The sequence below is a fragment of the Micromonospora terminaliae genome (assembly GCF_009671205.1).
Taxonomy (GTDB): Bacteria; Actinomycetota; Actinomycetes; order Mycobacteriales; family Micromonosporaceae; genus Micromonospora; species Micromonospora terminaliae.
Map to the genome: position 1 here is coordinate 4,085,856 of NZ_CP045309.1, position 55,809 is coordinate 4,141,664.

Consider the following 55,809-nt stretch of genomic DNA (forward strand, 5'->3'; position numbering starts at 1 on the left):
GCGGCCGCGCGTGCGGAACAGGGCGAGCACCGCGTAGGCCAGGAGCAGGGTGCCCGCTCCGGTGCCGACGACCAGCCCGGCCGACACCCCCGAGACGAGATCGACGACCAGGCCGGCGAGGGCGGCCAGCGTGACGGCCACGCCGAGCGGCACCAGCAGCCGATCGCGCAGCACCGGCGCCAGCGGCACGAAGTGGATGCCGACCACGGCGCAGACCAGCACGGGGATGTAGCCGGTGAGCCCGGCGGCGGCCAGGATCAGGACGCCGACCAGGCCGACGACGACCTCGGCGGCGACGACGAGCCCGTAGCGCCGGTCGGCGGAACGGTCGCGCTCGCCCGCGGCCGGCCGCCCGGCCCGGGCCACGAACACGGCGCCGACGGCCGCCGTGAGCAGCGCGACGACGCTGCCCACCACCAGCAGCGACCGCAACGGCGGGTCGGCCTTCGGGACGCTGAACCAGACGGCCGCGAACACGCCGAGGTAGAGCGCCGTGAGCCCGGCCTGACGCCGCGGCAGAACCGTCATTGTCGAACGCCCCCGTCAACCATCCACCCTGGATTCGCCACCTTAGTCGATCAAGGTGCGCCCGGTGAGGTGGAGGAAGACGTCCTCCAGGCTGCTGCGCCGGACCAGCACGCTGGCCGGGACGAGGCCGCGTGCCGTGACCTCGGCGACCGCGGCGTCGCCGTCGGGCACGTAGAGCAGGATGCGGTCGGGCAGCACCTCGGCCCGCTCCCCCAGGCCGCCGAGCTTGCCGGCGAACGGCTCCTGCGACTCGGCGGCGAAGCGCAGCTCGACCACCTCGCGGGTGGAGTGCTGCTCGATCAGCGCCCGGGGCGAGCCCTCGGCGACGATCCGGCCGCCGTCCATCACCACGAGCCGGTCGCAGAGCTGCTCGGCCTCGTCCATGTAGTGGGTGGTGAGCACGAGCGTGACGCCCTGCTGCTTGAGCCGGAACAGCCGCTCCCAGACGAGGTGCCGGGCCTGCGGGTCGAGCCCCGTGGTGGGCTCGTCGAGCAGCACGATCTCGGGGTTGTTGACCAGCGCGCGGGCGATGGTCAGCCGCCGCTTCATGCCGCCGGAGAGCGGCTCGACCTTGCTCTCGGCCCGCTCGGTGAGCTGGACGAAGTCGAGCAGCTCGGCGGCCCGCTCGCGAGCCACCCGGCGCGGGATGCCGAAGTAGCGCGCGTAGGTGGTCAGGTTCTCCCGGACGGTCAGCTCGGGGTCGAGGCTGTCGAGCTGCGGGCAGACGCCCAGCCGGGCCCGGATCGCCGGGCCGTCGTGGACCGGGTCGAGGCCGAGGATGCGCAGCTCCCCGCCCGAGGGCGGCGAGATGCAGCCGATCATGCGCATGGTGGAGGACTTGCCGGCGCCGTTGGGGCCGAGGAAGCCGAAGGCCTCGCCGGGGCGCACCTCGACGTCGATGCCGTCGACGGCGGTGAAGTCGCCGAACCGCTTCACCAGCCCCCGCGCCTGGATGAGTGGTTGCCTGCTGGTCACCGGCCGACCCTAGCCGCCGGGTCCGACAGGCTCGACCGGTTAACGGTGGGCGCGGGCCGACCGGCGCGGGGGTGGGACGCCATTTGCGACTTTCCCGCGACAATTGTGAAGGCCGCTCGGAATCGGCGTGCGGTGAGTGATTCGACCTTCATTCCGGTCACTCAAAGCAATCATGCCCGGCAATGTTCCCATGATGTAGACGATTCGCGTATCGTCCCCGATCGTGCCGCCCGTTCGCCCCTCCGACGCCACTCCCCCGCCGTCCCGTCCGCCCACGGCGGAATCTCCGGTGTCCGAAAAGGACACCGCTGCGGTGCCGCTCCCGCGCGACGAGGGCGCGGTCACCGACCCGGTGTGGGCCGACGACGGGCCCGCGGAGACCCGCCACGACACCCGGGAACTGGCGGCCCGGTTCGAGGACGAGAAACCGGGCCGCGTGCTCTCCGGACCGGTCGCGCTGCTGTTCACCGGCATCACTCTGGCCGTCGCCCTGCTCGCTCTCTGGCAGGTGTTCTTTCCGCTTCCGCAGGGCAGCAAGTACTACCTCATCATTTTCCTCGCCGGCGTACTGCCGATGGTGTTCCTGGCGTACCCCTCGGGTTTGCGGCTGCGTCGCCGGGCGGCCGGCGACGAGCCGGCGGAGCGGCGCGGTCCCCGCCCGGCCGACTGGCTGCTCGCCGCCGTGGCGCTGCTGGCCTGCCTCTATCCCGTGCTGCCGGTGACGCTCGGTGCGGGCGGTGGCGGCTACGACGCGTTCCTCGACCGGCAGGGCCTGCTGGTGCCGATGGACGTGGTGTTCGGCACCGTGCTGCTGCTCCTGCTGCTGGAGGCGTGCCGGCGCACCACCGGCTGGATCCTCCCGGCCGTCTGCCTGCTGTTCCTCGCCTACGGCTACTACGGCGGGCTGCTGCCGCAGGCCTGGCCGGTGGCCCACGCCGGCCTCGACTTCGCGCAGCTGGTCGACGCGTTCTACAACTCCGACAGCGGGTTCTACGGCACGCCGCTGGACGTGGCGGCCTCCTACATCGTGCTGTTCACCATCTACGGCGCGGTGCTGGACCTCTCCGGCGCCGGCCGGTTCTTCGTCGAGCTCTCCGCCGCCGCGTTCCGCCGCTCCCGCACCGCCGCCGGGCGTACGGCGGTCGCCTCCGGCTTCCTGCTCGGCACGGTCAGCGGCTCCGGCGCCGCCACGACCGTCAGCATCGGGGCGGTGACCTGGCCCATCCTGCGCCGTGCCGGCTACCCGGCCGAGCGGGCCGGCGGCATGCTGGCCGCCGCCGGCGTCGGCGCGATCCTGTCCCCGCCCACGCTGGGCGCCGCGGCCTTCATCATCGCCGAGTACCTGGGCGTGTCCTACCTGCAGGTGCTCGGCTGGGCCACCGTGCCGACGATCCTCTACTACCTGGGCATCCTGCTCTCCGTCGAGATCGACGCCCGGCGCTCCGGGGTCCGCCCGGTGGTCATCGACACCGGCTCGGCCGGGCGGCTGCTGCTCCGCTTCGGCTACCACTTCCTCTCGCTGATCGTGATCATCGTGGTGCTCGCCATGGGGGCCTCGGCGACCCGGGCCGTGGTGATCGCCACCGTGCTGGCCGCCGCGCTGTCCTTCCTGGACCGCCGGCACCGGCTCACCCCGGGCCGCCTCGTCGCGGCGCTCAGCGGTGGCGTACGCGGGGTGCTCGCGGTGAGCGCGGTCTGCGCGGCAGCCGGCATCATCACGGCCACCACCACGAAGACCGGCCTCGGCCCGCAGGCCGCCGCGCTGCTGGTCGGCGGGGCGCAGGCGGTCAGCTCGGAGCCCGCCGTGGTGCTGGCCCTCACCGCGCTGCTCGCCGCGGTCGCGCTCACCCTGCTCGGGCTGGCCGTGCCGGTCACCGCGTCCTTCGTGATCGGCTGGGTGATCATCGGCCCGGCGTTGCTGCACCTCGGCGTCGCCGCTCCCGCCGCGGCCATGTTCGTCTTCTACTTCGCGGTGCTGTCCGAGGTCTCCCCGCCGACCGCGCTCGCCGCCGTGGCCGCCGCCGCGGTCACCGGCGGCCGGCTGGTGCCGACCATGTGGCAGACCCTGCGGTACGCGCTGCCCGCGTACCTCATCCCGATCGCCTTCGTGATCACGCCGACCGGCCTCGGCCTGCTCGGCATCGGCGGGGCCGGCCGCATCGCGGTGGCCGGCGTCGTCTCGGCGCTCGGTGTCACCGTGCTGGCGGTGGCGGCGGGCGGCTGGCTGCCCGGCGTCGGTCCGGCCGGCACGCCGGAGCGGATCCTCGGCGCGGTCGCCGGGCTGGTGCTGCTCTGGCTGGAACCCCTGCCCGTCGCGGTCGGCGCGGTGCTCGCCGCGCTGGCCGTCGCGGGCGTGCTCGTCCGACGTGGCTCCGCCGGTCGCGCCGGCGGCCCGTCGGTCCCTGAACTGGTGGACCACCGGGAGGAGAGAGAGTGAGACGGATCGACGTGCGGATCGCCGCGGGCTTCGGGGCGCTGGCCCTGGTCGCGGCCGGCGCCGCCGGATGCGGGGGCCGTCAGGACGGCGCGGCCAAGGACGACGCCGCCCGCGAGATCACCTGCAAGGTCACCAAGGACACCCGGGTCGGCATCGCCACCGGCAACGCCACCGGGGTCTACTACCCGGTCGGCAACGCGCTGGCCGGCCAGCTGGCCGCGGCGAGCGGGGGCAAGCTCACCGGCACCGCGGCCGAGACCGGCGCCTCGGTGCAGAACGTCGAGCAGCTCGTGGCCGGCCAGTACGACGTGGCGTTCTCCCTCTTCGACACGGCCGTCAACGCCGTGCAGGGCAAGGGCAGCTTCAGCTCCCCGCAACCGGTCAAGGCGCTGGCCCGGATCTACGACAACTACACCCAGGTCGTCGTCCGGGCCGACTCGGGGATCACCTCGGTGGCCGGCATGAAGGGCAAGAAGATCTCCACCGGGTCACCCAAGTCCGGCACCGAGGTCATCGCCAACCGGCTGCTCACCGCCGCCGGGCTGGACCCGGCCAAGGACGTCCAGGCGCAACGGCTCGACCTGACCAAGACCGTCGACGGGATGAAGGACGGCAGCATCGACGGCTTCTTCTGGTCCGGCGGCGTGCCCACCGGCGGGTTGACCGACCTGTTCACCACGGCCGGCGACAAGGTGCGGTTCCTCGACATCAGCCCGCTGCTGCCGAAGATGGCCGAGCTGAACCCGGCGTACCAGGCCGGCACCATCGGCAAGGACGTCTACCGGACCCCCGCCGACGTGCCCACCATCGTGGTGCCGAACGTGCTGCTGGTCCGCGACAACCTCGACGCCGACGTGGCCTGCGTGATCACGAAGACGGTCTTCGAGAAGAAGGACACCCTGGCCCAGGCCAACCCGGCCGCCAAGGGCATCGACCTCACCAACGCCCGCAAGACCGACCCGGTGGGGCTGCACCGCGGGGCGGACCGGGCGCTCACGGAGCTCGGCGCGCGCTGATCCGACGAGCCGGGCCCGGACACGCCGTCCGGGCCCGGCACCCCCGACAACGACCCGGGAGACCCCCGTGCCGCTGCCCCACCCCGCCCGCGTACGCCGCCATCACCGGCCCGCGGACCGCACCGGGCGCCTCCGGTCGGTCCGGGTCCAACTGCTCGCGCCGATCCTCGTGGCCACGGCCGGCCTCGTGGTGCTCGGCGCCGCACAGACCGGCGGCGCGCTGGACGCCTCCGCCGACGCCGACCGGGCCCGCGTGCTCGCCGGCACCGCCACCGCCACCGTGCGGCTGGTGCACGAGCTGGAACGCGAACTGGGCGAGACGGCGGCGCTGCGCCAGCGCGGTGGCACCGCCGGCCGGCCGCTGGTCGACGCGCAGCGGCGCCGGGTCGACGCCGCGGTCAACCGGTACCGCTCGGCCAGCACGGACGCCCGGCGGGCCGCCCCGGACCTGACCCCGGTGCTCGACGACGCGGACGGGCGGCTCGGCCAGCTCGCCCCGACCCGGGACCTGGCGCTGGGCGGGGACCGGGGCGATCCCGCGTACGCGACGCTCGTCGAGTCGCTGCTCGCCGTGGCCGACGCGCTGCCCGCCCAGCTCCGCGACGCCGACCTGGCGAACGAGGCCCGCGAGGTGGCCGCGGTCGCCGCCCAGGAGCACCTCTCGGCGCTGGAACGCGACCTGCTGCGCGGGGTGTTCGTGCGGGGCGCGCTGGTCCGGGGCGAACTGGCCCGGCTCGGCCGGCTCCGGGGCGCCCGCGAGCAGCGCCAGGCCGAGTTCCTCCGGATCGCCGCCGGGCCGGCCAACGCCGCGTGGTACCGCCTCGTGGACGGCGCCGACGTGGAGACCGCCCGGCGGATGCGCGACGGCGTGCTCGACAGCGACGGCGCGCCGGAGTCGCTGAAGACCGACGGCGACGCCTGGTACGTGGCGCAGAGCGGCACCATCCGCCGCTACAACCTGCTCGGCCGGGAACTGTCCGACGGGCTGGACCGCGACGCCGCCGCGCTGGCCCGTACCGCCCGGCAGCGGGCCCTGCTCACGGCCGGGGCGACCAGCACCGTGGCGCTCGGCTCGCTGGTCACCGCCGTGCTGCTGGCCGTCCGGACCAGCCGGCGGTTGCGCCGGCTGCGGGTCGCCGCGCTCACCATGGCGAACCGGGAACTGCCGGAGCGGATCACCGCGATCGCCGCGGGCGAGGGCGCGCCCGCCCCCGGCACGGCCACCCGGCTCACCGACGGGATCCGCCGGGGCCGCGACGAGGTGGCCCAGGTGGCCGAGGCGTTCGACACCGTCAACACGGCCGCGCTGCGGCTCGCCGGCGAGCAGGCCGAGCTGCGGCTGGACGTGACCCGGATGGCCGAGGCCCTCGCCCGGCGGATCCGCACGCTCATCACCCGCCAGCTGCGCCTGCTCGACGAGTTCGAACGGGAGGAGACCGACCCGGACGCGCTGGGACGGCTGTTCGCCCTCGACCACCTCGCCGCCCGGCTGCGCCGCAACGGGGAGAACCTGCTGGTGCTGGCCGGCGGCGAGCCCGGCCGGGGGCACGAGGGCGCGCTGCTCCTGGACGACGTGGTCCGGGCGGCGGCCTCCGAGATCGAGGACTATCCGCGGGTCGAGATCGACGTGCCGACCGCCGCCGTGCACGGCGCGGCGGCCGGCAACCTGGTGCACCTGCTGGCCGAGCTGCTGGAGAACGCCACCGTCTACTCCCCACCGGACGCCCGGGTGCTGGTCGACGGGCGGCGCACGGTGGACGGGCTCACCCTGCGGGTGCACGACCAGGGCATCGGCATCAGCGAGACCCGGCTGACCACCATCAACGAGCGGCTCGCCGCGCCGGCCACGCTGTCCAGCGCCGCGGCCGGCAGCATGGGCCTGCACGTGGTGGCCCACCTGGCCGCCCGGCACGGCATCCGGGTGCAGCTGCACCACACCGCCAGCGGCACGGTCGCCCAGGTGGAGGTGCCCGAGTCGGCGCTCACCCGGGTCGAGTCGGTGACCCGGCGGCCGGCCGCCGTAGCCCGTCCGACCGTCCGCGCGGCCTGGTTCCGGCCCCGCGCCGCCGGCCCGGCGCCGTCGCGGCCGGCCGACCTGGTCACCGCGGCGCCCGAGCCGGCCACACTGGAGTTCCGGCCGCCGGCCGCCAGCCAGGAGCCCGCCCCGGCCACGCCGGGATTTCCGCCGCCCGCCGGCCAGGAGCCCGCCCCGGCCGCCGGCGCACCGGTCGCCGTCCGGGGCGTCGCCGCGGTACGCCCGCCCGGCGCCGCCCTGCTGGCGCCGAGCGCCGCCCGGATCCGGCCGGCCGGCTCACCGCCGACCACCGGCGCGGGCCTGCCGCGCCGGACCCGGGGCGGTCAGCTTCCCGCGCCGCCGCCCACCACCACCCCGCCGCCCCGGCCCGCGGACGACCTGCTCGACCCCGAGGTGGTACGCGCCCGCCTGTCCGCCCTCGCCGAGGGGGTGGCCAGCGCGATGCGCCGTGCCCCGAACACCACACCCACCGGGAGAAACCCATGACCACACCCGTGACCGCCGGGCTCGACTGGCTGCTGGCGAACTTCGCCGAGCAGGTGCCGGACGTGTCCCACGCCCTCGCGGTGTCCGAGGACGGCCTGCGGCTGGCCGCCTCCCCCGACCTCGCGCCCGACCAGGTGGACCAGCTCGCCGCGGTGATCAGCGGGCTGGCCAGCCTGACCGTGGGCGCGGCCCGGCTGATGTCCGCGGGCCGGGTACGCCAGCAGATCGTCGACATGGACGGCGGGGTGATGCTGGTGATGGCCGTCGGCGAACGTGCGCTGCTCGGCGTGCTCGCCGCGCCGGGCTGCGACCTGGGCCAGATCGGCTACGAGACGGCGACGCTCGTCCAGCGGGTGGCGGAGGCGCTGGAACCGGCGGCCCGGCGGTGACCGGCCGCCCGCTGCGGCTGGTCGCCGCGCTCCTGCTCGCCGCGCTGGCGGCGGGCTGTGGCGGTGCCGACACGGAGGCCCGGGCCTGGCACGACGGCCGGATCTTCCTGGCCACCGGCAACACCACCGGCGTCTACTACCAGCTCGGCGGCGGCTACGCCGACCTGATCAGCCGGCACCTGCCCGGGTACGAGGCGCGGGCCGAGCCGACCGGCGCGTCGGTGGAGAACATCACCCGGCTGGCCGGGGGCGACATGGAGATCGCCTTCAGCCTGGCCGACACGGCCGCGGACGCGGTCAGCGGCCGGGGTGCGTTCGACGGCCAGGCGCAGCCGGTACGCGCGCTGGCAAGGGTCTACAGCAACTACACCCACGTGATCGTCCGCGCCGACGGGAAGATCGGCAGCTTCGCCGACCTGCGCGGCAAGCGGATCTCCACGGGCTCACCGAAGTCCGGCACCGACATCATCGCCGGGCGGCTGCTCACGGCCGGCGGGATCGACCCGGGCCGGGACATCCAGCGGCTCAACCTGTCGCTGCCGGAGACCGTGCAGCGGATGCGGGCCGGCAGCCTGGACGCCATGTTCTTCTCCGGCGGCCTGCCCACCCCGGGCATCAAGGACCTGCTCTCCGGCGCGCCCGGGGTGTTCCGGCTGCTCCCGCTCACCGAGCTGATCGAGCCGCTGGCCGCCCGCTACGGCTCGGTCTACACGACGGCCACCCTGCCCAAGGAGATCTACGGGACCCCGGCGGCCACCCCGACCATCACGGTCGCGAACGTGATCCTGGTGGCGGCGGACATGCCGGACCAGCTCGCGTACGACCTGACCCGGGTGCTCTTCACCTGGCAGGACGAGCTGATCAGGGTGCATCCGGAGGCGGCGAACTTCACCCGGGACAGCGCCGCCGCCACCGACCCGATCCCGCTGCACCCGGGTGCGGCCCGCTGGTATCGCAGCGGCTGACGGTGGCGCCTCCGCCCGGGGTTGCGTCTTCCCGCCATGCTGTTCGCGTGATCATGACGCGCCACTCGTCGGCCCTGGCGACTCTCGGCTGCGTGTTGCTGGTGCTGGCCGGCGGCGCGCTGCTGTGGCTGCCGTTCCACACCCAGTACGCGCTCGACCGCTGGGGAACCGAACTGCGGGAGACCGGAGTGCCGGCGCGGGCGGTCGTCTACGACCAGGTGACGAAGCGCGGCGGCAACCGGACCAGCTCGTCGACCACCATGTATTTCCGGTACGGGCTGGCCGGCCGGACGTACGAGCAGGAGGTCGGCTGCGTCGAGGTGTGCCGGTCCGTCGGCGAGGAGGTGCCGATCTGGGTGAACCCGGCCGACCCGGACGACTTCGTCACCGACTTCGACCAGCTCAGCGGGCACCGGGGCCGCATACAGGGCGGGCTGGGCGTCGCCGGGTTCGCGATCCTGGTCGTGGCGGTCCCGCTGCTGCTGTCCCGCGTCCCGTTCCAGCGCTGGTTCCCTCCGCGCAAGCCGCGGCCCCGTCCCCGTCCCGGTGCGCCCGGCCCGGGCGGTGCCGGGTTCCGGATCCGCACCAAGCACAAGCGGGGCGACCGACGCTGAGCTGCTCGACCAGGCTCAGAGGTTGGCGGGGGCCGTGGCGGCCCGGGCCGCGGCGACGAGCCGGTCGGTCTCGGCGGCCACCGCATCGTCGTCGGTGGGCGTGCCCGGGTCGTAGCGCACCGTCCAGGTCAGCCCGTCCACACCCGGCACCCGCCGGGCGGCGATCCGCCCCGCGCCGCCGGGCACCGGGTGGTGCGCGGTGTACGCGACCGAGCGGGTGACCCGGGCCCGCACCTGGTGCGGCAGGTCGCCCGGGTCGAGCAGCAGGTAGGTCTCGGCCGGGCAGTCGGCGACCACGACGTAGCCGTCCCGCTCGGCGACCCGATCGGCGGGGGTGACGGTCAGCTCGCGACCGGACCAGACCGCCTTGAGGATGTCGTGCCAGCCGATCCGCTCGCCCCGGCCGGGCAGCCAGAGCCCGAGGTTGCTGGCCACCACGACGCCGTCGCCCTCGCCGTTGCCGACGGCGGCCCAGGCGAGCACCCGCTCGTCGGCGCCCAGCGGGGGCCGGTCGGCGGGCGGCAGCTTCGGCTTGCGGCTGAACAGTCCCATCTAGAGCCCTCCGGCGGCCTGCTCGCGCAGCGCCCGCGCGTGCTGTTCCAGCGAGAGCAACTCCCCGAACAGGGCGAAGTATTCGTCCTTGTTGCTCACCGGGTTGATCCGCTGGATCTTCGACTTCAGGTCCTTGATCCGGCCGGTCACCGAGCCCCACTGCAGGCGGGCCATGGTGATCGAGACGTAGCGCGGGTCCGGCTCGCCGTCGATGCGCAGCGGCTCCACCGCCAGCTCGCCGACGAGCGCCTGGCCCGCCAGGTCGTCGCAGGCGTCGCGGACCTGCTCGATCCACACCGCGCCGCCCGCCGCGGTCGCCACCCCGCCGGCCGCGGCGATGGCCGCTCGGAGCGCGGCGTGCACCGGGTGCCGGTAGGCGGCCGCCTCGACCGCGTCGAACATCGGGCCGGCCAGCACCGGCTCCTGGAGGGCGAGCTTCAGCGCCTCCCGCTCGACCATCGACAGCGGACTGTCCACGGTGGGCGCGGCCGGGGCGGGGCGGGCCGGGGCGGCCGCCGCGCCGGCGGCCTGCCCGTTGGCGGCGGCCAGCACGGCGCGCTGCACCGGCTCGATCTCCATGCCGAGGTCGCCGGCGAGCTTGCGGACGTACTCGGGGCGCTTCTCCCGGTCCTTGATCTTCGCGACCAGCGGGGCGGCCCGGCGCATGGCCTCCACCCGGCCGTCGACGGTGTCCAGGTCGAACCGGTTGATCATGTGGCGGAGCGCGAAGTCGACCAGCGGCTCGCGCCGGGCGACCAGGTCGCGGACCGCCAGGTCGCCCTTGGCCAGGCGCAGCTCGCACGGGTCCATGTTGTCGGGGCTGACCGCGATGAAGGTGCGCCCGACGAAGCGCTGGTCGTCCTCGAAGGCGCGCAGGGCCGCCTTCTGGCCGGCGGCGTCGCCGTCGAAGGTGAAGATGATCTCGCCAGCCCGTTCGTCGCTGTCGAAGAGCACCCGGCGCAGCACGGAGATGTGGTCGGCGCCGAACGCGGTGCCGCAGGTCGCCACCGCCGTCGGCACGTCGGCCAGGTGGCAGGCCATCACGTCGGTGTAGCCCTCGACCACCACCACCTTGCCCTGCTTGGCGATCTCGCGCTTGGCCTGGTCGATGCCGTAGAGGACGTGCGACTTCTTGTAGATCGGGGTCTCGGGGGTGTTCAGGTACTTCGGGCCGTCGTCGTCGTCGAAGAGCTTGCGGGCGCCGAAGCCGATCACGTCGCCGGTGATCTCGCGGATCGGCCACATCAGGCGGCGGCGGAACCGGTCGATGAGGCTGCCCGAGCGGGACGGGCGGGACAGCCCCGCGGTGACCAGCTCGTCGTGGGTGAAGCCCTGCTGGCGCAGGTGCTTGGTGAGCAGGTCCCAGGCGTCGGGGGCGAAGCCGCAGCCGTAGCGCTCGGCGGCGGCCCGGTCGAAGCCCCGCTGGGCGAGGAACTCCCGGGCCCGCCGGGCGCCGGCCGTGGTGAGCTGGGCGCGGTAGAACTCGACGGCCGCCGCGTGCGCGGCCACCAGGCGCTGGCGCTGCCCCTGCTGCGGGCGGGGACGCGGGGCCGAGCGGTCGTCCTCGACGTAGCGCAGCTGGATGCCGGCGCGGGCGGCGAGCCGCTCGACGGACTCGACGAAGCTCAGGTGCTCGGCGTCCATGAGGAACTTGATCGCGTCGCCGCCGGCCCCACAGCCGAAGCAGTACCAGACGTTGCGGGCGGGCGAGACGTTGAACGAGGGGCTCTTCTCGTCATGGAACGGGCAGAGACCCTTGAGGTTGCCCCCGCCGGCCGACTTGAGCGTCACCGTGTCGGAGATGACCTCCGCGATCGAGGTGCGCTCGCGGACCAGCGCGATGTCCTCGTCCCGGATCCGCCCCGCCATCTCCGCCACCTCCTCGGCGTACATCCTGCCCTGCCGGACCGACGATCCGGCGGTCGGGGGGACGGGCGTGTGGCGGACACCGCCCGCCCCCGGTCACGCCGTGCGGCCGGCTCCGGTGGCGGCGTCGCCGATCCGCGGGAACGGCTCGATGGAGAAGACCACCTCGACGGGCACCTGGAAGTAGGCGGCGATCCGCAGCGCCAGGTGCAGGCTGGGCCGGAACTCGCCCCGCTCCAGGTAGCCGACCGTCTGGTAGTGCACGCCCAGCGCGTCGGCGAGCTGCCGCCGGGAGATCCCCCGCTCGGCGCGCAGCACGGCGATCCGGTTGTGCACGACCTCGCTCATCGGCGCCCTCTCATCCGACCCGCTGCATGGCTCGCTCGCGGCGGGCCGCCACCCGCGAGCCGGACTCGCGCCGGGCCATCCGCCGCAGCACCACGGGGGCCAGCACCAGCCCGAGCACCGCCCACGCCCCGAGCACCCCGAAGGTCTCCAGGTGGCGCCAGGAGCCGCCGAGCTCGACGGCGGCCATGTCGTCGGGCAGCAGCGCCGAGCGCATGCCCAACCCTAGCCAGTAGATCGGGAAGACCTGCGCAATGCCCTGGAGCCACCCCGGGTAGCCGTTGATCGGATAGAAGATGCCGGACAGGGCGATCAGGCCCATGTTCGGCAGCATGATCAGCCCGAAGTTGCGCGGGTTCTCGATCAGCGCGCCGAGGACCGCGCCGATGGGCAGGGTCGCGACCAGGCCGAGCACCGCCACCCAGAGCAGGGTGAACCAGGCCGAGGCGCTGGTCACCCGGAGCCCGTCGAGGTAGAACAGCGCGGGGACGAGCTGGAGGAGCATGCTCAGCAGCGCCACCGTCGACATCAGGGTGACCTTGCCGATCAGGTAGCCGAGCATCCCGTTCGGGGTGGCCTTGGCCCGCAGCAGCGTGCCCTCCTCACGCTCCATGACGAGCTGCGAGGCGAGGACCAGCATGCCGCCGAACGCCAGGCCCATGCCGAGCGCGCTGGGCAGCGTGCGGGCGCCGAGTGAGAAGGACGTGCCGGGCACGGTCGCGCCGCGCATGAAGAACATCGTGACCAGCAGTGCCACCGTCGGGAAGGCGTAGTTCCACAGGTCCTGGCCGTTGCTGAAGGTGTTGCGCAGCTCGATCCCGCCGCGCCGGAAACCGGCCCGGACGGCCGCCATGGTCGGGTTCATCGGTCACTCCCCTGCTGCCACACCCGGTCGGCCCGGCCGCTCCGGACACCGGATTCCTCCTCGTAGACCAGCGCCATGTACGCGTCCTCCAGGCTGGCCCGGCGGACCTCCAGCTCCTGCACCCGGTCCCCGTGCTCGCGGAGCAGGTCGCGCAGGAAGCCGGTGGCGTCGGCGGTGGCGTGCACGAACCGCTCGCCGTCCCGGGTCCAGCGGATCTCCGCGTCGCCCGCGACCCGGCGGGACAGCTCGTCCGGCGAGCCGTCGGCGATGATCCGGCCGCCGGCCAGGATGACGATCCGGTCGGCCAGCTTCTCGGCCTCGTCCAGGTCGTGCGTGGTGAGCAGGATGGTCGTCTCGTCCAGGTCGGCGAGGCGGTGCACCAGCTCGTGGAACTCCCGGCGGGCGGCCGGGTCGAAGCCGACCGTCGGCTCGTCGAGGAACAGCAGCTCCGGGCGGCCCACGATGCCGACCGCCACGTCGAGCCGGCGGCGCTGGCCGCCGGACAGCCGGGCCACCCGCTGGTTCGCCTGCGCCGTGAGGCCGACCGTGTCCAGCAGGTCGTCGACCGGCCACGGCCGCGCGATCCGGCCGGTGGCGTACGGCGCGTAGAAGTCGCCGAGGTGGGCCAGCAGGTCCCGGACCCGCCACTTGCCGTGGTCGCGCCAGGACTGGAGCACCACGCCCAGCCGGGCGCGCCAGCGCTCGTCGCCCCGGCCGGGGTCGACGCCGAGCACCCGGACCGACCCGGCCGACCGCAGCCGGAAGCCCTCCAGGATCTCGATGGTGGTGGTCTTGCCGGCGCCGTTGGGGCCGAGCAGGGCGAGCACCTCGCCGCGCCGGGCGGCGAGGTCGACTCCGTGCAGCACGTCGACGGTGCCGTACCGCATGCGCAGGTCGCGGACGTCGAGGACCAGATCCTCGTCGGGCGGGTGGGGAGCCGTGGCGACTCCCGGCAGTTCGACCGCAGTCATGCCGCAGAATGTAGCACCTCTACTACAACTTGAGGTATACCCGCTTTCTGTCGGGGACCGGACCGGGTCAGCGTCCGGGCCGGTGGAACCAACGGGTCACCGGCGGCGGGTTCTCCTCCTGGTACGACCGGGCGGCGCGCACCGCGGCGGCCAGGCCGGACCGGCGCGGGCCGGGCCGTGGCCGCACCGCCGGGTCGACGGCCATCTCCCGCACGAGAGCGACGGCCAGGCCCAGCATGACCACCACGAACGGCAGCGCCACCAGGATGGTGGCCTGCTGCAACGCGGCCAGGCCACCGGCCAGCAGCAGCGCCGCGGCGACCGCCCCGATGAGTACGCCCCAGAGCACCACCACCCCCCGGTGCGGCCGCAGCGCGCCCCGGGAACTGAGCGAACCGAGCACCAGGGCGGCCGAGTCGGCGCCGGTGACGAAGAAGAGCGCCACCAGCACCGCCGCCAGCGCCGTGGTGACCGTCGCCAGGGGCAGCGCGTGCAGGAGCCCGAAGAGCGCGTTCTCGGCGCTCGCCCCGACGTCGGCCACCAGGTCCCGGGTGCCGGTGCGCTGCACCCGCAGCGCGGTGCCGCCCATGATCGCGAACCAGACGATGCTGGCCCCGCTGGGCACCAGCAGCACCCCGGTGACGAACTCGCGGACCGTACGGCCGCGCGAGATCCGGGCGATGAAGATGCCCACGAACGGCGCCCAGGAGATCCACCAGGCCCAGTAGAAGATGGTCCACGAGCCCAGCCAGGCCGGGTCGCTGAAGGCCCCCGTGCGCGTGGACATGACCACCAGGTGGCTGAGGTAGTCGCCGACCGAGGCGGGCAGCACCTCCAGCGTGTAGATGGTCGGGCCGGCCACGAAGACGAAGACCATCAGTGCCACCGCCAGCACCACGTTGCTGGTCGACAGCCACTTGATCCCCTTGTGCAGCCCGGTGAACGCGGAGACCACGAACGCGGCCGTGAGCGCGGCGATCACCACCAGCTCGATCCCGGTGCTGTCCGGCACGCCGGTGGCGCTGTCCAGGCCCGCCGCCACCTGGAGCGCGCCCAGCCCGAGGCTGGTCGCCGAGCCGAACACGGTGGCGAAGACCGCCAGCAGGTCGATGGCCTGCCCGGCCGGCCCGTACGCCCGGGCGCCGAGCAGCGGCGCGAACGCCGCCGAGATCCGGCTGCCGCGCCCCTTGCGGAAGGTCGAGTACGCCAGGGCCAGCGCCGCGACGGCGTAGATGCCCCACGGGTGCAGCGTCCAGTGGAACAGGGTGTACTGCATGGCCGCCGCGGCGGCCGCCCCGGTCTGCGGCTGCACCCCGGCGGCGGGTGGCGGCGCGGCGTAGTGCTGGATCGGCTCGGCGACGGCGTAGAAGACCAGGCCGATGCCCATGCCGGTGCTGAACATCATGGACACCCAGGCCAGCGTGCTGAACTCCGGCTCGTCGTCGTCGGCGCCGAGCCGGATCCGGCCGAACCGGGACGCGGCGAGCACCACGGACAGCACCAGGAAGGCGTCGGCGGCCACCACGAAGAACCAGCCGAAGGTGCTGATCACCCAGGCCAGCCCGGACTTGCCGAACGCCGCCAGGGACCCGCCGCCCAGGATTCCCCAGGCCACCACCGCCAGCACGCCGGCCACGCCCAGACCGAGCACCACCCGGTCGGCACGCTCCACCGGCCGGTCCTCGCGCACCTGCTCCGCCATGGACCCATCCTCAGCGGGTGGGTCACCGCGCCGGGGCCGAACGACGCAGGATCACCGCGGTCCGGACGCCGGCGGGCCGGCTCCTCGGCCTCGACCTGCCGCGTGTAAGGCCGCCGCCAACGGGGACAACGGGCCGGTGTCGGGTACGAGCGGGGCGAGGATCGCGTACCAACCGGCGCTGGACGGTGTCCGCGCGCTCGCGGTGGCGGCCGTCCTCGCCTTCCACGGCGGGGTCGCGGCCCTCCCGGGCGGCTTCCTCGGGGTGGACGCGTTCTTCGTGCTGTCCGGGTTCCTGATCACCTCGCTGCTGCTCGCCGAGCACCGCGAAACCGGCCGCATCGACCTGGTCGCGTTCTGGGGCCGGCGGCTGCGCCGCCTGCTTCCCGCCCTGCTGCTGGTGCTGGTCGTCGTGCTGCTGGTCTCCCGCAGGCTGATGCCCGGCACCGAACTCGGCGCGCTGCGCTGGGACGAGCTGGCCGCGCTCGGGTACGTCGCGAACTGGCGGATGGCCAACCGGGACGGCGACTACTTCACGGCCACCGGGAGCCCGTCGCCGCTGCAACACACCTGGTCGCTCGGCATCGAGGAGCAGTTCTACCTGCTCTGGCCGCTGCTGCTGATCGCGCTGCTGGCCTGGGCGGCCAGGCGGGGCACGGCCACGCCCGGCCGCCGGCTCGGCGCCGCGCTTCCGGTCGTCCTGCTGGGCGCGGCCGGCTCCGCGCTCGCCGCCGCGGCCCGGTTCACGCCGGACGCGCTGGACCGCGTCTACTACGGCACCGACACCCGGGCCGTCGCCCTGCTGGTCGGCGCCGCGCTCGCCCTGCTGCTGGCGCGCCGGAGCACGGCGGCGACGACCCGGCCGGCCCGCCACCGGGTCCTCGGGGCACTGGCGGTGGCCGGGGCCGCCGTGACCGCCTGGTGCTGGGCCACCGCCGACGGCGGTGACGCGTGGCTCTACCGGGGCGGCCTCACCGTGGCCGCCCTCGCGGTGGCGGCCGTCATCGGCCACGCGGTGGTGAGCCCGGCCTCCCCGACCGCGCGGCTGCTCGCCCTGGCGCCGCTGGTCTGGCTCGGGCGGATCTCCTACGGCGTCTACCTCTGGCACTGGCCCCTGTTCCAGTGGCTGACCGCCGGGCGGACCGGGCTGACCGGGATCGCCCTGATCGCCGCCCGGTGCGCGGTCACGCTGGCCGTCGCCACCGGGTCGTACCTGCTGGTGGAGCGTCCGATCCGGCAGGCCCGGCGGCTGCCCCGGCCGGCGCCCGCGCTGGCCGGCACGGCGGTGGCCGGCGTGGCCGCGGTCGCGGTGCTCGGCACCGTGCCGCCCGCCCCGCCGCCGAACCCGGCCATCGCCCTCGACGCGCCGTCCCCGACGGCCGGCGCGCCCACCGCGGTGCCTCCCGTCCAGCGCCCCGGGCGGCGGCCCGGCCCGCCCCGGATCACCTTCCTCGGCGACTCCGTCTCCTGGTCGCTCGGCACCTACCTGCCGGAACAGGAGAAGCTCACGGTCAGCGTGCGGGCCGTGCAGGGCTGCGGCATCGCCCGGCTCCCCGAGGTGCGGTACGTCGGCGACCCGCACCCGAACTACCCGGGCTGCGAGCACTGGGACGACCGCTGGCGGAAGGGCGTACGCGCCGACGACCCGGACGTGGCGGTCATCCTGCTCGACCGCTGGGAGCTGATGGACCGCCGGCTCGACGGTCGCTGGCAGCACGTCGGCGAGCCGGCGTACGACCGGTACCTCGCCGGGGAGCTGGACCGGGCGGTCGACATCGCGTCGACCCGGGGCACCCACGTGACCCTGCTGACCGCGCCGTACACCCGACGGGCGGAACGACCGGACGGCGGCCTCTGGCCGGAGGACGACCCGGCCCGCGTCGACGCGTGGAACCGGCTGGTGCGCGCGGCGGCGGACCGGCACCACGCCACCGTGCTCGACCTCAACCGGCGGGCCTGCCCGGAGGGCCGGTTCACCTGGGAGGCCGGCGGGGTGCGGGTACGCAGCGACGGGCTGCACTTCACGCCGGAGGGCGTGCAACGGTGGATCGCCCCGTGGCTGCTCCCCCAGCTCTACCGGCTGGCCGTGCGGGGGGCGTGACCGGTCAGGCGGCGATGACCGCCGACTCCTCGGCCTCGACCTGGGCGTTCCAGGCCGCCTTGGTGGAGCGCCAGCCCTCGTCGTCCATGCCGCGCCGCCAGTAGCCGGAGATGGACAGGTCGCCCCTGGGCACGCCCCGCTCGACCCGCAGCAGCCGGCGCAGCTCCTTGACCGCCGCGGCCTCGCCGTGCACGAAGGCGTGCACCCGGCCGGGCGGGAAGTCCAGCGCGCGGACCGCCTCGACCAGCGGCTCGCCCACCGGGCGCCCGGCGCGGTGCAGCCAGCGCAGCTCGACCGCGCCCGCGCTGGGCAGCGGCAGCTCGTCGGCAGGGCCGCTCACCTCGACGTAGACCTTGGCGGGCGCCCCGGCGGGCAGCCGCTCCAGCGCGGCGGCGATCGCCGGCAGCGCGCTCTCGTCCCCGGCCAGCAGGTGCCAGTCGGCCGTCGGATCCGGGGCGTACGCACCGCCGGGGCCGGTGAACAGCACCCGGTCGCCGGGACGCAGCCCGGCCGCCCACGGCCCCGCCAGTCCTTCGTCGCCGTGGTGCACCACGTCCACGGTCAGCTCGCCGGCCGCCGCGTCCCAGGCCCGCACCGTGTACGCCCGCAGCCGCGGCCACTGCTGCGCCGGGAACTCGCGCCTGATGGTGGCCAGGTCGGTCGGGTGCGGGTAGCGCACCCCGGCCGGCGGGAAGACGAACTTCACGTAGTGGTCGGTGTAGGCGCCCACCGGCAGGCCGGCCAGCTCCGCACCGCCGAGCACGAGGCGGATCAGGTGCGGGGTGGGCCGCTCGGTCCGGACGACCGTGGCGGCGGTCAGGTTCTTGGGGCGCTGCTCCGTCATGCTTATTAGGCTAGCCTAAGTAGTTGAGCGTCCCCACCGGGCTGTCCGGCTGCCGACGCCGACGGCGGAACCGGGTCAGCGGAGGGTCACCAGGCGGCCGTGCCAGGCCAGGGCGGCCGGGTCGGTGAGCGAGGCCACCTGGTCGACCACCACGCGCAGCCGGGCCGCGTCGTCGGGCGCGGCCCGCCACAGCGGCGCGAAGACCGGGTCGAGCGCGTCCGGGGCCCGGTCGAGCAGGGCGGCCACCAGGTCGGCGAGGATCTCCTGCTGCTGGGCGTAGCGGGGGCCGGCGCCGGGGCGGCGCATGACGTAGCGCAGGGCGATGCCCTTCAGCAGCGCGCACTGGGCCCGGATGCGGCGCGGCACGACGAGGTCGGCGGCGTAGCGGCGGTGCGGGCCGGGGCCGTGGCGCTCCTGGGTGGCGGCCACCACGGTCGACACGAAGCGGCCGGTGAGCACGCTCGTGGTGGTCTTCAGCGCGGCCAGGGCCCGGTGGCTGCCGTCGTACGCGGCGAGCGGGGCGAGCACCGGCTCGGCGAGCAGCTCGGCCAGCACCTCGCCCAGGTCCTCGGGCGCCTCCCCGGAGTACGCGGCCGCCACGTCGGCGCAGAGCGCCCGCCGCTCGTCGGCGTCCACCAGGAGCGGGCGCAGGCTCACGTAACCGCCGTGGATGCCGTCCTCGACGTCGTGCACCGAGTACGCCACGTCGTCGGCCCAGTCCATGACCTGCGCCTCGAGGCAGCGCCGGTCGCCGGGCGGGGCGCCCTCGCGCAGCCAGGCGAAGACCGGGCGGTCGTCGGCGTACACCCCGAACTTGCGCCGGCCGGGCCGGCGCTCCCACGGGTACTTGGCGACCGCGTCGAGCGAGGCGCGGGTCAGGTTCAGCCCGGCGGAGCGGCCGTCGGGGCCGAGCACCTTGGCCTCCAGCCGGGTGAGCACCCGCAGCGTCTGCGCGTTGCCCTCGAAGCCCCCGCACCCGGCGGCGAGCGCGTCCAGCGCGTCCTCGCCGTTGTGCCCGAAGGGCGGGTGGCCGAGGTCGTGGGCCAGCCCGGCGGTGTCCACCACGTCCGGGTCGCAGCCGAGCCGGGCGCCCATCTCCCGGGCGATCTGCGCCACCTCCAGCGAGTGGGTCAGCCGGGTGCGCAGGAAGTCGTCGGTGCCGGCGGTGTGCACCTGCGTCTTCGCGGCGAGCCGGCGGAACGCCGCCGAGTGCAGCACCCGGGCGCGGTCCCGCTCGTACGGCGACCGCCCGTACCCGGTGTCCTTGGGCGCCTCGGTGACCAGGCGCGCCGCGTCGAGCCCGGGTCCGGCGCTCAACCGGTCATCCCCGCTGCCGCAGGACGCAGAACTCGTTGCCCTCCGGGTCGGACAGGACGGTCCAGTCCACCTCGCCCTGGCCGATGTCGACGTGCCGCGCGCCCATGTCGACGAGGCGCTCCACCTCGGCCTCCAGGTCGGCCGGGCGCAGGTCGATGTGCAGCCGGTTCTTGCCCTCCTTGGGGCCGCTGACCGGGACGAACACGATGCCGGGCAGCGTGTCGGGCGTGCGGCGGATCTCCACCTCGTCCGGCTTGTCGCTGATCACCTGGTAGCCGAGCGCCTCCGCCCACCAGTGGGCGAGCCGGGACGGGTCCTGGGCGTCGACCGTCAGGTTCTCCCAGACGCTGGTCATGCGGCCACCTTCCTGATCGACACGTACGCGGGAGCCCAGGTTACGCCCGGCGGGCCGGAAAGGCGCGCCCGGACGCAAGCGGGGCCGCCGACCTAAGCGTCGGCGGCCCCGGAGGCGTCACGCGATCAGCGGGAGTCGGAACCGGTGGTGGTGATCGCGGCCCGGCCCGCCTCCAGCCGGGCGACCGGCACCCGGAACGGCGAGCAGGACACGTAGTCGAGCCCGACCTCGTCGAAGAAGTGCACCGAGTCCGGGTCGCCACCGTGCTCGCCGCAGACGCCGAGCTTCAGCCCCGGGCGGGCCGCCCGGCCCTCCTCGGCGGCGATCCGGACCAGCCGGCCGACGCCCTCCCGGTCGATCGACTCGAACGGCGAGATGCCGAAGATGCCCAGCTCCAGGTAGCGCCAGAAGAAGGCGCCCTCGACGTCGTCGCGGGAGAAGCCCCAGCCCATCTGGGTGAGGTCGTTGGTGCCGAAGGAGAAGAACTGCGCCGCCTCGGCGATCTGGCCGGCGGTCAGCGCCGCCCGGGGCACCTCGATCATGGTGCCGATCAGCACCTCGACGCCGCTGTCCCCGACCACCTCCGCGATGATCTTCTCGGCCTCGGCGCGTACCGTCTCCAGCTCCTGGACCGCGCCGACCAGCGGGACCATGATCTCCGGGCAGGCCGACCCGCCGTCGCGGGTGACCTGGACGGCGGCCTCGGCGATCGCCCGGACCTGCATGGCGAAGAGACCGGGGATGACCAGGCCGAGCCGCACGCCGCGCAGGCCCAGCATGGGGTTCTCCTCGTGCATCCGCCGGACGGCGGCGAGCAGCGCCTCCTCCTTGGCCACGTCCTCGCCGCGCTCCTGGGCGACCGCCACGTTGACCGCGAGCTGCTCCAGCGGGGGCAGGAACTCGTGCAGCGGCGGGTCGATGAGCCGCACGGTGACCGGCAGGCCGTCCATCTCGCGGAAGATCTCGATGAAGTCCTCCCGCTGGAGCGGCAGCAGGGCGGCGAGCGCCGCCTCCCGCTCCTGGTCGCCGGCCGCCAGGATCAGCCGCTCGACCAGCTCACGGCGGTCGCCGAGGAACATGTGCTCGGTGCGGCACAGGCCGATGCCCTCGGCGCCGAACCGCCGCGCCCGGGCCGCGTCGGCGCCCGTGTCGGCGTTCGTCCGGACCCGCAGCCGCCGCGTCCCGTCGGCGTGCGTCATGATCCGGTGTACGGCCTTGACCAGCGCGTCGTCGGTCTGCTCCGGGTCCAGCTCGCCCTCGAAGTACTGCACCACCTCCGACGGCATGACCGGCACCTCGCCGAGGTAGACCTTGCCGGTGGTGCCGTCGATGGAGACGACGTCGCCCTCGTTGACGGTCTGCCCGGCGACGGTGAACTTCTTCGCCGGCACGTTCACGTCCAGCTCGTCGGCGCCGGAGACGCAGGTCTTGCCCATGCCGCGGGCGACCACGGCGGCGTGGCTGGTCTTGCCGCCGCGCGAGGTGAGGATGCCCTTGGCGGCGATCATGCCGTTGAGGTCGTCCGGGTTGGTCTCCCGGCGGACCAGGATCACCGACTCCCCCTCGGCGGCCAGCTCGACCGCGCGGGCGGAGGTGAAGACCACCTTGCCGGAGGCGGCGCCCGGCGAGGCGCCGATGCCCTTGGCCACCGGCTGGAACTCGTGGTCGAGCTGGAAGCGCGGGAACATGAGCTGGGCGAGCTGGGCGCCGTTGACCCGGTGCAGCGCCTCGTCCAGGTCGATCAGGCCCTCGTCGACGAGCTGCCCGGCGATGACGAACGCGGCGGCCGCGGTGCGCTTGCCGACCCGGGTCTGGAGCATCCAGAGCTTGCCGCGCTCGATGGTGAACTCGATGTCGCAGAGGTCCTTGTAGTGCTCCTCCAGCCGGGCCATGTAGTCGAGCAGCTCGTCGTAGGACTTCTTGTCGATCTGCTCCAGCTCCTGCAACGGCACGGTGTTGCGGATGCCGGCCACCACGTCCTCGCCCTGGGCGTTGGCCAGGTAGTCGCCGTAGATGCCCTGGGCGCCGCTGCCCGGATCGCGGGTGAAGGCCACGCCGGTGCCCGAGTCGGCGCCGAGGTTGCCGAAGACCATGGCCACCACGTTGACCGCGGTGCCCAGGTCGGCCGGGATGCGCTCCTGGCGGCGGTAGACCACCGCGCGCTCGGCGTTCCACGACTCGAAGACCGCGCGGATGGCCAGGTCGAGCTGCTCGCGCGGCTCCTGCGGGAACTCCCGCCCGGTGTGCTTCGCGAAGATCTTCTTGTACGCGTCGACCAGCCCGCGCAGGTCGTCGGCGTCCAGGTCGAGGTCGTTCTGCGTGCCCTTGGCGCGCTTGGCGTCGTCCAGCGCGTGCTCGAACTCCTCGCCCGGCACCTCGCAGACGGTCTTGCCGAACATCTGGATCAGCCGGCGGTAGGAGTCCCAGGCGAACCGGTCGTTCCCCCCGGCCTGTGCGCTGAGCCCGACCACGCTGCGGTCGTTGAGGCCGACGTTGAGGACGGTCTCCATCATGCCGGGCATGGAGAACTTGGCGCCGGAGCGGACCGAGACCAGCAGCGGGTCCTGCGGGTCGCCGAGCTTGCGGCCCATCTCCCGCTCCAGGGACTCCAGGTGCGCCTCGATCTGGGCGGCCAGCCCGTCCGGCTCCCGGCCGGTCGTGAGGTACGCCTTGCAGGCCTCGGTGGTGATCGTGAAGCCGGGCGGGACCGGCAGGCCGAGATTCGTCATCTCGGCCAGGTTGGCCCCCTTGCCGCCGAGCAGGTCCTTGAGGTCCTTGTTGCCCTCGGCGAAGTCGTAGACGTACTTGTGCTCGACCGTCTCTTGCGCTGCCACCAGAGCCTCCCACGCGCGCCATTGACACTTAACGAAGGTTCAGTTCGGACATACCCCGGGAGCGACCACCGGTAATCCCGGCGTCGTCAGCGATCGGTGGGCGAAGGTTAAGCGAACTTCGAGTGGCCTGGGACCGTTCGGTGACTATTGGCACAACGGTCACCACTATCCGCGTCCGTACCGGTTTTTGGGAACGCTTCCACGCGCACTATCACGCAATTCCGATTCCCCTCGTACGCTTGACCGCACTGGTTCTGCTGAACCTGACCTTTGCCATATCCCGCGCAAATACACCCGGAGCCGTCGCCGTGCCGACCATCCCCGCCACCCCCGCCGAGAGCGGCCCCGAGCCGCTCGACCGCCTCCCCGGCCGCCAGCCGGCCGCCGCCGAGCTGGCCCGCACCGCCGCCCGCTCCGCCGGCGACCTGCTCGCCCCACCCGCGCCCACCCGCCTCGGCGACGTGGTGCCCGCCCCGGAGCGGGTGCAGCCCGACCCGGCGGCGGACTTCACGCTGACCGCCGACGCGGCGATCCGGGTCAGCCCGGCCGGCCGGGACGTCGCCGAGCAGCTGGCCGAGTGGCTGCGCCCGGCCACCGGGTTCCCGCTGCCGGTCACCGACGCGCCCGACGCCGACGGCGTGCTCGTGCTGACCCTGTCCGAGGCGCCCCTGGCCGCGGGTCCGTTCGACGCGGCTCGCCCGGCGGGCACGGCGGGTCCCGTGGACGCGGCCCGTCCGCTCGACGCGGCCCGTCCGGCCGAGCCGACGGCGGGTGAGGGTGGCGTTGGTGTCGACGGGCTGGGTGCCGAGGGTTACCGGCTCGACGTGACCGCGGCCGGGGTGCGGGTCACGGCCGCCGCCCCGGCCGGGCTGTTCCACGGCGCGCAGACGCTGCGGCAGCTCCTCCCCGCCGCCATCGAGCGCGCCGCACCGGTCACCGAGCGCTGGGCGGTGCCCGGCGGCAGCATCGTCGACCGGCCGCGCTTCCCCTACCGGGGCGCCATGCTCGACGTGGCCCGCCACTTCTTCCCGGTCGAGGACGTGCTGCGGGTCGTCGACCACCTGGCCCGCTACAAGCTCAACCACCTGCACCTGCACCTCACCGACGACCAGGGCTGGCGGATCGCCGTCGACTCCTGGCCCCGGCTCGCCGGGGTCGGCGGGATCACCGAGGTGGGCGGCGGCCCCGGCGGCTTCTACACGCAGGCCGACTACCGGCGCATCGTCTCGTACGCCGCCCGCCGCCACGTCACCGTCGTGCCCGAGATCGACCTGCCGGGGCACACCAACGCGGCCCTCGTCGCGTACCCGGACCTGGCGCCCGGCAAGGTCCCGCCGCCGCCGTACACCGGCACCGAGGTCGGCTTCAGCTACGTGGACCCCGCCGACGAGCGGACGTACGCCTTCGTCGCCGACGTGGTCGGCGAGGTGGCCGCCCTGACCCCCGGCCCGTGGCTGCACCTGGGCGGCGACGAGGCGTTCAAGGTGCCGGCCGACACCTACCGCGCCTTCATCGAGCGGGCCCAGACCCTGGTGGCGGCGACCGGGAAGACGGTCGTCGGCTGGCACCAGCTCGCCCCGGCCGGGCACGTCGACGGGCGGGTGCTCCAGTGGTGGGGCACCAACGGTGACGACCCCGAGACCGCCGACGCGGTACGCCGGGGCGCCCGCCTCATCCTCTCCCCCGGCAACCGGGTCTACCTGGACATGAAGTACGCCGTCGACACTCCGATCGGGCACGACTGGGCGGGCCTCATCGACGTCCAACGGGCGTACGACTGGGATCCGGGGACGCACCTCACCGGCGTGCCCGCCGAAGCCGTGCTGGGTGTGGAGGCCCCGCTCTGGACCGAGTCGGTCACCACCCTCGCCGAGGTCGAGTTCATGCTCTTTCCGCGGCTGCCCGCCGTCGCCGAGCTGGGCTGGTCGCCCCGGTCGACGCACGACTGGGCCGGCTTCCGCCAGCGGCTGGCGGCCCACGGCCCGCGCTGGACCGCCGCCGGCATCACCTTCCACCCGTCCCCGGACGTCCCCTGGCCGACGCCGGCCACGAAGGTGCCCACCCAGCCCACCGGCAACACCACCGCCCCCACCTCCTGAAAGCCGTCACGGTCCCCGGCGCTTCAGTGGAACGCCATGGGTGTCTCAGCCGTCCCGAGACACCCATGGCGTCCCACCCACCGCCTTGCCCAAGCGCGGTCCGGCGAAATGCCCGGTATGGCCGGTGGTCGACCCGTCGGGCCCCTGCGCTGGGCCTCGGCCCGCCCGCGTTGATCTGCGCGAGGCGTCGGCCCGCCCGTGTTGATCAAGAAGTTTGCGTCGAGATTCGGCCGGAAGACGACACAAATCTCTTGATCAACACCGGTGGTCGCCGGCGACCGGGTGCCGGGTTCGCCGCGCCCGGTGCACCTGGAGATCTTGGGCAGTTGTCGTTCGCGCGAACAGCAACTGTCCAAGATCTGCAGCGCCAGCGTGTGCGCCCTGGGGTGCGTGTCCGCTTTGCGTCGCCGACGTTGGGCCTCGGTGTCCGGTTTCGGCTGGTCTCGGCGAGTGGTCGGCGCCACCGTCGGGGCGGAATCATGCCGGGGTCGGGGTCGTTGTACATGGCAGACCGCGCAGCACCCCGCCCCCGGCGAGGCAGCCGCGGTTGGAATGACCGGCCCCGGCCGGTCGTTACACCCCCCGGGGCCGCGCACCACCGGCCCACCGCACCGGGCCAGCCGCGGGGAATCACCCCGCCACCCCGGTCGTTACATCCCCCGGACCACGCACCACCGGTCCGAGCCGGCTAGCCAGGGAATCACCCCCGGCCGCCGGTGGTTACATCTCCCCGGGGCATCGGATCAGGCGTGTGGGAATCACTTCCCCGCCGCCGATGGTTACACCCCCGGACCGCCCGAGCAGGTCACCCCCCCTTTGATCGCCGGGCATCTCCCCAGACTTTCTCACCAGCACCCGCACCCCCCTTGTGCGTGTGTGCTGTGCACCCCCGACAGAAAGGCGTCACTCATCATGCGTACCAACACCATGCTGCGTAACACCGTTCTGACCGCTGCCGGCTTCGCCGCCACCGCCGGTGGAATCGCCGGCCCGGCCATCGCCGCCCACGCCACCCCCGCCGAGAAGACCGCCCAGGTCAGCACCGACCGCAAGGGTCACGGCGAGCGCGAGCTCGACGTGCGCTACGAGGCGCAGCCGAACTTCTACTACTGCGGCCCCGCCGCCACCCGCAACGCCATCTCCGTGCTCGGCAAGAACATCGACGTCGACGCCATGGCCAAGGAAATGGGCACCACCGAGAACGGCACCAACAGCATCAACGACATCACCCCCGTCCTGAACAAGGAGACCGGCAAGCACTACCGGTCCGTCGAAATCAAGGACGGCAAGGCCGACGACAAGCAGACCGACACCCTGCGCACCGACATCGTGCGCACCGTCGACGACGGCCGGGCCGTGGTCGCCAACATCGCCGGCACCACCACCGACACCGACGGCAACACCCACTCCTTCGAGGGTGGCCACTACATCAGCGTCGTGGGCTACCGCGACGGCGGGAAGACCGTGACCATCGCGGACTCGGCCGACCCGAACATGGCCTCCTACCGCATCAGCGTGGACAACCTCGCCGACTGGATCGCCACCCGCGGCTACTCCGCTTCCTGACGATCCGAGCAACACGCGAAAGGGCCCGACCCCCTCACGGGGTCGGGCCCTTTTTCGCGCGTCAGCCGCCGGAGTCGTCCAGCTCGGCGCCGTCCGGCGGGGTGTCGTCGTCGCGGCTCGCGAGCCAGCCGTCGGGGAGAGCGACCTTGCCCGGGGAGTTGGTCCGGCCGCGCGGCTGGCCGAGGGTCTCCACCGGGAACGGCTCGGTCGGGTCGAGCTTGCCGAGCAGGTCGTCGAGCTGGGCCAGGCTCTCGATCATCGCGAGCGAGCGGCGCAGTTCGCTGCCGACCGGGAAGCCCTTCAGGTACCAGGCGACGTGCTTGCGGAAGTCGGTGCAGCCGTCGCGCTCGCCCCGGGCCGGGTTGCGGGCGCCGGCCACGAACTGGTCGACCAGCAGCTCGGCATGCCGGCGCATGGTCGCCGCCACCTCGCCGAGGTTCGGCAGCCGCCGCTCGGTGCGCCCGTTGAAGGCAGCCTCCAGGTCGGCGAACAGCCAGGGCCGGCCCAGGCAGCCGCGCCCGACCACCACGCCGTCGACGCCGGTGTGGGCGACCATCCGCAGCGCGTCGTCGGCCTCCCAGATGTCGCCGTTGCCGAGCACCGGCACGTCGAGCGCCTGCTTGAGGGTGGCGATGGCGTCCCAGTCGGCGGTGCCCGAGTAGCGCTGCGCCGCCGTACGCCCGTGCAGGGCGACCGCCGCCACGCCGGCGTCCTGGGCGGCGAGGCCGGCCTCGACGTACGTCAGGTGGTCGTCGTCGATGCCCTTGCGCATCTTCACGGTGACCGGCACCCCGGCGGGCGACGCGGCGGCCACGGCGGCCCGGACCAGCCGGGCGAACAGCCGGCGCCGCCACGGCAGGGCCGACCCGCCGCCGCGCCGGGTGACCTTGGGGACCGGGCAGCCGAAGTTCAGGTCGATGTGGTCGGCGAGGTTCCGCTCGACGACGATCCGCACGGCGGCGGCGGTGATCTCCGGGTCGGTGCCGTAGAGCTGGAGGCTGCGGGGCTGCTCGTCCGCGCCGAAGGCGATCATGCGGAGGGTCTTGGGGTTCCGCTCGACCAGCGCCCGCGTGGTGATCATCTCGCAGACGTAGATGCCGCCGCCCTGCTCACGGCAGAGCCGGCGGAAGCCGACGTTGGTGATCCCGGCCATCGGCGCGAGCACCACGGGCGGCCACACCTCGTGCGGGCCGAGGGTGAGCGGGCGCAGCGCGGGCAGGGTCGGGGCGGTCACCGCACAAGTGTACGGGGCCCCGACCGACCGGTCGGGGCCCCGTGACCAGCGTCAGCAGCCGGGCAGGCGCTCGATCAGGTAGCGCTCGACCTGGTCCAGGGAGACGCGCTCCTGGGCCATGGTGTCCCGGTTCCGCACGGTCACCGCGTTGTCGTCCAGGGTGTCGAAGTCGACGGTGACGCAGAACGGCGTGCCGATCTCGTCCTGCCGGCGGTAGCGGCGGCCGATGGCCTGCGAGTCGTCGAACTCGACCACCCAGCGCTTGCGCAGGTCGGTCGCGAGCTGCTTGGCCTTGGGCGAGAGCGCCTCGTTGCGGGACAGCGGCAGCACCGCCACCTTGACCGGGGCCAGCCGGGGGTCGAAGCGCATGACGGTGCGCTTGTCCACGCCGCCCTTGGTGTTCGGGGCCTCGTCCTCGTCGTACGCCTCGAGCAGGAACGCCAGCACCGCGCGCGTGAGGCCGGCGGCCGGCTCGATCACGTACGGCATCCAGCGCTCGCCCTTGGTCTGGTCGAAGTACGACAGGTCGACGCCGGAGTGCTTGCTGTGCGTGGACAGGTCGAAGTCGGTCCGGTTGGCGATGCCCTCCAGCTCGGCGAACTCGGTGCCGCCGAACTGGAACCGGTACTCGATGTCGACCGTGCGCTTCGAGTAGTGGGAGAGCTTCTCCTTGGGGTGCTCGTAGAAGCGCAGGTTGTCCTCGGAGAGGCCCAGGTCGAGGTACCAGTTCCACCGCTCGGCGAGCCAGTACTCGTGCCACTTCTCGTCGGTGCCCGGCTCGACGAAGAACTCCATCTCCATCTGCTCGAATTCACGGGTCCGGAAGATGAAGTTGCCCGGGGTGATCTCGTTGCGGAACGACTTGCCGGTCTGCGCGATGCCGAACGGCGGCTTCTTGCGGGCGACCGTCTCCACGTTCTTGTAGTTGACGAAGATGCCCTGGGCGGTCTCCGGCCGCAGGTAGTGCAGGCCCTCGTCGCTCTCGACCGGGCCCAGGTAGGTCTTCATGAGGCCGTTGAACATCTTCGGCTCGGTGAAGGTGCCCTTGTTGCCGCAGTTCGGGCAGTTGATCTCCGCCAGCGAGGTCGGCGGCCGGCCGTGCTTGGCCTCGAACGCCTCCTCCAGGTGGTCGGCGCGGAACCGCTTGTGGCAGGACTGGCACTCGGTGAGCGGGTCGACGAACTCGGCGATGTGGCCGCTGGCCTCCCAGACCTGGCGGGCCAGGATGACGGCGGAGTCCAGGCCGACGACGTCGTCGCGCTGCTGGACCATGGTCTTCCACCACTGCCGGCGGACGTTCTCCTTGAGCTCGACGCCGAGCGGACCGTAGTCCCAGGCCGACCGGGTGCCCCCGTAGATCTCGCTGGAGGGGAAGACGAAGCCCCGGCGCTTGGCGAGGCTGACGACGGCGTCGATACGGTCGGCTGGCATGTTTCCTCCTACGCCGGCTGGCGGTCGGCGGGGGCGATGTGAGTGTTTCCGGACGGTTCGGCACAACGGTACGACCACCGCGGCCCCGAGCCCAGCAGAATACCGGGGCCCCGTCAGCTCACCCCGCACACCTCCATGCCGCCGGTCTGCTGGTCGGGCGCCAGCGTGACGGTCTGCGCCTCCCGCCGGCCGCCGGCCAGGGTCACGTCGACCGGCACGGTCAGCGTCGCGGTGTCGACCTTGCCCACCCGGTAGCCGGAGACCTGCGGCTCGGTGGCCACCCGCTGCTCGAACTCGTGCCGGGACTCCCGCCGCCGGGCGTCGTCGCAGAGCTGGTCGTAGGCCTTCGAGAAGTCCTTGGCGACGAGCGCCTGGTAGTAGTCGTCGGTCACCGCCTTGCCCTGCTCCTCGACGGCCTGCACGTTGCTCACCGCGAGCCCGACCACGGCCGCGCCGCCCCCGCCGCAGCAGAGCAGCACGGCGAGCGCGCCGACCCCCAGGCCGAGCCAGAGCCGGGCCCGGCCGCCCTCGGTGGGCGGGGCGGCGAACGGCGGGGCCACCCCGGGACCGGGCGGCGGCGCGGGAACGCCCGGCTCGCCCGGCGGCACCGGCGGCATGCCGGGCGGCGGCGCGGGGACGCCCGGCTCGCCCGGGGAGCCCGGAACCGGCATGCCGGAGGGCACGGGCGGGGGTGGTGGGGCAGCCGGCCCGGGAGCGGTCATACGCGCCAGGGTAGTGCCCCCGGCCTCAGCGGTAAGGACCTGCGGCCCGATCACTGGCCGCCACGACGATCTCGCCGTCCGGCGCGGCACTGGCCAGTGTCTCGTACGCCGAGGGCTCGTCCACCGACCGGGCGAGCAGCGGCACCGCAGTGACCTTGACGTCGAAGCCCCCGAGCGCCCGCCGGTACGCCCCGACGGACTCCCACTCGGTGAGCAGGCACCAGTGGTCGGGGTCGTCCAGCGCGCGGAGCAGTTCGCCGCGTAGGTAGCCCGGTCGGGCGGCGAGCGCGGCGAGCGCGGCGTGCGCCTCCCGGGTGAACTCGTCCGCCACGCCGGCGTCCACCACGAACCGGTTGGTGACCAGCACCTGGTTCCTCCTCGTAGAGTCTGTGGCATGCAGCGTACGCAGACTCCCGTGCTGTCCCGGTTGGCCCGGCTCAACCCGACGACGGTGTTCCTGGCCGCGCTGGTCCTGGTGCTGGTCGGGCTGTTCGCGCCCGGCGCGGCGGGCGGGCTGCTGCTGCTGGCGCTGGCCGGCGGGCTGGTGTGGCTGATGACCGCCACCTGGCCGGTGCAGGCCCCGGCGACGCGGGTGCTGCGGCTGCTGATGCTCACCCTGCTGATCACGATCGCGCTGGCGAAGCTGCTCTGACCGTTGACCTGCGCAGACATGCAATCATGCGTTTTTGACAATCAATTTCGTTATCGCGGACAGTAGTCGCATGACCGTCCGCTCCGCCCCCCGCGTCCTCGCCGCCGCCACCGCCGCCCTGCTCACCCTGGGCGGCCTCGCCGCCTGCTCGCACGGCGGGGGCGGCGGGAGCGACCCGGACCGGGTCGACGTGGTGGCCGCCTTCTACCCGCTCCAGTTCCTCGCCGAGAAGATCGGCGGCGACGCCGTCCGCGTGACCAGCCTGACCAAGCCCGGCGCGGAGCCCCACGACCTGGAGCTCAACCCCCGCCAGGTGGGCCAGGTGGTCGACGCCGAGCTGATCGTCTACCTCACCGGGTTCCAGCCGGCCGTGGACGAGGCGGTCGAGCAGAACGGCGGCGACCGGGCGTTCGACGTGGCGGGTGTGCAACCGCTGCTCGACGCCGCCGCGGGCGGCCACCAGCACGAGGGTGAGGCCGGTCACGAGGAGGAGTCCGGCGGCAAGGACCCGCACCTCTGGCTGGACCCGACGCGGCTGGCCGCCGTCGGTGACCGGCTCGCCGAGCGGCTCGGCAAGGTCGACCCGGGCCGGGCCGCCGACTACACCGCCCGGGCGGCGGCACTTCGCACCGAGCTGACCGGGCTCGACGCCGACTACACCCGCGGGCTGGCCACCTGCCAGCGCCGGGAGATCGTGACCAGCCACACCGCCTTCGGCTACCTGGCCGAGCACTACCGGCTCGAGCAGGTCGGCATCACCGGCCTCAGCCCGGACGCCGAGCCCTCCCCGCAGCGCCTCGCCGAGGTGGCGAAGGAGGCCCGGGAGCACGCGGCCACCACCATCTTCTTCGAGACGCTGGTCAGCCCCAAGATCGCCGAGACCGTGGCCCGGGAGGTCGGGGCGCGGACCGCCGTGCTCGACCCCATCGAGGGCCCGCCCGCCGACGGCGACTACCTCTCGGCGATGCGCGCCAACCTCCAGACCCTGCGGACCGCCTTGGACTGCTCATGACCGAACCCGTCATCCAGGTCACGCACGCCGCCGTCGGCTACGACGGCCGGGCGGTGCTGCGCGACGTCTCCCTGACCGTCACGGCCGGCGAGGTGATCGCCGTGCTCGGCGCCAACGGCTCCGGCAAGTCGACCCTCATCCGCGCCGTGCTCGGCCTGGTGCCGCTCGGCGCCGGGTCGGTCACCCTCTTCGGCACGCCGCAGCGGCGCTTCCGGCAGTGGCACCGCATCGGGTACGTCCCGCAGCGGCTCGGCGCGGGCAGCGGCGTGCCCGCCACGGTCGGCGAGGTGGTGGCCTCCGGGCGGCTGGCCCGGCGGGGCGTGCTGCGCCCGTCCGGGCGGGCCGACCGGGAGGCGGTCGCCGAGGCGCTCAACGCGGTCGGGCTCGCCGACCGGGCCGGCGACCCGGTCGCCACGCTCTCCGGCGGCCAGCAGCAGCGCACCCTGATCGCCCGGGCCCTGGCCGGCCGGCCGGAGGTGCTGGTGCTCGACGAGCCGACGGCCGGGGTCGACGCGGCCAGCCAGGAGGCGTTCGCCGACGCGCTGCGCGCCTTCCGCGACGGCGGCGGCACGGTGCTGCTGGTCGCCCACGAACTGGGGCCGCTGCGCCCGCTGATCAGCCGGGCCGTCGTCGTCCACCAGGGCGGCATCTGCCACGACGGCGCGGTGCCGGAACCGGCCGGGCACCACGCCGAGCCGGGCCACGACCACGTGCACCCGCACTGCGACGAGGAGCCCGCCGGGCTGTGGAGCATGTGATGGACCTCTTCCAGTACGACTTCATGCTGCGTGCCCTGGTCGGCGCGCTCGTCATCGGGCTGGCGGCCCCGGCGCTCGGCATCTACCTGGTGCAGCGCCGGCTGGCGCTGATCGGCGACGGCATCGGCCACGTGGCGCTCACCGGCGTCGGCGCCGGACTGCTGCTCAACCGGTCCCCCGTGCTGGTGGCGGTCGTCGCGGCCACGCTGGGCGCCATCGTCATCGAGCTGGTCCGTTCGCGCGGGCGCACCTCCGGCGACCTGGCCCTCGCGCTGCTGTTCTACGGCGGCATCGCCGGCGGCGTGATGCTGGTCGGGCTCTCCGACGCCAGCAGCGGGTCGCTCAACGCGTACCTCTTCGGGTCGCTGACCACGACGTCGCCGGCCGACCTCGTCACCATCCTGGTGCTCGGCGTGGCGATCCTGGTGACCATGCTGGCGCTGCGCCCGGCGCTCTTCGCGGTCTGCCACGACGAGGAGTACGCCCGGGTGTCCGGCCTGCCGGTGCGGGCGTTGAACCTGCTCCTCGCGGTCGGCACGGCGGTGACGGTGACGATCGCCATGCGGGCGGTCGGGGTGCTGCTGATCAGCGCGCTCATGGTGGTGCCGGTGGCCACCGCGCAGCAGGTGACCCGGGGGTTCCGGGCCACCATGGGCGCGGCCATGGCGCTCGGGCTGTTCGCCGCCGGGGCCGGGGTCTGGGTGGCCGCCACCGCGGACACGGCGCCCGGCGCCTCGGTGGTGCTGCTGGCCATCGGCTCGTTCCTGGTGGTGGCGCTGCTCGCGGCGGGCCGGCGGGCGCTGCGCCGGCGGACCGGGCCGGCCGCCGTGCCGGTGGCCGAGCCGCCGGAACACGAGGTGGTCCTGCGGTGAGGGCGTCCCGGCCGGCGCTGTCGGCATTGGTTACCGTTACGGGGTGACGGTCACGAACGGGTACGACGCCTTCGAGGGCGCGGGTGACCTGCTGCGCGCGCTGTCGGCGCCGATCCGGCTGGCGATCGTGAGCGAACTGGCCGAGGGCGAGCGCTGCGTGCACGAGCTGGTGGAGAAGCTCGGCGCCCCGCAGCCGCTGGTCTCCCAGCACCTGCGGGTGCTGCGCGGCGCCGGCGTGGTGCGCGGCTCGCGGCGTGGCCGGGAGATCGCGTACGCGCTGGTGGACGAGCACGTCGCGCACATCGTGGCCGACGCCGTGAGCCACGCCGGGGAGCGGCCGTGACCGAGGGCGCACTGCGCAACACCCGGCAGCGGACCGCGGTGAGCGCCCTGCTGGCCGAGGTCGACGGCTTCCACAGCGCCCAGGACCTGCATGCCATGCTGCGCCAGCGCGGCGAGCGGGTCGGCCTCACCACCGTCTACCGGACCCTGCAGGGGCTCGCCGACGCGGGCGAGATCGACGTGATGCGCCCGCCGGGCGGCGAGCACCTCTACCGGCGGTGCAGCGAGGGCCATCACCACCACCTGGTCTGCCGGGCCTGCGGCCGGACCGTGGAGGTGGCCGGCCCGGTGGTCGAGAGCTGGGCCGAGCGGGTCGCCGCCGAACACGGGTACGTGCAGGTCAGCCACACCCTGGAGATCTTCGGCACCTGCCCGGGCTGCGCCCGCTGACAAATCCGACCCGTGCCCGCGCGGCCGGGCCGTGGCACGCTGTCCGGCGTGAAGATCTACGCCGACCGTTTTCCGACCGCACTCCGTCAGCTCCTCACCGATCTGCTCGTGGTCGTCTGGGTGTACGCGGCGATCCGCTTCGCGCTCTGGGTACACGACCTGGTCGAGAAGCTCGCCGTACCCGGACAGAAGCTGGAGGGTGCCGGCGGCGGGCTCGCCGACAACCTGGCCGACGCCGGCGGCAAGGTCGGCCGGGTGCCGCTGGTCGGCGACGAGCTGACCACGCCCTTCACCAAGGCCGCCGAGGCCGCCCGCGCGGTCGCCGAGGCCGGCCGCGACCAGCAGGAGCTGGTCGGCCAGCTGGCCCTGGCGCTGGCCGTCGCGGTGCTGGTCTTCCCGCTCGGGCTCGTGCTCTTCGGCTGGCTGCCGCTGCGGGTGCGCTGGATGCGCCGGGCCGGCGCCGCGAAGGCCCTGGCCGCCGCACCGGCCGGGCGCGACCTGCTGGCGCTGCGCGCCCTCGCCGGCCAGCCCCTCGCCAAGCTGAACCGGATCGCGCCGGACGTGGCCGAGGCGTGGCGCCGCGGCGACGACGAGACGGTCGACGCGCTCGCCGCGCTGGAGCTGCGCGGACTGGGGCTGCGCACCGGCCGGTAAGGTGTGCCGGTGCTGTACTTCCTGATCGTCGTCGCGGTCCTGCTCCTGATCTACGCGGGCGTGCTCGTGAGCTTCGTCCGCAAGGGCCGCCGGATCCCGCCGGCCGCGTACCTGGTGCTGGCCGGGCTGAACGGGCTCATCCTGGCCGGGGTGATCGCCTGGGCGGTCGCCCGCTGACGGCGGGCCCCCGCCGCGTCCGGCGGGGGCCGACGACCGTCACGGCGCGGGCGGGATGCGGCGGCGGACGTCCTGGGCCGTCGACGGGCCGGGCTGCCAGCGGGCCACCCAGGGCTGGTCGGCGGGCGGGGTGACGACGCCCTCCTCGATCGAGGCGTAGCGCCCCGCGATGATCCGCTTGGCGGCGGCCACGTCCACCGCGTCGGTGTTGGACCACAGCCCGGTGAACAGCTCGTCGACGCGCAGCCGGGCCTGCCGGCAGAACAGGTCGGCCAGCTCGAGGTTCTCCGGGTGCTCGGCGCGCTCGGCGACCGCCCGGACGCAGACGGCGGACATGGCGAACAGCTCCGCGCCGATGTCCACCACCCGGCCGAGGAACGCCTGCTTGCGCTCCATCTTCCCCTGCCAGCGGGACATCGCGTAGAAGGTGGACCGGGCCAGCTTGCGGGAAGCGCGCTCGACGTGCCGCAGGTGCCCGGCGAGCGGGCCGAACTCGTGGTAGGCCCCGGGCGCCTGGCCCTTGCCGACGGCCAGGGTGGGCAGCCACTTCGCGTAGAAGACGCCGGCCCGCGCGCCGGCCTTCGCCTTGCGGCCCAGCCCGGCGTCCGGGTCGATGATGTCGCCGGCCACCGAGAGGTGCGCGTCGACCGCCTCGCGGGCGATCAGCAGGTGCATGATCTCGGTGGAGCCCTCGAAGATGCGGTTGATCCGCAGGTCGCGCAGGAGCTGCTCGACGGCGGCCGGGCGTTCGCCCCGGGCGGCCAGGGAGTCGGCGGTCTCGTAGCCGCGCCCGCCCCGGATCTGGATCAGCTCGTCGGCGATCTTCCAGGCCATCTCGCTGGCGTAGAGCTTCACGAGCGCGGCCTCGATGCGGATGTCGTTGCGGTCGTCGTCGGCGAGCAGGCAGCAGAGGTCGAGCATGGACTCCATGCCGTACGTGGTGGCGGCGATGAAGGCGAGCTTCTTGGCGACCGCCTCGTGCTCGCCGACCGGCCGGCCCCACTGGACCCGGTCGGCGGCCCACTCCCGGGCCACGTTCAACGCCCACTTGCCGGCGCCCACGCACATGGCCGGCAGCGAGAGCCGCCCGGTGTTCAACGTGGTCAGCGCGATCTTCAGGCCCTTGCCCTCGCCGCCGATCACGTTCTCCTTCGGCACGAAGACGTCGTGGAACCGGGTGAGGCTGTTCTCCAGGCCGCGCAGCCCGATGAAGGCGTTGCGCCGCTCGACGGTGATGCCCTCGCTGTCGCCCTCCACCACGAAGGCCGTGATGCCCCCGCGCCGCCCCTCGGCCGCCGGCACCCGGGCCATCACCACGAGCAGGGTGGCGACCGTGCCGTTGGTGGCCCACAGCTTCACGCCGTTGAGCCGGTAGCCGGTGCCGTCCTCGGTGGGCTCGGCCGTGGTGGCCAGTCGGGCCGGGTCGGAGCCGACGTCCGGCTCGGTGAGCAGGAAGGCGGAGACCTCGCCGGCGGCCAGCCGGGGCAGGAAGCTCTCCTTCTGCTCGGGGGTGCCGAACATCTTCAGCGGCTGCGGCACGCCGATCGACTGGTGCGCCGAGAGCAGCGCGCCGATCGACGGGTTCACCGAGCCGGCCCGCATCAGCGCCCGGCAGTAGTGCAGGTTGCTCAGCCCGAGGCCGCCGTGCTTGCGGTCGATCTTCATGCCGAAGGCGCCGAGCCGGGCCAGCCCGTGGAACACCTCGTCGGGGATGCGTGCGTCCCGCTCGATGGCCGCACCGTCCACCTCGGAGTCCAGGTACGCCCCGAACGCCGTGAGGAACTCCTCGGCCCGCGCCGCCTCCGCCGGGTCGAGGCGGGGCCAGGGGTTGATCAGGTCGAGCTGGAAGCGGCCGAGGAACAGCTCCCTGCCGAAGCTGGGCCGGTCCCAGGCCGACTCGCGGGCCGCCTCGGCGACCTGCCGCGCCTCCTTCTCCGAGACCTGGCCGGCCTCGGCGGGCAGCGGCCCGGCCCCGTCCGCGCCGGGCGGTGGCTGCGGGTCGTCGATGGGCGCCACCCGCCCGGTCGGGCCGCCGTGTCCGGCGGGGTCGGGCCGGCTGTTCTGTGTCGTGGTCACGGCTGCCTCCTGGAGACCTCGGTCCGGCTGCGTCGACGTGCCTCGAAACGACGCTACCCCCGGGTGTTACCCAGGGGTAGCCTCGCGCGCACGTCCGATTTGGCAGGTCCGGGCGGTCAGTCGCCGGCCAGCGCCGGCGGATCGTCGTCCTCGTCGTCGATGTCCTCGTCACCCCAGTTGCGCCGGGCGAACGGCAGGATCACCCAGAAGACCAGGAACCAGACCCCGGTGAGCGCGCTGAGCAGGAACGCGATCGGGCGGCTCAGCACGAAGTCGGTGATCAGCAGCACCGCGCTGACCATCGAGATCAGCATGAAGCCGAGACCGCCGGTGGCCATCCGGTGCGCGAAGCGAACCAGCTCCGGCTTGCGGCCCTGGCGGAAGAGCGCCCGGTGGAACGCGACCGGCGAAATGATCATCGCGGTGGCCGCGGCGGCGGACAGCAACGCGACGATGTAGACGTCCTTCTGGAAGCCACTGGTCCGGGTGAAACCGTTGCTGAACGGCAGGGTCAGCAGGAAGGCGAAGAGGATCTGCACCCCGGTCTGCGCCACCCGCAGCTCCTGGAGCAGGTCGGCGAAGTTGCGCTGCCAGCGCTGCTTCTCGGTTTCCTTGGACACCCGCTACCTCCACGGAAGACGGTACTGCCGGTGGGGGCCTCCCACCGGCAGCTCAGCCTGTGCCCGATCGGGCGGAGCGTGAAACGCGCTCAGGCTCCGCGGCGGATGCGGCCCGCGTACCGGGCCTCCAGCTCGGCGTTGTGCTCGTCGCCGCCCGTGATGTTGGCGGACAGGTAGACCGGGGGCCGCTCCCCCGCCTCGATCAGCCGGGCGACCACCTCCGCGACGATCTGCTGGGCCAGCAGCGCGGCGGTGATCGAGGACACCGCGCCGACCGCGCCGCCACCGGGCAGCGGCAGGGTGGCGTCCCCGTACGGGGCGCCGTTGTCCAGCACCACGTCGGCGAAGTCGGCGAGCTTGCGACCGGACGGGTGGCGGGAGGTCATCCGGCCCGAGTGCTGCGCCGAGGTGATCGCCACGAGCCCGTGCCCGCGCTCCTTCACGATCGAGGCGAACTCGACCATGGCGCCGTTCACGCCGGAGTTCGAGGCGAGCACGAACACGTCCTGCGGCCGGACCGGGGCCAGCTCGTAGAGGCGGTGCGCCACGGCCGGTTCGCGTTCCAGCTTCGGGCCGAGCACGCCGGCCGGCTCGCCGCCGTGCAGCACCAGGTCGCGCAGGGCGATGCGGTTGGTGGGGACGAGCCCACCGGCCCGGCCGGCGATCTCCATGGCGAGGGCCTCCGAGTGACCCGTGCCGAACGCGTGCACCACCCCGTCGGCGCGCAGCGACGCGGCGATCAGGTCGGCCGCCCGGGCCACGTTCTCCCGCTGGTCGGCGGCCACCCGGCCGATCGTCTCGGTCACCACCGCCAGATAGCCCTCGGAACTCACCGTCATGCTTCCTCCGTCCGTCGGTGCCGGGCCAGCCACTCCACCGCGAAGTCGACCGCCGCCCGCTGCCTCATCAAGCGGCCCGTCCCGTCGCCGACCGGCCCGAGCCGCACCGCTCCGGTGGCCTCCAGGTCGGCGCCGAGCTGGGCGAAACCCTCGTCGTCCAGGCGCACGTCGTCCCACCACACCCACTCCCGGCCGCCGTCGGCGGTCAGCACCGCCGCGCCGCAGCGCTGCCGGGGCGGCGCGGGCTGCCGGTACTCGGCCAGGTGCAGGGACGTGTTGCTGCCGTGGTCCACGCCGAGCAGCAGCACGTCGGCGTCGAGGTCGTGGAGGCGGGCCAGCGGTGAGCCCTCGCCCAGCATGCCGGAGGCGTGCACGAGAACGGTCCCGCCGGGGCGTACCCCGAGGTCGTGGAGCTGGGCGGCGAGCGACGCGCGGGTGTGCGGCCGGGCCGGCGCGGTGTTCGCGATCATCGGCCGGTGCGGGCGAGGATCGCCGCGGCCAGCGGGCCGGGCGCCTCGTCCGGGATCCAGTGGGTGACGCCGGGCAGCACCACGAAGCGATAGTCACCGGTCACGTGCGCGGCGCACGCGTCGGCGGCCGTGCGCCCGATCGCCACGTCGCCGTCGCTCCAGACGAACGTGGTGGGCACGCCCACCGGCCCGACGGCCTTCATGTCCGCCCCGGTCATGGCCCGGTACCAGTTCAGGGCCGCGGTCAGCGCGCCGGGCTCGCGCATCGGGTCGGCGTAGCGGGCGACCCGGCCGGCGTCGCCCACGCCGGACAGCATCCGGCGCAAGGTCGCCGCGCGGAACGCCAGCAGCACCTTCTCGGCCTTGCCCGGCTTGCGGAACAGGGCGATGTAGGAGGAACGGGCCTTCTGCCGCGGGTCGGTGGCCAGCGCGTGCCCCATGGCCGCCGGGTGCGGCACCGACACCGCGGTCAGCGTGCGCACCCGCTCCGGGTGCGCCGCCGCCAGGCCCCACGCCACGATGGCGCCCCAGTCGTGGCCGACCAGGTGTGCGGCGGTCACCCCGAGCGCGTCGAGCACGGCAGCCGCGTCGGCCACCAGCTCCGGGATCCGGTACGCCCCGGCCTCCGCCGGCCGGGCGCCGGGCGAGTAGCCGCGCTGGTCGAGCGCGTACGTGCGCAGTCCGGCCGCGTGCAGCGCGGGCGCCACCTCGTCCCACTCGCCGGAGTGCTGCGGGAAACCGTGCAGCAGCAGGACGGGCTCACCGCCTTCGGGGCCGCCGGTGCGTACCTCGAACGTCAGCCCTCGCGCCTCGACCCGCATGGCCGCCACCCTAACGGGCGATCGCCCTGCTGGGCCGGGCGGCGGTGTCGGTGCTAGCGTCTGCGACGAGACAACTTCACATCCGACAGGGGAGCGCACAGCGCTGAGAGTGCGGGCCGGTGCCCGCAGACCCTCGAACCTGATCTGGGTAATGCCAGCGCAGGGAGTTCGGTCGACCTCCAGCCGCGCCGCCGTCCGGTGACCACCGGGCGCGGCGTGCGTCTTCTCCTGGTTCCTCACCTGAACTGGGAGTCAGTCATGAACCACACCGACAGCAACCGCTGGCGCACCGTCGACATCGTCGTCGCCTCGGTGATCGCCGTCGCCTTCGGCGTCATCTTCTGGGCCTGGGGGCTGCTCTGGGGCGCCACGGACGCGGCCTTCGCGTTCTTCCCGCCCGCGCAGACACTCATCTACGGCGTCTGGCTGGTGCCGGCCGTGCTCGGCGGGCTGGTGATCCGCAAGCCGGGCGCCTCGCTCTACTGCGAGCTGCTCGCGGCGATCATCTCGGCGCTGCTGGGCAGCCAGTGGGGCGGCATCGTCATCGTCCAGGGCCTCATGCAGGGTCTGGGCGCCGAGCTGGCCTTCGCGGCGTTCCGCTACCGCGCGTACCGGCTGCCGGTGGCCCTGCTGGCCGGGGCGCTGACCGGCCTGACCGCCGCGATCTTCGACTTCGTCTACTGGAACAAGGCCTACGACCTGGTCGACTACCGCCTGCCGTACGCCCTGCTGACCATCGTGAGCGCCACGGTGATCGCCGGCGCCGGCTCCTGGTTCCTGACCCGCGCCCTGGCGAACACCGGCGCCCTGGACCGCTTCCCGGCGGGCCGCGACCGCGCCCTGGTCTGACCGCGCCGAGACCACGTTGATCAAGAGGTTTGCGTCAGCGGGAGCGGTTTTCCTGACGCAAACCTCTTGATCAACCAAGCTGGGCCGAGAGGGGAGGTGGACGCGTGGGTGCCGTTCAGTTGCGGGGGTTCGGGTGGCGGCATGCCGGGCGGAAGGGCTGGGCCGTTCGGGGCGTCGACCTGCGCGTCGAGGTGGGGGAACGGGTTCTGCTGCTCGGGCCGTCCGGGGCCGGGAAGAGCACCCTGCTGGCGGCGCTCGCCGGCCTGCTGCCGGAGGACTCCGGTGAGCAGGAGGGCACCGTCGAGATCGACGGGCTCGACCCGCGCAAGGCCCGCGAGCGGGTCGGCATCGTCTTCCAGGACCCGGAGACCCAGCTCGTCATGGCCCGCTGCGGCGACGACGTGGCGTTCGGGCTGGAGAACCGCGGCGTACCCGCCGAGGAGATCTGGCCCCGCGTCGACGAGGCGCTGCGCCGGGTCGGCTTCCCCTACGACCGGGACCGGCCCACCGCCGCGCTGAGCGGGGGCGAGCAGCAACGGCTGGCGCTGGCCGGCACGCTCGCCCTGCGCCCGGGCCTGCTGCTGCTCGACGAGCCGACCGCCAACCTCGACCCGGGCGGCGCAGACCTGGTCCGCCGGGCCGTCGCCGACGCCCTCGACGCGGACACCACGCTGATCCTCGTCGAGCACCGGGTCGCCGAGGCGCTGCCGCTGGTCGACCGGGTCGTCGTGCTGGAGCCCGGCGGCGGGGTGCGCGCCGACGGGCCGCCGGAGGCGGTCTTCGCCGCGCACGGCGACGCGCTCGCCGCCGCCGGGGTCTGGGTGCCGGGCCGCACCGTGCCGCCGCGGCACGCCACCACGCCGCCCGGCGAGGTGCTGCTCACCGCCGACCGGCTCGGCCTGCCGCCCCGGCTGGCCCCCACCGACCTCCGGGTACGCGCCGGCGAGGCGCTCGCCGTCCTCGGCCCGAACGGCGCCGGCAAGTCCACCCTGGCCCTGCTCCTCGGCGGCCTGCTCCGCCCCGGCACCGGCACGGTCGTGGCCACCCCCGCCCTCGCCGGCCGCGACGCGCGCACTCCCCCGCACCGCTGGCGGGCACCCGCCCTGGCCGGCCGGATCGGCTCGGTCTTCCAGGACCCGGAACACCAGTTCGTCACGAGCACGGTGCGCGACGAGCTGGCACTCGGCCCGCGCCGCACCGGGCAGCCCGAGGCCGCCGTGACGGCCACCGTGGACGAACTGCTGGAGCGGCTGCGTCTGGACCGGCTGGCGGGGGCCAACCCGTACACCCTCTCGGGTGGCGAGGCGCGGCGGCTGAGCGTCGCGACCGCCCTGGCCACCGCGCCCCGGCTGCTGATCTGCGACGAGCCCACCTTCGGCCAGGACCGGCGGACCTGGCGGGAACTTGTCGACCTCCTCGCCGACCTCCGTGACGCCGGGCACGGCGTCGTCGCGGTCACCCACGACGCGGACTTCGTCGCCGCGCTGGCAGACCGCACCGTCACCCTGGAGCGCCCATGACGCCCCCGCCGCGCTCAGCATCCGGCCCAGACCGCACCGTCACCCTGGAGCGCCCATGACGCCCCCGCCGCGCTCAGCATCCGGCCCAGACCGCACCGTCACTGGAGCGCCGATGACGCCCCCGCCGCGCTCAGCATCCGGCCCAGACCGCACCGTCACCCTGGAGCGCCGGTGATCAGCGTCGAACCGGTCGCGGCGGCCGGGGCGCCGCTGGCCCGCCGCAACCCGGTGGCGAAGCTGGCCGCCGCGCTGGTCTTCACCCTGATCCTGGTGGCGACCCTCGATCCGGTGGCCCCGGCCATCGCCATCGCCGCCGAACTCGCGGTGCTGCCGCTGTTCGGCGTCCGCTACCGGGTGCTGGCCCGCCGGGCCTGGCCGCTGCTGGCCGGCGCCGCCGGCATCCTGGTCACGCTGGTGCTCTTCGCGGCCGACCGCTCCGGCCGGGTGCTGTTCGAGGCCGGCCCGGTCCTGGTCACCGAGGGCGTGCTGGTCACGGCGCTGGGCCTGGTGCTGCGGATGCTCGCCGTGGCGCTGCCCGGGATCCTGGTCTTCGCCACCACCGACCCCACCGACCTGGCCGACGCGCTCATCCAGAACGCGAAGGCGCCGGCCCGCTTCGCCATCGGCGCGCTGGCCGCGTTCCGGCTGGTGCCGCTCCTGGAGGAGGAGTGGCGGATGATCAGCATGGCCCGCCGGGCCCGGGGCGTGGACGCCGGCCGCAACCCGCTGGCGAAGCTGCGGCTGTTCGGATCGACGGCGTTCGCCCTGCTGGTCGGGGCGATCCGGCGGGGCACCCGGCTGGCCGTCGCCATGGACGCGCGGGGCTTCGACGCCGGCACCGCCCGTACGGTCGCCCGGCGCCAGCACTTCACCCGGACGGACGCCCTGCTGGTCGCCGCCGCGGCGGCGATCGCCGGTGCGGCGCTCACGGTCAGCGTGGTGCTGGGCACCTTCCGCCCGCTGATCGGCTGAGCCCCGCTACCGCCGCGGCTGGGCCACCCCGCTCCGGTACGCCACCACCACGGCCTGCACCCGGTCCCGCACCCCGAGCTTCGCGAAGATGCGGTTCACGTGCGTCTTCACGGTCGCCTCGCCGACGAAGAGCCGGCCGGCGATCTCCCGGTTGGACAGGCCGAGGGCCATCATGCGCAGCACCTCGGTCTCGCGCGCGGTCAGCTCGGCGAGGCCGGCGTGGGGGACCACCGACGCGGTCGCGGTGTAGTGGTCGATCAGGCGGCGGGTGATCGACGGGGAGAGCAGGGCGTCGCCCCGGGCCGCGGTCCGCACCGCCTCGGCCAGGTCCCGGGGCGGCGTGGTCTTGAGCATGAACCCGGAGGCGCCGGCGCGCAGCGCCCGGTAGACGTACTCGTCGAGGTCGAAAGTGGTCAGCATGATGATCCGGGTGTCGCTCCGGGCCGCCAGGATCCGCTCGGTGGCGGCGATCCCGTCCACCGGCGCCATGTGGATGTCCATGAGCACCACGTCGGGCGCGAACCGGGCCGCCAGCTCCACGGCTTCCTCGCCGTCGGCCGCGTCGGCGACCACCTCCAGGTCGGGCTGTGCGGTGAGGATCAGGCGGAGCCCGCCGCGCACCAGCGCCTCGTCATCGGCGATGAGGACCCGGGTCATCCGGTGACCCCGGCCGTGGCGAGCGCGCCGGCCGACGCCTCGGCGTCGAAGGGCAGCGTGACGCGTACCTCGAAGCCGCCCTGCGGGCGGGGGCCGGCGTTCACGGTGCCGCCGAACAGCTCCACCCGCTCCCGGATGCCGGTCAGGCCGTGGCCGGTGCCGGCGTGTCGCCGGGCCGGGCCGGCGCCGTCGTCCGCCACGTGCAGCCGGAGGGCGTCGCCGGCCACCTCGATCGAGACGCGGACGGCCGCGCCCGGCGCGTGCCGGGCGGCGTTGGTCAGCGCCTCCTGGAGGATCCGGTACCCGCTGACGTCGGCGGCGGCGGGGATCGCGTCGAGGTCACCCGTGACGGTCGCGTCGACCCGCCCGCCGGCCAGGGTCACCCCGGCGGTCAGCGGGTCGAGCCGCCGCAGCGACGGCAGCCCTTCCGGGGCCGCCTCCGCGCCGCGGAGGATCACCAGCAGCCGGCGCAGCTCGGTGACCACCTCACGCCCGACCTCCTGCACGGCGTCGAGGGACGCGCGGGCCTGACCCGCGTCCGAGTCGAGCACCGCCTGCGCCGCGGCGGCCTGCAGCACCATCACGGAGACGCCGTGCGACACGATGTCGTGCAGTTCGCGGGCCACCCGCAGCCGCTCGTCCGTCCGGGCGGCGGCCTCCCGCTCGGCGGCCAGCGCCACCAGCCGGGCCGCCTGTGCCCGCCGCATGCGCACGGCGTACCCGGGACCCAGCACGGCGAGCCCCACGAACAGGATGAAGACCCAGTCGGAGTCGCCGGCCGCGGCGTTCTCGATCCCGAGCGGGAGGAAGTAGCCGGCCGCGGCGACCGGGACCGCGGCCCGCCCGCCCACCGCGACGCAGGCGAAGGTGGCCGCCACCAGCGCCAGCAGCGGCACGACCGGCCACTCCGGCAGCACCGGCGTGAAGCTCTGCGCCGTGAAGCAGGCCCCGGCGACCACGGCGGCCGTGCGGGGGTACGCCGTGCAGCCGGCCACCGCGAGGCCGTACCCGACGAGCAGCACGGTGAGGACGGCGAGCCAGCCGGCGGAGAGCGCGGCGAGGTCCGGCCCCTCCCCCTCGACGTAGCCGGCCAGCGGTACGTACAGCTCGGCCAGGCCGAACGCGAACAGCGCGGCCCCGGCGAGCGAGGTGGCCACACCGCGCCACCGGGCCCGGACGTCGAGGGCAGACATGCCGGAAGGGTAGCCACGGCGGGCGGCTCTCCGCGTCCACCCACGGGTGTAGCGGCGGCCGCCGACACTCCACCCGTGGCTCAACTTCCGCGCCGACGACCCGGTCCGGGTGTCGCTCCTAGCGTCCCTCCCACGACTTCGAGAGGAGACACTGATGGACGACAGCACTGGCGGGCGGACCGGCCGGCGGCTCACCGCGGGCGCCCTGCTCGGCGGCGGCGTGGCGTACGGCGTCGCGAACGCCTTCTACTGGATGGTGTTCCCGGACGACGTGGCCGACACCGCCGGGAACGTGGCGGTGGCCGCCGGGAACCTGGGCGCGTGGCGGGTGGAGACCGTGCTGTTCGCGCTGGCCCACCTGCTGCTGCTGCCGGCGACGCTCGGGCTGGCGGCCACGCTGCACGGGCGCAAGCCGGTGGCCGCCCTGATCGGCGGCGCCACGGCGCTGCTCGGGCTCTACTTCTCCACCGTCCACCTGTGGCAGTACAACGCCTTCTTCGGGGCCCTGGCCGGCGGCGGTGTGGACGCCGACGCCGCCCGCCCGGTGACGACGGCCATCGACGGGGACCCGTTCGTGATGGCCTCGTTCGCGGTGTGGCTGCTCGGCTGGCTGGTCGGCCTCCTGGTGCTGGCCTTCGGCGCCTGGCGGGCCCGCCTCGTGGCCCTCTGGGTGCCGCTGCTGCTCACCGCCGGGCAGGTGCTGGACCTGGTCGGCTCGGGCGTCGCGGTCAAGCTCGCGGTGAGCGTGCTGATGGTGGCCGGCTTCGTGGGTCTGGCCCTCGGCGTCGCGCGGCGGCACGCGGTCGAGGCGCCGGCCGGTACGGCGACCCCGGCGACCGCCACGGCCTGAGCCGAAGGGACCTTCGGGTGCAGTTGTCGTCGCCGGAGCGACGACAACTGCACTCGAAGACCTCAGCTGCGCCGGAAGGCGTAGAACCGGGTCTGGCCGGCTCGCTGGCTGCGCCCGGTGACCCGGGCCCCGCGGCCGGCCGGCGGGCCGGACTTCGGCGGCTGCGGCGTGTCGGCGCGGCCGGGCAGGGTCACCGGCGCGGCGGGCGCCACGGTGAGCGCGTCGAGATCCGGCGGGGTGAGCTCCACCGGGGACGGCGCGGGCTTCGGGGACTTCTTCGGACTGCGCTTGGCGGGCATACGCTGCCTCCTGACTGTCGGGCACCCGTGGGCACGGCGAGCGGGGAACAGCCCGGGCGGGTCCGGCCAGGAACGCCACGCCACCGACGGTGACGGGAGGTTGCGGACGCCCGGGGCGCACGGTCCACGGCGGTACGCACGGTGGACCGGGCCTGCGAGAGGTGGGCGTCAGTTACGCATGCCAGCACGCTAACCCACGGCCGCGCCGCCCGCAGCCGAATTACCGCCGGCGGCCCGGAAACGCACCGCCACCACGCCCTCACCCGGCGTCGACGTCCCGACCCCACGCCGTACGCGCCGCGATACGGTCGCAGCACGGGCACCGGAGACGAAGGGTGGCGGTACGCATGGCACAGCAGGCGACGGCGCAGATCGGGGTCACCGGTCTGGCGGTGATGGGCCGCAACCTGGCCCGGAACCTGGCGCGCAACGGCTTCACCGTGGCGGTGCACAACCGCTCGCCCGAGCGCACCCGCAGCCTGGTGGCCGAGCACGGCGCCGAGGGCACCTTCGTGCCGGCGGAGTCCATGGCCGACTTCGTGGCCGCGCTGGAACGCCCGCGCGCCGTGATCGTCATGGTGAAGGCCGGCGCCCCCACCGACGCGGTGATCGACGAACTGGTCCCGCTGCTGGAGGAGGGCGACATCGTCGTCGACTGCGGCAACGCGCACTTCGCCGACACCCGCCGCCGCGAGGAGGCGCTGCGCGCGCACGGGCTGCACTTCGTCGGCACCGGCGTGTCCGGGGGCGAGGAGGGCGCGCTGCACGGGCCGAGCATCATGCCGGGCGGCTCGGCCGAGTCCTACCGGAAGCTCGGCCCGATCTTCGAGCGGATCGCCGCCCAGGTTGACGGCGTCCCGTGCTGCCGGCACATCGGGCCGGACGGCGCCGGCCACTTCGTGAAGATGGTCCACAACGGCATCGAGTACGCGGACATGCAGCTCATCGCCGAGGCGTACGACCTGCTGCGGGCCGGCCTGTCGGCGAGCCCGGCAGAGATCGCGGAGATCTTCCGGGAGTGGAACGGCGGCGAGCTGGAGTCCTTCCTCATCGAGATCACCGCTGACGTCCTCGGGCACACCGACGCGGCGACCGGCCGGCCGTTCGTCGACGTGGTGCTCGACCAGGCCGAGCAGAAGGGCACCGGCCGGTGGACCGTGCAGAGCGCGCTGGACCTCGGCATCCCGATCACCGGCATCGCCGAGGCCACCTTCGCGCGGTCGCTCTCCGGGCACGCCGACCAGCGCGCCGCCGCCCGCCGCGCGTTCCCCGACGCGGGTGAGAAGTGGCAGGTGGACGACCGGGACACGTTCGTCGAGGACGTCCGGCGGGCGTTGCTGGCCAGCAAGATCGTCGCGTACGCGCAGGGCTTCGACCACATCAGCGCCGGCAGCCGCGAGTACGACTGGGACATCGACCTGGGCGGCACGGCCACCATCTGGCGGGGTGGCTGCATCATCCGGGCGCGCTTCCTGGACCGGATCCGCGAGGCGTACGACACCGAGCGGGACCTGCCCACGCTGCTGGTCGCCCCCTGGTTCGCCGACCGGGTCGGCGCCGGGGTCCCGGCCTGGCGGCGGGTGGTGGCCGACGCGGCCCGGGCGGGCGTGCCCACCCCGGCCTTCTCGTCGTCGCTGGCCTACTTCGACGCGTTGCGCGCCGAGCGGCTGCCGGCCGCGCTCATCCAGGGGCTGCGGGACAACTTCGGGGCGCACACCTACCACCGGGTCGACCGGGAGGGGTCGTTCCACACTCTCTGGGCGGGCGACCGCTCCGAAGTGGAGGCGTGAGCGGGGCTCAGGCCAGCGTGGCGTGCATCTCCCAGACCAGGATCTCGGCCGGCTCGTCGGCCGTCACCCGCTGACCGCCGGCCATCGTGATCCGCGCCGCGTCGCCCTCGTCGAGCCGGCCGGCCGCCTCCAGCGTCACCGCACCGGCGGGCACGTAGAGGTGCAGGAAGGGCGCATCGGGCAGGTTCACCGTGTCGCCCGGGGCGAGCCGGGCGGCGTGCAGGGTGGCGTACCGGTTGCGGATCCGGATGGCGGAGGCCCCGTCGTACCGGTCCATGCCCGAGGCGACCGGCACGAGACCGCCCCGCAGCAGCTCGTCGCCGATCTCGAGCTGCTCGTAGCCCGGGTCGATCCCCTCCTCGTCGGGGAGCACCCACATCTGCACGAAGTGGACCGGGTCGTGGTGCGGGGCCGTGTTCTCCAGCCGCCAGGAGTCGTTCTTCTCCGAGTGCAGGATGCCGGTCCCGGCGCTCATCCGCTGGGCCAGGCCCGGATAGATGACGCCGGAGTGGCCGGTGGAGTCCTGGTGGACGAGCGAGCCGCGCAGCACCCAGGTGACGATCTCCATGTCCTGGTGCGGGTGGGTCTCGAAGCCGGTGCCCGGGTGCACCACGTCGTCGTTGTTGACCAGCAGCAGCCCGTGGTGGGTGTTGGCCGGGTCGTAGTGCCGGGAGAACGAGAAGGAGTGCTTGGAGTCGAGCCACGACAACCGGGTGAAGAATCGGTCCCCGGCCCGGCGGACGTCCACCGCCGGAGCGGGCGCCGTCGCCGTCACCAGGCCCGCTGCCCGGTCTCGGCCGGCGCCCAGGTGAGCGCCGGTTCGCCGGTGCTCAGCTCGGCGATCTCCCCGGCGCGGACGGCCGGTGTGTGGCCGAGCTCGGCGCAGTGCTGCTCGGCGATCTCGGCGCAGATCTCGGCGACCTGCTCGCAGATCGGGCTGCCCAGGTCCGCCGCGTTCAACGCCATGATCATCTTGAACCGGAGATCGTGCATCCCCCACCCCCGTGGCGGGCGCGTCCGGGCGGCGCGCCCTCGCGCCGATCGTACGCGCGGGCGCCCCGCTCCCGGCCGGAAAGCCGGATGGCGGGGCGCCCGCAGGACGGCCCGCCGGGGCGGGCCGTCGACGTCACCAGAACCGACGGCGCTTGGCCTTCTGCGGCCGCAGCATGTCGGCACCCTTGGTGAGCAGTCGGCTCACCCCGGACGGGCCGCGACGGGCCTCCAGGGTGTGGCTGAGCCGGCGCGCGCCGGCCGCCGCCAGCGGCACGGCGACCGCCATGACCGCCCACTGGGCAATCCGCTTCTGAATCATGTGGGTTCACCTCCGCGATCTGCCTGCTGTCCGGATTGATACCCAGCAGGTGGCGTCGGTAAGCGCGACCTCAGGTGGTGGGGGCCACCGGATTGGGCAGCGCCCCGCCGAAGCGGCGGTCCCGCTGGGCGTAGAGCTCGCAGGCGTACCAGAGGTGCCGGCGGTCGAAGTCCGGCCAGAGCGTGTCGAGGAAGACCAGTTCCGCGTAGGCGGTCTGCCAGAGCAGGAAGTTGGAGGTGCGCTGCTCCCCGGACGGGCGCAGGAAGAGGTCCACCTCGGGGACCTCCGGGTGGTAGAGGTACTTCGCGATGGTCTTCTCGGTGACCTTGCCCGGGTCGATCCGGCCGGCGGCCGCGTCGCGGGCGATCGCGGCGGCGGCGTCGGCGATCTCCGCCTGCCCGCCGTAGTTGACGCAGAACTGGAGGGTCAGCGTCGAGTTGCCGCGGGACATCTCCTCGGCGGTCTGCAGCTCGGAGATGACGCTCTTCCAGAGCCGCCCGGCCCGGCCGGACCAGACCACCCGGACGCCCAGGTCGACGAGCTGGTCCCGGCGGCGCCGGATGACGTCCCGGTTGAAGCCCATGAGGAAGCGGACCTCGTCCGGCGAGCGCCGCCAGTTCTCGGTGGAGAAGGCGTACGCCGACAGGTAGGGGATGCCCAGCTCGATGGCGCCCTCGATGGTGTCGAAGAGGCTGTGCTCGCCCTGCTCGTGACCCTTGGTCCGGGGCAGCCCGCGCTCCTTGGCCCAGCGGCCGTTGCCGTCCATCACCACGGCGACGTGCTTCGGCAGCGCGTCGGCCGGCAGCGCCGGCGGCCGGGCGCCGGAGGGGTGCGGAGTCGGTGGCAGCGGCTCGCGCCGGCCGGCCCTCATCGATCGGATCACTCGGTAATCTCCCTGTTCACACCAGCGGCGGCGGGCCCGGCGCCGGTGCGCGGCGGGACCACACCCGGCCCCGCGCCGCCGGGCGGCGGGACCGCGCCGGGCGCCGGGGCACCCCGGTCGACCAGCGGCAGCGAGCGTAGCGCGCGCTCCAGGTGCCACTGGAGGTGCGCCGCGACCAGGCCGCTGCACTCGCGGCGCACGGCGGTCTCGGTGGCGTCGGCGTACGCCCAGTCGCCCGTGGTCAGCGCGGACATCAGCTCGACGCTGGCCGGGGCGGGGTGGGCGGCACCGGGGGGCCGGCAGTCCGGGCAGACCGCGCCGCCGGCCGGCACGGAGAACGCCCGGTGCCGCCCCGGGGTGCCGCAGACCGCGCACGCGGTCAGGGCCGGCGCCCAACCGGCGAAGGCCATGCCGCGCAGCAGGTAGGCGTCGAGCACCAGGGTGGTGGCGTGCTCGCCGGTGGCCAGCGAGCGCAGCGCGCCGAGGGTGAGCTGGAACAGCCGCAGCGAGGGCTCCCGCTCGATCGGGGTGAGCCGCTCGGCGGTCTCGGCGATGGCGCTGGCCGCCGTGTAACGGGGGTAGTCGCCGAGGAACCGCTTGCCGTAGAGGTCGATCCCCTCGGCCTGGCTGATGGTGTGCAGCGAGCTGCCGTGGTTGCCCTTGGGGTCGCCGGCGAGCTGGAGGTCGACGTGCCCGAACGGCTCCAGCCGGGCACCGAACTTGCTGGTGGTGCGGCGGACGCCCCGGGCCACCGCGCGCAGCCGACCGTGCCGGCGGGTGAGCAGGGTGATGATCCGGTCGGACTCCCCCAGCTTCTGCACGCGCAGCACCACCGCGTCGTCGCGGTAGAGCTGTCGGCGGTATCCGGCCACGGCCCATTCTCCCTCGGGGTGCGATCTCAGGGTCTCCTCGGGGTGGATCGGCGGTCGAACCCGGATGTGCCGCCCGCGGGGTCGGCCGTAGCGTCCTGGCCATGGCTCTGCACCGGACCGCCGTCGCCGCCGCCGCGGCCGCCACCCTGATCGTCCTCGCCGGGTGTGACACTCTGTCGTTCCGCCGCCTGGACTACGACCAGACCGAGAACGCGAAGATCGCCCGGATCACCGTCCCGGCCGGTGGCGCGGGCGACGTGACGATCCGGGCCACCGGCCCAGCCGACCAGGTGCGGATCAAGCGGATCGTCCGCTACCAGGGCGGGGAGCCGAACACCCGCTACGAGATCAAGGGCGACGAGCTGGTGCTGCCCAGCGACTGCGGCGACCGGTGCACGGTCTCCTGGGAGGTGACCGCCCCCGAGGGGGTCACGGTGCGCGGCGACGCCAGCTCCGGCAACGTCACGCTGCACCGGGTCGGCCCGGTGGACTTCACCCTGAAATCCGGCGACGTCAACGTCACCGAGGCCCGGGGCGAGGTCCGCGTCACCACCACCTCGGGGAACATCGAGGTGGTCGACGCCACCGGCCCGGTCCGGCTGCGTGCCTCCTCCGGCGACATCAGCGCCCGCCGGCTCGCCGCCGGGGTGGACGCCGAGGCCACCTCGGGCAACGTCAGCGTCGAGCTCGACAAGCCGGCCGCGGCCCGGCTGCACGCCACCAGCGGCGACGTGGACCTCTCCGTGCCCGAGGGCCGCTACCGGGTGCGGGCGGACGCCAAGTCGGGCGACACCGACCTCGCCGTGCCCAACGACCCCGCCGCGACCCTGCTGCTCGACGTCACCGCCACCAGCGGCAACGTGCGGGTCGCCAACCGCTGAGGCGCGTCGCCCGTCAGCCCGGGACACGGTCGGACCAGCCGCTCAGACGCTCCGCCGGTCAGCTCGGGACACGGTCGGACCGTTCGGGCGCGCGCGGGGCCGGCACCCGGGCGCCCACGGTCGCCAGTTCGCCGCCCGCGCCGGCGGGCGCCGGGCTGGCCGGTGCGGCCGCCGCCCGCTCGGCCGCGGTCCGCCGGGGCCGGCCGGGCACCAGTTCCGGGGTACGCCGGGCGGCCCGGTCCTCGACCCAGCCGACCAGCAGGGTGACCACGCCGACGAGCGCGAACACCAACGCCACGCGGATGGCCAGCCCCAGGAGGTCCTGGTGCGACCAGCCGACCACGTCGACCAGCGGGGTGAGCGCCACCACGAACGGCATGTGCCAGAGGTAGACGGTCAGCGCGCGCCGGTTCAGCACGGTGACCACCCGGCCCAGCACCGGGGTGCGGTCGACCCAGGCCGCCCCGGCGGGCGCCCGGCCGATCGCCACCAGGACGAACGCCGCCGACCAGAGCGCGTTGCCCAGGTGGATGTCGTTCAGGTCGTAACCGCGCGGGCCCGGATGGGTGAAGATCCAGCCCAGCCCGGCCGCGCCGAGAGCGAGCGCGAGCGGCACGAGCACCCGGTTGGCCGTGCGGCGCAGCAGGCCGTCGTGATGGGCGAAGCCGAGCAGCCAGGCGCCGAAGTACAGGCCGAACTCGCGCAGCGCGGCGGGCGGGTTCGCCAGCACGCCGAACTCGATCACCACGAGCAGCGCGTACGGGGCCAGCAGGGTGGGCAGCGGGGCCCGGCGGAACAGCCAGAGGGCGACCGGCGAGGCCAGCACGAACCACAGGTAGTCCCGCAGGTACCAGATCGGGCTCAGCGCGAGGGCGCCCCAGTAGTTGGCCGGTGGATCGCTGACCGGGAAGAGCCAGAGCAGCACCTTCGGGGTGAACGGCAGCCCGGTGAGCAGCATGGCCGGCACGAAGACCGCGGCGAGGACCCAGAGTGACGGCAGCAACCGGCGAAGCCGGCGCCCCACGGCCGGCACCCCGCTCCGGTCCAGCGACGCGGCCATCAGTGAGCCGGCGAGCGCGAACATCACCGACATCGCCGGGAAGATCAGGGTCAGCGTCGCCCATCCGGTGACGTGGTAGACGACGACGCGAACGATGGCCAGGGAGCGGAGCAGGTCGAGGTATCGGTTACGCATCAGCTCGCGGGGGCGTCGGGGGCAGGGGACAACGCTTCCCTACCCTCCGACTCCGCCGGACGAAACGGTGCGCGGGCCGGGGTCAAAAGTGAAACATCCCATAAAACAGACCCGATCCGGACCACCCCCGGCAGGCCCCGCGAACGCGGACCGCCGGCCCCGGAAACCGGGATCGGCGGGTCAGATGTGCGCGGTCAGAAGCCGAGCTTGCGCAGCTGCTTCGGGTCGCGCTGCCAGTCCTTCGCGACCCGGACGTGCAGGTCCAGGTAGACCCGGGTGCCGAGCAGCTCCTCGATCTGCCGGCGGGCCGTGGTGCCGACGTGCTTGAGCCGGCTGCCCCGGTAACCAATCACGATCGCCTTCTGGCTCGGTCGCTCCACGTACAGGTCCGCATAGATCTTCGTGACGTCGCCCTCCGGGATCATCTCCTCGACCACCACGGCGATCGAGTGCGGCAGCTCGTCCCGGACACCCTCCAAGGCGGCCTCGCGGACCAGTTCGGCCACGAGGACCTGCTCGGGGTCGTCGGTGAGCATGTCGTCCGGGTAGAGCTGCGGCGACTCCGGCAGGTAGCCGGTCATCACGTCGACCAGGGTGTCCACCTGGTGGCCCGAGACGGCGCTCACCGGCACGACGTCGGCGAACTCACCCAGCTCGCTCACCGCGAGCAACTGCTCGGCCAGCCGCTTCTTGTCCACCAGGTCGGTCTTGGTGACCACCGCCAGCACGGTGGCCCGCAGGCTGGCCAGCTCGCCGGTGATGAATCGGTCGCCCCGCCCGATCGGCTCGTTCGCCGGGATGCAGAGACCGATCACGTCGACCTCGCTCCAGGTCTCCCGGACCAGGTCGTTCAGCCGCTCGCCGAGCAGCGTGCGGGGGCGGTGCAGGCCCGGGGTGTCGACCAGCACGAGCTGCGACTCGGGCCGGTGCAGCACGGCCCGGATGATGTGCCGGGTGGTCTGCGGCTTGTTCGAGGTGATGGCGATCTTGGTGCCGACGATCGCGTTGGTCAGCGTCGACTTGCCCGCGTTCGGCCGCCCGACGAAGCAGCCGAAACCGGCCCGGTAGGGACGCTGGGCCGGCTCGCTCACTCGACCACCGTGCCGAGGACGGTGCCGTCCGGCGCGGCCACGTGGATCGGCGCGTCGGCGGCGAGGTCGCGGACCGCGGCGTGCCCCGCACCGTCCAGCGTCGAGGCCTCGGTCACCACCACGGCGGCCTCCAGCCGGCTCGCGCCGGCGGCCACCGCCGAGGCGACCGCGAGCTGGAGCGCGGTCAGGGTCAGCGACGGCAGCGCCACGCTGGCCGCCGCGTACGTCCGGCCGTCCTGGTCGCGGACCGCCGCGCCCTCCACGGCACCGACCCGGCCCCGCGCGCCCCGGGCCAGGACGACCAGCTTGCCGTCCTCGGCGCTCAGCTCGGCCGGGTCGGACGGGGTGGGCCGGGCGGCCGGCACGGCGGGTGACTCAGGCATCGGCGGGTTGCCTCTCCTCGGAACGGTTCTGGTTGCCGCGGGGATCGGCCTGCTCGCCGCGCCCCGCGCTGTCCGGCGTGTCGCCCGGCTCGGCCCGGCTGACCAGCACGGTGTCGATCCGGTTGCGCCGGCCGGTGGTGCCCTCGGCGATCAGCCGCAGCCCGGCCACCTCGGCCGCGGCGCCCGGGATCGGCACCCGGCCGAGCGCCTGGGCGAGCAGGCCACCGACCGTCTCCACCTCGTCGGTGGGCAGCTCGGTGTCGAACAGCTCGCCCAGATTCTCCACCGGCAGCCGGGCGGTCACCCGCACGGCCCCGTCCGCCAGGCGCTCGACCGGCGGGCGCTCGACATCGTACTCGTCGGTGATCTCGCCGACGATCTCCTCGAGGATGTCCTCGATGGTGACCAGGCCGCCGGTGCCGCCGTACTCGTCGACGACGATGACCAGGTGGTTGCGGGCGGCCTGCATCTCCGAGAGCAGGTCGTCGACCGGCTTGGACTCGGGCACGAAGGTCGCCGGGCGCATCAGCTCGGCCACCGGCATCTGCCGCGCCTCCGGGGCGCCCTGGATCCGCCGGATCAGGTCCTTGAGGTAGAGCACGCCCAGCACGTCGTCGACGTTCTCGCCGATCACCGGGATGCGGGAGAAGCCGGAGCGCAGGAAGAGCGCCAGCGCCTGCGCGAGCGTCTTGCTCTCCTCTATCCACACCATCTCGGTCCGGGGCACCATCACCTCGCGGGCGATGGTGTCGCCGAGCGCGAACACCGAGTGGATCATCTGCCGCTCGCCGTGCTCGACCACACCACGCTGCTCGGCCAGGTCGACCAGCTCGCGCAGCTCGACCTGGGTGGCGAACGGCCCCTCCCGGAAGCCGCGCCCCGGGGTGACCGCGTTGCCGATCAGGATGAGCAGCGAGGCCAGCGGGTTGAGCGCCCGGCCCAGCCAGCGCACCAGTGGCGCGACCGCGCGGCCCACCGCGTAGGCGTGCTGCCGGCCGAGGGTGCGCGGCGCCACGCCGACCACCACGAAGCTGACGACGGCCATCGCCCCGGCGGTGACCAGGGCGGCCCGCCAGCCGGCGCCGAAGGTGTCCACCGCCACCAGCGCGACCAGCGTGGTGGCGGTCAGCTCG

The 55,809-nt window shown here is 74.1% G+C and carries 56 protein-coding genes and 1 riboswitch (2 of these 57 running past the window's edge); of the genes, 23 read left to right on the plus strand and 33 right to left on the minus strand.

The annotated features are described in order from the left end of the window. A protein-coding gene (locus GCE86_RS18545; protein WP_154228137.1) for a hypothetical protein crosses the window boundary here: on the minus strand, window positions 1-528 show its 5' portion. 45 nt of this gene lie to the left of the window's left edge; only the first 528 of its 573 coding nucleotides appear in the window; the start codon lies at window positions 526-528; its stop codon lies beyond the left edge, outside the window. A 42-nt stretch (window positions 529-570) separates the two neighbouring features. After that, window positions 571-1,503: an ABC transporter ATP-binding protein gene (locus GCE86_RS18550; protein ID WP_154228138.1), complete on the minus strand. Its 933-nt coding sequence runs from the start codon at window positions 1,501-1,503 to the stop codon at window positions 571-573. A 289-nt stretch (window positions 1,504-1,792) separates the two neighbouring features. On the opposite strand from GCE86_RS18550, the gene GCE86_RS18555 reads away from it, so the two are divergent. The 6 genes from GCE86_RS18555 to GCE86_RS18580 all read left to right on the plus strand — a co-directional run bounded on the left by GCE86_RS18555 (window position 1,793) and on the right by GCE86_RS18580 (window position 9,445). Further along, window positions 1,793-3,940, plus strand: a complete 2,148-nt coding sequence (locus GCE86_RS18555; protein WP_244317015.1) for a TRAP transporter permease — start codon at window positions 1,793-1,795, stop codon at window positions 3,938-3,940. Then, the gene (locus GCE86_RS18560; protein WP_154228139.1) at window positions 3,937-4,956 is read left to right on the plus strand and encodes a TAXI family TRAP transporter solute-binding subunit; all 1,020 of its coding nucleotides are present in this window, start codon (window positions 3,937-3,939) and stop codon (window positions 4,954-4,956) included. Before GCE86_RS18555 ends, GCE86_RS18560 begins: the two co-directional genes overlap by 4 nt. Window positions 4,957-5,023: 67 nt before the next feature. Beyond that, window positions 5,024-7,477 carry a sensor histidine kinase gene (locus GCE86_RS18565; RefSeq protein WP_154228140.1) on the plus strand — a complete coding sequence of 818 codons (2,454 nt, stop codon included), beginning with the start codon at window positions 5,024-5,026 and terminating at the stop codon, window positions 7,475-7,477. Then, entirely contained in the window at window positions 7,474-7,866 is a 393-nt protein-coding gene (locus tag GCE86_RS18570; protein ID WP_154228141.1) for a roadblock/LC7 domain-containing protein, read from the plus strand. Before GCE86_RS18565 ends, GCE86_RS18570 begins: the two co-directional genes overlap by 4 nt. Continuing rightward, window positions 7,863-8,831: a TAXI family TRAP transporter solute-binding subunit gene (locus GCE86_RS18575; protein ID WP_154228142.1), complete on the plus strand. Its 969-nt coding sequence runs from the start codon at window positions 7,863-7,865 to the stop codon at window positions 8,829-8,831. The genes GCE86_RS18570 and GCE86_RS18575 overlap by 4 nt, the downstream gene beginning before the upstream one ends. 53 nt (window positions 8,832-8,884) lie before the next feature. Then, window positions 8,885-9,445: a DUF3592 domain-containing protein gene (locus GCE86_RS18580; RefSeq protein ID WP_154230578.1), complete on the plus strand. Its 561-nt coding sequence runs from the start codon at window positions 8,885-8,887 to the stop codon at window positions 9,443-9,445. Between the two features lie 15 nt (window positions 9,446-9,460). Here the strand turns inward: GCE86_RS18580 and GCE86_RS18585 are convergent, their stop codons facing one another. From GCE86_RS18585 to GCE86_RS18610, 6 genes are all read right to left on the minus strand, one after another. Then, the gene (locus GCE86_RS18585) at window positions 9,461-9,997 is read right to left on the minus strand and encodes a hypothetical protein (protein ID WP_154228143.1); all 537 of its coding nucleotides are present in this window, start codon (window positions 9,995-9,997) and stop codon (window positions 9,461-9,463) included. After that, a complete protein-coding gene (gene dnaG / locus GCE86_RS18590; protein WP_154228144.1) occupies window positions 9,998-11,890 on the minus strand; it encodes a DNA primase in 1,893 nt (630 codons plus the stop codon). 69 nt (window positions 11,891-11,959) lie between these two features. Next, the gene (locus tag GCE86_RS18595) at window positions 11,960-12,211 is read right to left on the minus strand and encodes a helix-turn-helix transcriptional regulator (protein ID WP_091269251.1); all 252 of its coding nucleotides are present in this window, start codon (window positions 12,209-12,211) and stop codon (window positions 11,960-11,962) included. Window positions 12,212-12,221: 10 nt separating this feature from the next. Further along, window positions 12,222-13,073 carry an ABC transporter permease gene (locus GCE86_RS18600; protein WP_154228145.1) on the minus strand — a complete coding sequence of 284 codons (852 nt, stop codon included), beginning with the start codon at window positions 13,071-13,073 and terminating at the stop codon, window positions 12,222-12,224. Continuing rightward, complete coding sequence (locus GCE86_RS18605) at window positions 13,070-14,044, minus strand: ABC transporter ATP-binding protein (RefSeq protein WP_154228146.1); 975 nt, start codon at window positions 14,042-14,044, stop codon at window positions 13,070-13,072. Before GCE86_RS18605 ends, GCE86_RS18600 begins: the two co-directional genes overlap by 4 nt. 67 nt (window positions 14,045-14,111) lie before the next feature. Next, window positions 14,112-15,746, minus strand: coding sequence for a BCCT family transporter (locus GCE86_RS18610; RefSeq protein WP_154228147.1), 1,635 nt, complete (start codon window positions 15,744-15,746; stop codon window positions 14,112-14,114). A 136-nt stretch (window positions 15,747-15,882) separates the two neighbouring features. On the opposite strand from GCE86_RS18610, the gene GCE86_RS18615 reads away from it, so the two are divergent. Then, the gene (locus GCE86_RS18615; protein WP_244317016.1) at window positions 15,883-17,844 is read left to right on the plus strand and encodes an acyltransferase family protein; all 1,962 of its coding nucleotides are present in this window, start codon (window positions 15,883-15,885) and stop codon (window positions 17,842-17,844) included. A gap of 4 nt (window positions 17,845-17,848) precedes the next feature. On the opposite strand, the gene GCE86_RS18620 is transcribed toward GCE86_RS18615, so the two are convergent. The 4 genes from GCE86_RS18620 to ppdK all read right to left on the minus strand — a co-directional run bounded on the left by GCE86_RS18620 (window position 17,849) and on the right by ppdK (window position 23,194). Further along, complete coding sequence (locus tag GCE86_RS18620) at window positions 17,849-18,688, minus strand: siderophore-interacting protein (RefSeq protein ID WP_154228149.1); 840 nt, start codon at window positions 18,686-18,688, stop codon at window positions 17,849-17,851. A 75-nt stretch (window positions 18,689-18,763) separates the two neighbouring features. Next, window positions 18,764-20,005 carry a deoxyguanosinetriphosphate triphosphohydrolase gene (locus tag GCE86_RS18625; protein WP_154228150.1) on the minus strand — a complete coding sequence of 414 codons (1,242 nt, stop codon included), beginning with the start codon at window positions 20,003-20,005 and terminating at the stop codon, window positions 18,764-18,766. Between the two features lie 4 nt (window positions 20,006-20,009). Continuing rightward, window positions 20,010-20,360 carry a VOC family protein gene (locus GCE86_RS18630; RefSeq protein ID WP_091269257.1) on the minus strand — a complete coding sequence of 117 codons (351 nt, stop codon included), beginning with the start codon at window positions 20,358-20,360 and terminating at the stop codon, window positions 20,010-20,012. 125 nt (window positions 20,361-20,485) lie between these two features. Beyond that, window positions 20,486-23,194 (minus strand): pyruvate, phosphate dikinase, encoded by a 2,709-nt coding sequence (gene ppdK / locus GCE86_RS18635; protein WP_154228151.1) that lies wholly within the window; start codon window positions 23,192-23,194, stop codon window positions 20,486-20,488. A gap of 308 nt (window positions 23,195-23,502) precedes the next feature. Between ppdK and GCE86_RS18640 the strand changes: the two genes are divergently transcribed. Together GCE86_RS18640 and GCE86_RS18645 are read left to right on the plus strand one after the other, a co-directional pair. Further along, complete coding sequence (locus GCE86_RS18640; protein WP_154228152.1) at window positions 23,503-25,293, plus strand: beta-N-acetylhexosaminidase; 1,791 nt, start codon at window positions 23,503-23,505, stop codon at window positions 25,291-25,293. A gap of 912 nt (window positions 25,294-26,205) precedes the next feature. Continuing rightward, on the plus strand, window positions 26,206-26,859 hold the full coding sequence (locus GCE86_RS18645) for a C39 family peptidase (RefSeq protein WP_154227722.1): 654 nt from the start codon (window positions 26,206-26,208) through the stop codon (window positions 26,857-26,859). Window positions 26,860-26,920: 61 nt separating this feature from the next. On the opposite strand, the gene dusB is transcribed toward GCE86_RS18645, so the two are convergent. From dusB to GCE86_RS18665, 4 genes are all read right to left on the minus strand, one after another. Next, window positions 26,921-28,012 (minus strand): tRNA dihydrouridine synthase DusB, encoded by a 1,092-nt coding sequence (gene dusB / locus GCE86_RS18650; protein ID WP_239542896.1) that lies wholly within the window; start codon window positions 28,010-28,012, stop codon window positions 26,921-26,923. Window positions 28,013-28,144: 132 nt separating this feature from the next. Then, a complete protein-coding gene (locus GCE86_RS18655; RefSeq protein ID WP_154228154.1) occupies window positions 28,145-29,524 on the minus strand; it encodes a glycine--tRNA ligase in 1,380 nt (459 codons plus the stop codon). Between the two features lie 113 nt (window positions 29,525-29,637). Next, complete coding sequence (locus tag GCE86_RS18660; RefSeq protein ID WP_154230579.1) at window positions 29,638-30,141, minus strand: Rv0361 family membrane protein; 504 nt, start codon at window positions 30,139-30,141, stop codon at window positions 29,638-29,640. A gap of 130 nt (window positions 30,142-30,271) precedes the next feature. Next, window positions 30,272-30,613, minus strand: a complete 342-nt coding sequence (locus GCE86_RS18665; protein WP_154228155.1) for an antibiotic biosynthesis monooxygenase family protein — start codon at window positions 30,611-30,613, stop codon at window positions 30,272-30,274. Between the two features lie 27 nt (window positions 30,614-30,640). Here GCE86_RS18665 and GCE86_RS18670 point away from each other — a divergent pair, with 27 nt between their 5' ends. The 8 genes from GCE86_RS18670 to GCE86_RS31670 all read left to right on the plus strand — a co-directional run bounded on the left by GCE86_RS18670 (window position 30,641) and on the right by GCE86_RS31670 (window position 35,103). Then, the gene (locus tag GCE86_RS18670) at window positions 30,641-30,898 is read left to right on the plus strand and encodes a DUF6703 family protein (RefSeq protein ID WP_154228156.1); all 258 of its coding nucleotides are present in this window, start codon (window positions 30,641-30,643) and stop codon (window positions 30,896-30,898) included. A gap of 70 nt (window positions 30,899-30,968) precedes the next feature. Further along, window positions 30,969-31,910, plus strand: a complete 942-nt coding sequence (locus tag GCE86_RS18675) for a metal ABC transporter substrate-binding protein (RefSeq protein ID WP_154228157.1) — start codon at window positions 30,969-30,971, stop codon at window positions 31,908-31,910. Beyond that, complete coding sequence (locus tag GCE86_RS18680) at window positions 31,907-32,668, plus strand: metal ABC transporter ATP-binding protein (protein ID WP_154228158.1); 762 nt, start codon at window positions 31,907-31,909, stop codon at window positions 32,666-32,668. The genes GCE86_RS18675 and GCE86_RS18680 overlap by 4 nt, the downstream gene beginning before the upstream one ends. Beyond that, window positions 32,668-33,540 (plus strand): metal ABC transporter permease, encoded by an 873-nt coding sequence (locus GCE86_RS18685; RefSeq protein ID WP_154228159.1) that lies wholly within the window; start codon window positions 32,668-32,670, stop codon window positions 33,538-33,540. The genes GCE86_RS18680 and GCE86_RS18685 overlap by 1 nt, the downstream gene beginning before the upstream one ends. Window positions 33,541-33,583: 43 nt before the next feature. Then, window positions 33,584-33,883 carry an ArsR/SmtB family transcription factor gene (locus tag GCE86_RS18690; protein ID WP_154228160.1) on the plus strand — a complete coding sequence of 100 codons (300 nt, stop codon included), beginning with the start codon at window positions 33,584-33,586 and terminating at the stop codon, window positions 33,881-33,883. Then, window positions 33,880-34,272 (plus strand): Fur family transcriptional regulator, encoded by a 393-nt coding sequence (locus tag GCE86_RS18695; RefSeq protein WP_154228161.1) that lies wholly within the window; start codon window positions 33,880-33,882, stop codon window positions 34,270-34,272. The genes GCE86_RS18690 and GCE86_RS18695 overlap by 4 nt, the downstream gene beginning before the upstream one ends. Before the next feature lie 48 nt (window positions 34,273-34,320). Further along, on the plus strand, window positions 34,321-34,926 hold the full coding sequence (locus GCE86_RS18700) for a hypothetical protein (protein WP_154228162.1): 606 nt from the start codon (window positions 34,321-34,323) through the stop codon (window positions 34,924-34,926). Between the two features lie 9 nt (window positions 34,927-34,935). Next, window positions 34,936-35,103, plus strand: coding sequence for a hypothetical protein (locus GCE86_RS31670; protein WP_167537054.1), 168 nt, complete (start codon window positions 34,936-34,938; stop codon window positions 35,101-35,103). A 39-nt stretch (window positions 35,104-35,142) separates the two neighbouring features. Here the strand turns inward: GCE86_RS31670 and GCE86_RS18705 are convergent, their stop codons facing one another. The 5 genes from GCE86_RS18705 to GCE86_RS18725 all read right to left on the minus strand — a co-directional run bounded on the left by GCE86_RS18705 (window position 35,143) and on the right by GCE86_RS18725 (window position 39,929). Next, a complete protein-coding gene (locus GCE86_RS18705; protein ID WP_420846473.1) occupies window positions 35,143-37,179 on the minus strand; it encodes an acyl-CoA dehydrogenase family protein in 2,037 nt (678 codons plus the stop codon). 116 nt (window positions 37,180-37,295) lie between these two features. After that, window positions 37,296-37,799: a DUF6328 family protein gene (locus tag GCE86_RS18710; protein ID WP_154228163.1), complete on the minus strand. Its 504-nt coding sequence runs from the start codon at window positions 37,797-37,799 to the stop codon at window positions 37,296-37,298. 89 nt (window positions 37,800-37,888) lie between these two features. Next, entirely contained in the window at window positions 37,889-38,638 is a 750-nt protein-coding gene (locus GCE86_RS18715) for a sugar isomerase domain-containing protein (RefSeq protein ID WP_154228164.1), read from the minus strand. Then, window positions 38,635-39,108, minus strand: a complete 474-nt coding sequence (locus tag GCE86_RS18720; RefSeq protein WP_154228165.1) for an AAC(3) family N-acetyltransferase — start codon at window positions 39,106-39,108, stop codon at window positions 38,635-38,637. Before GCE86_RS18720 ends, GCE86_RS18715 begins: the two co-directional genes overlap by 4 nt. Then, window positions 39,105-39,929 carry an alpha/beta fold hydrolase gene (locus tag GCE86_RS18725; protein WP_154228166.1) on the minus strand — a complete coding sequence of 275 codons (825 nt, stop codon included), beginning with the start codon at window positions 39,927-39,929 and terminating at the stop codon, window positions 39,105-39,107. Before GCE86_RS18725 ends, GCE86_RS18720 begins: the two co-directional genes overlap by 4 nt. A 77-nt stretch (window positions 39,930-40,006) precedes the next feature. After that, a riboswitch (TPP riboswitch) is annotated at window positions 40,007-40,113 on the plus strand. A 74-nt stretch (window positions 40,114-40,187) separates the two neighbouring features. Between GCE86_RS18725 and GCE86_RS18730 the strand changes: the two genes are divergently transcribed. From GCE86_RS18730 to GCE86_RS18740, 3 genes are all read left to right on the plus strand, one after another. Beyond that, window positions 40,188-40,778 carry an ECF transporter S component gene (locus GCE86_RS18730; protein WP_154228167.1) on the plus strand — a complete coding sequence of 197 codons (591 nt, stop codon included), beginning with the start codon at window positions 40,188-40,190 and terminating at the stop codon, window positions 40,776-40,778. 104 nt (window positions 40,779-40,882) lie between these two features. After that, window positions 40,883-42,298: an ABC transporter ATP-binding protein gene (locus GCE86_RS18735; protein ID WP_154228168.1), complete on the plus strand. Its 1,416-nt coding sequence runs from the start codon at window positions 40,883-40,885 to the stop codon at window positions 42,296-42,298. Between the two features lie 171 nt (window positions 42,299-42,469). Continuing rightward, window positions 42,470-43,270: an energy-coupling factor transporter transmembrane component T family protein gene (locus GCE86_RS18740; RefSeq protein ID WP_154228169.1), complete on the plus strand. Its 801-nt coding sequence runs from the start codon at window positions 42,470-42,472 to the stop codon at window positions 43,268-43,270. Between the two features lie 6 nt (window positions 43,271-43,276). Here the strand turns inward: GCE86_RS18740 and GCE86_RS18745 are convergent, their stop codons facing one another. Beyond that, the gene (locus GCE86_RS18745) at window positions 43,277-43,927 is read right to left on the minus strand and encodes a response regulator (RefSeq protein WP_154228170.1); all 651 of its coding nucleotides are present in this window, start codon (window positions 43,925-43,927) and stop codon (window positions 43,277-43,279) included. Further along, window positions 43,924-45,120: a sensor histidine kinase gene (locus GCE86_RS18750; RefSeq protein WP_154228171.1), complete on the minus strand. Its 1,197-nt coding sequence runs from the start codon at window positions 45,118-45,120 to the stop codon at window positions 43,924-43,926. Before GCE86_RS18750 ends, GCE86_RS18745 begins: the two co-directional genes overlap by 4 nt. Before the next feature lie 154 nt (window positions 45,121-45,274). On the opposite strand from GCE86_RS18750, the gene GCE86_RS18755 reads away from it, so the two are divergent. Next, complete coding sequence (locus GCE86_RS18755; RefSeq protein ID WP_154228172.1) at window positions 45,275-45,970, plus strand: hypothetical protein; 696 nt, start codon at window positions 45,275-45,277, stop codon at window positions 45,968-45,970. Between the two features lie 62 nt (window positions 45,971-46,032). Here GCE86_RS18755 and GCE86_RS18760 read toward each other — a convergent pair whose 3' ends face one another. Continuing rightward, entirely contained in the window at window positions 46,033-46,269 is a 237-nt protein-coding gene (locus GCE86_RS18760) for a hypothetical protein (protein WP_154228173.1), read from the minus strand. A gap of 347 nt (window positions 46,270-46,616) precedes the next feature. On the opposite strand from GCE86_RS18760, the gene gndA reads away from it, so the two are divergent. Further along, complete coding sequence (gene gndA / locus GCE86_RS18765; RefSeq protein WP_154228174.1) at window positions 46,617-48,059, plus strand: NADP-dependent phosphogluconate dehydrogenase; 1,443 nt, start codon at window positions 46,617-46,619, stop codon at window positions 48,057-48,059. A 7-nt stretch (window positions 48,060-48,066) separates the two neighbouring features. Here gndA and GCE86_RS18770 read toward each other — a convergent pair whose 3' ends face one another. The 5 genes from GCE86_RS18770 to recO all read right to left on the minus strand — a co-directional run bounded on the left by GCE86_RS18770 (window position 48,067) and on the right by recO (window position 51,126). After that, on the minus strand, window positions 48,067-48,834 hold the full coding sequence (locus GCE86_RS18770) for a pirin family protein (protein ID WP_208818024.1): 768 nt from the start codon (window positions 48,832-48,834) through the stop codon (window positions 48,067-48,069). Then, a complete protein-coding gene (locus GCE86_RS18775) occupies window positions 48,831-49,052 on the minus strand; it encodes a thioredoxin reductase (RefSeq protein WP_091269966.1) in 222 nt (73 codons plus the stop codon). The genes GCE86_RS18770 and GCE86_RS18775 overlap by 4 nt, the downstream gene beginning before the upstream one ends. Window positions 49,053-49,185: 133 nt before the next feature. After that, a complete protein-coding gene (locus tag GCE86_RS18780) occupies window positions 49,186-49,371 on the minus strand; it encodes a hypothetical protein (RefSeq protein ID WP_109943664.1) in 186 nt (61 codons plus the stop codon). Between the two features lie 70 nt (window positions 49,372-49,441). Further along, complete coding sequence (locus GCE86_RS18785) at window positions 49,442-50,242, minus strand: isoprenyl transferase (RefSeq protein ID WP_154230582.1); 801 nt, start codon at window positions 50,240-50,242, stop codon at window positions 49,442-49,444. A gap of 8 nt (window positions 50,243-50,250) precedes the next feature. Beyond that, window positions 50,251-51,126 (minus strand): DNA repair protein RecO, encoded by an 876-nt coding sequence (recO, locus tag GCE86_RS18790; RefSeq protein WP_154228175.1) that lies wholly within the window; start codon window positions 51,124-51,126, stop codon window positions 50,251-50,253. 101 nt (window positions 51,127-51,227) lie between these two features. On the opposite strand from recO, the gene GCE86_RS18795 reads away from it, so the two are divergent. Further along, the gene (locus GCE86_RS18795; RefSeq protein WP_154228176.1) at window positions 51,228-52,007 is read left to right on the plus strand and encodes a DUF4097 family beta strand repeat-containing protein; all 780 of its coding nucleotides are present in this window, start codon (window positions 51,228-51,230) and stop codon (window positions 52,005-52,007) included. 58 nt (window positions 52,008-52,065) lie between these two features. Here GCE86_RS18795 and GCE86_RS18800 read toward each other — a convergent pair whose 3' ends face one another. The 4 genes from GCE86_RS18800 to GCE86_RS18815 form a co-directional block, all read right to left on the minus strand. Beyond that, window positions 52,066-53,202, minus strand: a complete 1,137-nt coding sequence (locus GCE86_RS18800) for an acyltransferase family protein (RefSeq protein ID WP_154228177.1) — start codon at window positions 53,200-53,202, stop codon at window positions 52,066-52,068. Between the two features lie 194 nt (window positions 53,203-53,396). Next, window positions 53,397-54,293 (minus strand): GTPase Era, encoded by an 897-nt coding sequence (gene era / locus GCE86_RS18805; protein ID WP_154228178.1) that lies wholly within the window; start codon window positions 54,291-54,293, stop codon window positions 53,397-53,399. Further along, the gene (locus GCE86_RS18810; protein WP_154228179.1) at window positions 54,290-54,676 is read right to left on the minus strand and encodes a cytidine deaminase; all 387 of its coding nucleotides are present in this window, start codon (window positions 54,674-54,676) and stop codon (window positions 54,290-54,292) included. Before GCE86_RS18810 ends, era begins: the two co-directional genes overlap by 4 nt. After that, a protein-coding gene (locus GCE86_RS18815; RefSeq protein ID WP_204342554.1) for a hemolysin family protein crosses the window boundary here: on the minus strand, window positions 54,669-55,809 show its 3' portion. It continues 269 nt past the right edge of the window; only the last 1,141 of its 1,410 coding nucleotides appear in the window; its start codon lies off the right edge, out of view; it ends in the stop codon at window positions 54,669-54,671. The genes GCE86_RS18810 and GCE86_RS18815 overlap by 8 nt, the downstream gene beginning before the upstream one ends.

Coding starts and splice junctions, on each gene's coding strand:
- GCE86_RS18570 (WP_154228141.1), top strand. CDS start 7,474: ATGACCACACCCGTGACCGCCGGGCTCGACTGGCTGCTGGCGAACTTC.
- GCE86_RS18580 (WP_154230578.1), top strand. CDS start 8,885: ATGACGCGCCACTCGTCGGCCCTGGCGACTCTCGGCTGCGTGTTGCTG.
- GCE86_RS18585 (WP_154228143.1), bottom strand. CDS start 9,997: ATGGGACTGTTCAGCCGCAAGCCGAAGCTGCCGCCCGCCGACCGGCCC.
- dnaG (WP_154228144.1), bottom strand. CDS start 11,890: ATGTACGCCGAGGAGGTGGCGGAGATGGCGGGGCGGATCCGGGACGAG.
- GCE86_RS18595 (WP_091269251.1), bottom strand. CDS start 12,211: ATGAGCGAGGTCGTGCACAACCGGATCGCCGTGCTGCGCGCCGAGCGG.
- GCE86_RS18600 (WP_154228145.1), bottom strand. CDS start 13,073: ATGAACCCGACCATGGCGGCCGTCCGGGCCGGTTTCCGGCGCGGCGGG.
- GCE86_RS18605 (WP_154228146.1), bottom strand. CDS start 14,044: ATGACTGCGGTCGAACTGCCGGGAGTCGCCACGGCTCCCCACCCGCCC.
- GCE86_RS18610 (WP_154228147.1), bottom strand. CDS start 15,746: ATGGCGGAGCAGGTGCGCGAGGACCGGCCGGTGGAGCGTGCCGACCGG.
- GCE86_RS18620 (WP_154228149.1), bottom strand. CDS start 18,688: ATGACGGAGCAGCGCCCCAAGAACCTGACCGCCGCCACGGTCGTCCGG.
- GCE86_RS18630 (WP_091269257.1), bottom strand. CDS start 20,360: ATGACCAGCGTCTGGGAGAACCTGACGGTCGACGCCCAGGACCCGTCC.
- GCE86_RS18645 (WP_154227722.1), top strand. CDS start 26,206: ATGCGTACCAACACCATGCTGCGTAACACCGTTCTGACCGCTGCCGGC.
- dusB (WP_239542896.1), bottom strand. CDS start 28,012: ATGGCCGGGATCACCAACGTCGGCTTCCGCCGGCTCTGCCGTGAGCAG.
- GCE86_RS18655 (WP_154228154.1), bottom strand. CDS start 29,524: ATGCCAGCCGACCGTATCGACGCCGTCGTCAGCCTCGCCAAGCGCCGG.
- GCE86_RS18660 (WP_154230579.1), bottom strand. CDS start 30,141: ATGCCGCCGGTGCCGCCGGGCGAGCCGGGCGTTCCCGCGCCGCCGCCC.
- GCE86_RS18670 (WP_154228156.1), top strand. CDS start 30,641: ATGCAGCGTACGCAGACTCCCGTGCTGTCCCGGTTGGCCCGGCTCAAC.
- GCE86_RS18675 (WP_154228157.1), top strand. CDS start 30,969: ATGACCGTCCGCTCCGCCCCCCGCGTCCTCGCCGCCGCCACCGCCGCC.
- GCE86_RS18680 (WP_154228158.1), top strand. CDS start 31,907: ATGACCGAACCCGTCATCCAGGTCACGCACGCCGCCGTCGGCTACGAC.
- GCE86_RS18685 (WP_154228159.1), top strand. CDS start 32,668: ATGGACCTCTTCCAGTACGACTTCATGCTGCGTGCCCTGGTCGGCGCG.
- GCE86_RS18715 (WP_154228164.1), bottom strand. CDS start 38,638: ATGACGGTGAGTTCCGAGGGCTATCTGGCGGTGGTGACCGAGACGATC.
- GCE86_RS18720 (WP_154228165.1), bottom strand. CDS start 39,108: ATGATCGCGAACACCGCGCCGGCCCGGCCGCACACCCGCGCGTCGCTC.
- GCE86_RS18725 (WP_154228166.1), bottom strand. CDS start 39,929: ATGCGGGTCGAGGCGCGAGGGCTGACGTTCGAGGTACGCACCGGCGGC.
- GCE86_RS18730 (WP_154228167.1), top strand. CDS start 40,188: ATGAACCACACCGACAGCAACCGCTGGCGCACCGTCGACATCGTCGTC.
- GCE86_RS18745 (WP_154228170.1), bottom strand. CDS start 43,927: ATGACCCGGGTCCTCATCGCCGATGACGAGGCGCTGGTGCGCGGCGGG.
- GCE86_RS18750 (WP_154228171.1), bottom strand. CDS start 45,120: ATGTCTGCCCTCGACGTCCGGGCCCGGTGGCGCGGTGTGGCCACCTCG.
- GCE86_RS18755 (WP_154228172.1), top strand. CDS start 45,275: ATGGACGACAGCACTGGCGGGCGGACCGGCCGGCGGCTCACCGCGGGC.
- GCE86_RS18760 (WP_154228173.1), bottom strand. CDS start 46,269: ATGCCCGCCAAGCGCAGTCCGAAGAAGTCCCCGAAGCCCGCGCCGTCC.
- gndA (WP_154228174.1), top strand. CDS start 46,617: ATGGCACAGCAGGCGACGGCGCAGATCGGGGTCACCGGTCTGGCGGTG.
- GCE86_RS18775 (WP_091269966.1), bottom strand. CDS start 49,052: ATGCACGATCTCCGGTTCAAGATGATCATGGCGTTGAACGCGGCGGAC.
- GCE86_RS18780 (WP_109943664.1), bottom strand. CDS start 49,371: ATGATTCAGAAGCGGATTGCCCAGTGGGCGGTCATGGCGGTCGCCGTG.
- GCE86_RS18785 (WP_154230582.1), bottom strand. CDS start 50,242: ATGAGGGCCGGCCGGCGCGAGCCGCTGCCACCGACTCCGCACCCCTCC.
- GCE86_RS18795 (WP_154228176.1), top strand. CDS start 51,228: ATGGCTCTGCACCGGACCGCCGTCGCCGCCGCCGCGGCCGCCACCCTG.
- GCE86_RS18800 (WP_154228177.1), bottom strand. CDS start 53,202: ATGCGTAACCGATACCTCGACCTGCTCCGCTCCCTGGCCATCGTTCGC.
- GCE86_RS18810 (WP_154228179.1), bottom strand. CDS start 54,676: ATGCCTGAGTCACCCGCCGTGCCGGCCGCCCGGCCCACCCCGTCCGAC.